57 protein-coding genes and 2 pseudogenes (1 of these 59 running past the window's edge) are annotated in these 57,671 nt (G+C 34.2%); 17 read left to right on the forward strand and 42 right to left on the reverse strand.

From position 1 onward, the window contains the following. The coding region (locus G9F74_RS00005) for a Gly-Xaa-Xaa repeat protein (protein ID WP_165406208.1) at window positions 1-702 on the forward strand (702 nt) is incomplete at its 5' end. Between the two features lie 101 nt (window positions 703-803). Continuing rightward, window positions 804-2,158, forward strand: a protein-coding gene (locus tag G9F74_RS00010) for an IS3 family transposase (RefSeq protein WP_097896592.1) whose coding sequence is annotated in 2 segments (ribosomal slippage) — window positions 804-1,257 and window positions 1,257-2,158 — 1,356 coding nt in all. Because the reading frame shifts where the segments join, the coding sequence is not laid out codon by codon here. A 73-nt stretch (window positions 2,159-2,231) separates the two neighbouring features. Here the strand turns inward: G9F74_RS00010 and hfq are convergent. Then, window positions 2,232-2,456 (reverse strand): RNA chaperone Hfq, encoded by a 225-nt coding sequence (hfq, locus tag G9F74_RS00015; RefSeq protein WP_000813896.1) that lies wholly within the window; start codon window positions 2,454-2,456, stop codon window positions 2,232-2,234. Window positions 2,457-2,477: 21 nt separating this feature from the next. Further along, window positions 2,478-3,431, reverse strand: coding sequence for a tRNA (adenosine(37)-N6)-dimethylallyltransferase MiaA (gene miaA, locus G9F74_RS00020; RefSeq protein ID WP_000504364.1), 954 nt, complete (start codon window positions 3,429-3,431; stop codon window positions 2,478-2,480). Window positions 3,432-3,613: 182 nt separating this feature from the next. Between miaA and G9F74_RS00025 the strand changes: the two genes are divergently transcribed. Then, window positions 3,614-3,859, forward strand: coding sequence for a hypothetical protein (locus G9F74_RS00025; protein ID WP_016108943.1), 246 nt, complete (start codon window positions 3,614-3,616; stop codon window positions 3,857-3,859). 62 nt (window positions 3,860-3,921) lie between these two features. Here the strand turns inward: G9F74_RS00025 and entD are convergent, their stop codons facing one another. From entD to gabP, 8 genes are all read right to left on the reverse strand, one after another. Beyond that, window positions 3,922-4,851, reverse strand: a complete 930-nt coding sequence (gene entD, locus G9F74_RS00030; protein ID WP_016108944.1) for a cell wall-binding protein EntD — start codon at window positions 4,849-4,851, stop codon at window positions 3,922-3,924. A gap of 348 nt (window positions 4,852-5,199) precedes the next feature. Next, a complete protein-coding gene (locus G9F74_RS00035) occupies window positions 5,200-7,056 on the reverse strand; it encodes a PTS fructose transporter subunit IIABC (RefSeq protein WP_016108945.1) in 1,857 nt (618 codons plus the stop codon). Window positions 7,057-7,069: 13 nt separating this feature from the next. Then, the gene (gene pfkB, locus G9F74_RS00040) at window positions 7,070-7,981 is read right to left on the reverse strand and encodes a 1-phosphofructokinase (RefSeq protein WP_000640843.1); all 912 of its coding nucleotides are present in this window, start codon (window positions 7,979-7,981) and stop codon (window positions 7,070-7,072) included. Further along, window positions 7,978-8,730 carry a DeoR/GlpR family DNA-binding transcription regulator gene (locus tag G9F74_RS00045; RefSeq protein WP_000957289.1) on the reverse strand — a complete coding sequence of 251 codons (753 nt, stop codon included), beginning with the start codon at window positions 8,728-8,730 and terminating at the stop codon, window positions 7,978-7,980. Before G9F74_RS00045 ends, pfkB begins: the two co-directional genes overlap by 4 nt. Window positions 8,731-8,898: 168 nt before the next feature. After that, window positions 8,899-10,062 carry an iron-containing alcohol dehydrogenase gene (locus G9F74_RS00050; RefSeq protein WP_001179084.1) on the reverse strand — a complete coding sequence of 388 codons (1,164 nt, stop codon included), beginning with the start codon at window positions 10,060-10,062 and terminating at the stop codon, window positions 8,899-8,901. Window positions 10,063-10,179: 117 nt separating this feature from the next. Continuing rightward, window positions 10,180-10,722, reverse strand: a complete 543-nt coding sequence (locus G9F74_RS00055; protein ID WP_000228316.1) for a DUF420 domain-containing protein — start codon at window positions 10,720-10,722, stop codon at window positions 10,180-10,182. 318 nt (window positions 10,723-11,040) lie between these two features. Then, on the reverse strand, window positions 11,041-11,379 hold the full coding sequence (locus tag G9F74_RS00060) for a hypothetical protein (RefSeq protein WP_002039366.1): 339 nt from the start codon (window positions 11,377-11,379) through the stop codon (window positions 11,041-11,043). A 133-nt stretch (window positions 11,380-11,512) separates the two neighbouring features. Next, window positions 11,513-12,907, reverse strand: coding sequence for a GABA permease (gene gabP, locus G9F74_RS00065; protein ID WP_000360092.1), 1,395 nt, complete (start codon window positions 12,905-12,907; stop codon window positions 11,513-11,515). A 269-nt stretch (window positions 12,908-13,176) separates the two neighbouring features. On the opposite strand from gabP, the gene G9F74_RS00070 reads away from it, so the two are divergent. Continuing rightward, the gene (locus tag G9F74_RS00070; protein ID WP_016108946.1) at window positions 13,177-14,259 is read left to right on the forward strand and encodes a chitinase; all 1,083 of its coding nucleotides are present in this window, start codon (window positions 13,177-13,179) and stop codon (window positions 14,257-14,259) included. Between the two features lie 57 nt (window positions 14,260-14,316). Here G9F74_RS00070 and G9F74_RS00075 read toward each other — a convergent pair whose 3' ends face one another. Both G9F74_RS00075 and G9F74_RS00080 read right to left on the reverse strand, forming a co-directional pair. Next, window positions 14,317-15,534: a M20 metallopeptidase family protein gene (locus tag G9F74_RS00075; protein ID WP_016108947.1), complete on the reverse strand. Its 1,218-nt coding sequence runs from the start codon at window positions 15,532-15,534 to the stop codon at window positions 14,317-14,319. 112 nt (window positions 15,535-15,646) lie between these two features. Next, window positions 15,647-16,540, reverse strand: coding sequence for a metallophosphoesterase (locus G9F74_RS00080; RefSeq protein WP_001091710.1), 894 nt, complete (start codon window positions 16,538-16,540; stop codon window positions 15,647-15,649). Window positions 16,541-16,606: 66 nt separating this feature from the next. Between G9F74_RS00080 and G9F74_RS00085 the strand changes: the two are divergent. Together G9F74_RS00085 and G9F74_RS00090 are read left to right on the forward strand one after the other, a co-directional pair. Then, window positions 16,607-16,824 (forward strand): annotated as a pseudogene (locus tag G9F74_RS00085) (formate/nitrite transporter family protein); the annotation flags it as partial. A 141-nt stretch (window positions 16,825-16,965) separates the two neighbouring features. Next, a complete protein-coding gene (locus G9F74_RS00090; protein WP_001043903.1) occupies window positions 16,966-17,238 on the forward strand; it encodes an HU family DNA-binding protein in 273 nt (90 codons plus the stop codon). A 31-nt stretch (window positions 17,239-17,269) separates the two neighbouring features. Here the strand turns inward: G9F74_RS00090 and G9F74_RS00095 are convergent, their stop codons facing one another. The 6 genes from G9F74_RS00095 to G9F74_RS00120 all read right to left on the reverse strand — a co-directional run bounded on the left by G9F74_RS00095 (window position 17,270) and on the right by G9F74_RS00120 (window position 23,139). Continuing rightward, window positions 17,270-17,737, reverse strand: coding sequence for a GNAT family N-acetyltransferase (locus G9F74_RS00095; protein ID WP_016108948.1), 468 nt, complete (start codon window positions 17,735-17,737; stop codon window positions 17,270-17,272). Window positions 17,738-17,909: 172 nt separating this feature from the next. Then, window positions 17,910-20,327: a heavy metal translocating P-type ATPase gene (locus tag G9F74_RS00100; protein ID WP_016108949.1), complete on the reverse strand. Its 2,418-nt coding sequence runs from the start codon at window positions 20,325-20,327 to the stop codon at window positions 17,910-17,912. Between the two features lie 95 nt (window positions 20,328-20,422). After that, on the reverse strand, window positions 20,423-20,629 hold the full coding sequence (gene copZ, locus G9F74_RS00105) for a copper chaperone CopZ (protein WP_000436968.1): 207 nt from the start codon (window positions 20,627-20,629) through the stop codon (window positions 20,423-20,425). A gap of 204 nt (window positions 20,630-20,833) precedes the next feature. Further along, window positions 20,834-21,136 (reverse strand): metal-sensing transcriptional repressor, encoded by a 303-nt coding sequence (locus G9F74_RS00110; RefSeq protein WP_000349642.1) that lies wholly within the window; start codon window positions 21,134-21,136, stop codon window positions 20,834-20,836. Window positions 21,137-21,533: 397 nt separating this feature from the next. Then, window positions 21,534-21,761: a hypothetical protein gene (locus tag G9F74_RS00115; RefSeq protein ID WP_000849103.1), complete on the reverse strand. Its 228-nt coding sequence runs from the start codon at window positions 21,759-21,761 to the stop codon at window positions 21,534-21,536. Between the two features lie 307 nt (window positions 21,762-22,068). Continuing rightward, on the reverse strand, window positions 22,069-23,139 hold the full coding sequence (locus tag G9F74_RS00120) for a helix-turn-helix transcriptional regulator (protein WP_016108950.1): 1,071 nt from the start codon (window positions 23,137-23,139) through the stop codon (window positions 22,069-22,071). 87 nt (window positions 23,140-23,226) lie between these two features. Here G9F74_RS00120 and G9F74_RS00125 point away from each other — a divergent pair, with 87 nt between their 5' ends. Continuing rightward, window positions 23,227-23,916: a class I SAM-dependent methyltransferase gene (locus G9F74_RS00125; protein ID WP_016108951.1), complete on the forward strand. Its 690-nt coding sequence runs from the start codon at window positions 23,227-23,229 to the stop codon at window positions 23,914-23,916. A gap of 44 nt (window positions 23,917-23,960) precedes the next feature. On the opposite strand, the gene G9F74_RS00130 is transcribed toward G9F74_RS00125, so the two are convergent. From G9F74_RS00130 to G9F74_RS00155, 6 genes are all read right to left on the reverse strand, one after another. Further along, a complete protein-coding gene (locus G9F74_RS00130; protein WP_001098325.1) occupies window positions 23,961-24,779 on the reverse strand; it encodes an alpha/beta hydrolase in 819 nt (272 codons plus the stop codon). A 14-nt stretch (window positions 24,780-24,793) separates the two neighbouring features. Beyond that, window positions 24,794-25,615: an ABC transporter ATP-binding protein gene (locus tag G9F74_RS00135; RefSeq protein ID WP_016108952.1), complete on the reverse strand. Its 822-nt coding sequence runs from the start codon at window positions 25,613-25,615 to the stop codon at window positions 24,794-24,796. Window positions 25,616-25,629: 14 nt separating this feature from the next. Beyond that, a complete protein-coding gene (locus G9F74_RS00140; protein WP_016108953.1) occupies window positions 25,630-26,652 on the reverse strand; it encodes a FecCD family ABC transporter permease in 1,023 nt (340 codons plus the stop codon). Continuing rightward, window positions 26,645-27,652 carry a FecCD family ABC transporter permease gene (locus G9F74_RS00145; RefSeq protein WP_016108954.1) on the reverse strand — a complete coding sequence of 336 codons (1,008 nt, stop codon included), beginning with the start codon at window positions 27,650-27,652 and terminating at the stop codon, window positions 26,645-26,647. Before G9F74_RS00145 ends, G9F74_RS00140 begins: the two co-directional genes overlap by 8 nt. Before the next feature lie 27 nt (window positions 27,653-27,679). After that, window positions 27,680-28,645, reverse strand: a complete 966-nt coding sequence (locus G9F74_RS00150) for an iron-hydroxamate ABC transporter substrate-binding protein (RefSeq protein WP_001035500.1) — start codon at window positions 28,643-28,645, stop codon at window positions 27,680-27,682. A gap of 303 nt (window positions 28,646-28,948) precedes the next feature. Beyond that, window positions 28,949-29,707: an exodeoxyribonuclease III gene (locus tag G9F74_RS00155; RefSeq protein WP_000767610.1), complete on the reverse strand. Its 759-nt coding sequence runs from the start codon at window positions 29,705-29,707 to the stop codon at window positions 28,949-28,951. Window positions 29,708-29,861: 154 nt separating this feature from the next. Between G9F74_RS00155 and G9F74_RS00160 the strand changes: the two genes are divergently transcribed. The 3 genes from G9F74_RS00160 to G9F74_RS00170 are packed head-to-tail and all read left to right on the forward strand — an operon-like array spanning window position 29,862 to window position 31,877. Further along, the gene (locus G9F74_RS00160) at window positions 29,862-30,458 is read left to right on the forward strand and encodes a bifunctional transcriptional activator/DNA repair enzyme AdaA (RefSeq protein ID WP_000551292.1); all 597 of its coding nucleotides are present in this window, start codon (window positions 29,862-29,864) and stop codon (window positions 30,456-30,458) included. Beyond that, window positions 30,439-30,969, forward strand: a complete 531-nt coding sequence (locus G9F74_RS00165; protein ID WP_001089819.1) for a methylated-DNA--[protein]-cysteine S-methyltransferase — start codon at window positions 30,439-30,441, stop codon at window positions 30,967-30,969. The genes G9F74_RS00160 and G9F74_RS00165 overlap by 20 nt, the downstream gene beginning before the upstream one ends. Further along, window positions 30,966-31,877 carry a DNA-3-methyladenine glycosylase 2 gene (locus tag G9F74_RS00170; protein WP_016108955.1) on the forward strand — a complete coding sequence of 304 codons (912 nt, stop codon included), beginning with the start codon at window positions 30,966-30,968 and terminating at the stop codon, window positions 31,875-31,877. Before G9F74_RS00165 ends, G9F74_RS00170 begins: the two co-directional genes overlap by 4 nt. Before the next feature lie 39 nt (window positions 31,878-31,916). On the opposite strand, the gene pepT is transcribed toward G9F74_RS00170, so the two are convergent. Continuing rightward, window positions 31,917-33,149: a peptidase T gene (pepT, locus tag G9F74_RS00175; RefSeq protein ID WP_016108956.1), complete on the reverse strand. Its 1,233-nt coding sequence runs from the start codon at window positions 33,147-33,149 to the stop codon at window positions 31,917-31,919. 196 nt (window positions 33,150-33,345) lie between these two features. Between pepT and G9F74_RS00180 the strand changes: the two genes are divergently transcribed. Continuing rightward, entirely contained in the window at window positions 33,346-33,990 is a 645-nt protein-coding gene (locus tag G9F74_RS00180) for a YczE/YyaS/YitT family protein (protein WP_001241268.1), read from the forward strand. A gap of 119 nt (window positions 33,991-34,109) precedes the next feature. Here G9F74_RS00180 and G9F74_RS00185 read toward each other — a convergent pair whose 3' ends face one another. From G9F74_RS00185 to G9F74_RS00195, 3 genes are all read right to left on the reverse strand, one after another. Beyond that, window positions 34,110-34,427: a hypothetical protein gene (locus tag G9F74_RS00185; protein ID WP_016108957.1), complete on the reverse strand. Its 318-nt coding sequence runs from the start codon at window positions 34,425-34,427 to the stop codon at window positions 34,110-34,112. Between the two features lie 325 nt (window positions 34,428-34,752). Beyond that, entirely contained in the window at window positions 34,753-35,328 is a 576-nt protein-coding gene (locus tag G9F74_RS00190) for a histidine phosphatase family protein (RefSeq protein ID WP_016108958.1), read from the reverse strand. Window positions 35,329-35,436: 108 nt separating this feature from the next. Then, complete coding sequence (locus tag G9F74_RS00195) at window positions 35,437-36,240, reverse strand: alpha/beta fold hydrolase (protein ID WP_016108959.1); 804 nt, start codon at window positions 36,238-36,240, stop codon at window positions 35,437-35,439. A gap of 435 nt (window positions 36,241-36,675) precedes the next feature. Here G9F74_RS00195 and G9F74_RS00200 point away from each other — a divergent pair, with 435 nt between their 5' ends. Then, window positions 36,676-39,396, forward strand: a complete 2,721-nt coding sequence (locus G9F74_RS00200; RefSeq protein ID WP_016108960.1) for a GGDEF domain-containing phosphodiesterase — start codon at window positions 36,676-36,678, stop codon at window positions 39,394-39,396. A 104-nt stretch (window positions 39,397-39,500) separates the two neighbouring features. Here G9F74_RS00200 and G9F74_RS00205 read toward each other — a convergent pair whose 3' ends face one another. The 4 genes from G9F74_RS00205 to G9F74_RS00220 form a co-directional block, all read right to left on the reverse strand. Beyond that, on the reverse strand, window positions 39,501-40,565 hold the full coding sequence (locus G9F74_RS00205) for an undecaprenyldiphospho-muramoylpentapeptide beta-N-acetylglucosaminyltransferase (protein WP_016108961.1): 1,065 nt from the start codon (window positions 40,563-40,565) through the stop codon (window positions 39,501-39,503). A gap of 67 nt (window positions 40,566-40,632) precedes the next feature. Then, window positions 40,633-40,959 (reverse strand): DUF6572 domain-containing protein, encoded by a 327-nt coding sequence (locus G9F74_RS00210; RefSeq protein ID WP_016108962.1) that lies wholly within the window; start codon window positions 40,957-40,959, stop codon window positions 40,633-40,635. After that, window positions 40,956-41,867, reverse strand: coding sequence for an SDR family oxidoreductase (locus G9F74_RS00215; RefSeq protein ID WP_016108963.1), 912 nt, complete (start codon window positions 41,865-41,867; stop codon window positions 40,956-40,958). The genes G9F74_RS00210 and G9F74_RS00215 overlap by 4 nt, the downstream gene beginning before the upstream one ends. Next, entirely contained in the window at window positions 41,864-42,850 is a 987-nt protein-coding gene (locus tag G9F74_RS00220) for a UDP-N-acetylglucosamine 4,6-dehydratase family protein (RefSeq protein ID WP_016108964.1), read from the reverse strand. Before G9F74_RS00220 ends, G9F74_RS00215 begins: the two co-directional genes overlap by 4 nt. Before the next feature lie 464 nt (window positions 42,851-43,314). On the opposite strand from G9F74_RS00220, the gene G9F74_RS00225 reads away from it, so the two are divergent. Together G9F74_RS00225 and G9F74_RS00230 are read left to right on the forward strand one after the other, a co-directional pair. Continuing rightward, window positions 43,315-44,493, forward strand: coding sequence for a DUF2515 domain-containing protein (locus tag G9F74_RS00225; RefSeq protein WP_000376156.1), 1,179 nt, complete (start codon window positions 43,315-43,317; stop codon window positions 44,491-44,493). Then, entirely contained in the window at window positions 44,468-44,869 is a 402-nt protein-coding gene (locus G9F74_RS00230) for a CBO0543 family protein (RefSeq protein WP_131202366.1), read from the forward strand. Before G9F74_RS00225 ends, G9F74_RS00230 begins: the two co-directional genes overlap by 26 nt. Before the next feature lie 22 nt (window positions 44,870-44,891). Here the strand turns inward: G9F74_RS00230 and G9F74_RS00235 are convergent, their stop codons facing one another. The 10 genes and pseudogenes from G9F74_RS00235 to G9F74_RS00280 form a co-directional block, all read right to left on the reverse strand. Then, a complete protein-coding gene (locus tag G9F74_RS00235) occupies window positions 44,892-45,317 on the reverse strand; it encodes a YfmQ family protein (protein WP_000214609.1) in 426 nt (141 codons plus the stop codon). A gap of 56 nt (window positions 45,318-45,373) precedes the next feature. After that, window positions 45,374-46,045 (reverse strand): LrgB family protein, encoded by a 672-nt coding sequence (locus G9F74_RS00240; protein ID WP_000242988.1) that lies wholly within the window; start codon window positions 46,043-46,045, stop codon window positions 45,374-45,376. 23 nt (window positions 46,046-46,068) lie between these two features. Further along, entirely contained in the window at window positions 46,069-46,425 is a 357-nt protein-coding gene (locus G9F74_RS00245; RefSeq protein WP_000878482.1) for a CidA/LrgA family holin-like protein, read from the reverse strand. Window positions 46,426-46,458: 33 nt separating this feature from the next. Beyond that, window positions 46,459-47,892 carry a MocR-like pyridoxine biosynthesis transcription factor PdxR gene (pdxR, locus tag G9F74_RS00250; protein ID WP_016108965.1) on the reverse strand — a complete coding sequence of 478 codons (1,434 nt, stop codon included), beginning with the start codon at window positions 47,890-47,892 and terminating at the stop codon, window positions 46,459-46,461. A gap of 68 nt (window positions 47,893-47,960) precedes the next feature. Next, window positions 47,961-48,734: an alpha/beta fold hydrolase gene (locus tag G9F74_RS00255; RefSeq protein WP_016108966.1), complete on the reverse strand. Its 774-nt coding sequence runs from the start codon at window positions 48,732-48,734 to the stop codon at window positions 47,961-47,963. Window positions 48,735-48,757: 23 nt separating this feature from the next. Then, a complete protein-coding gene (gene bshB2, locus G9F74_RS00260; protein WP_033668601.1) occupies window positions 48,758-49,438 on the reverse strand; it encodes a bacillithiol biosynthesis deacetylase BshB2 in 681 nt (226 codons plus the stop codon). A 54-nt stretch (window positions 49,439-49,492) separates the two neighbouring features. Beyond that, window positions 49,493-49,684 (reverse strand): hypothetical protein, encoded by a 192-nt coding sequence (locus tag G9F74_RS00265; protein ID WP_000006467.1) that lies wholly within the window; start codon window positions 49,682-49,684, stop codon window positions 49,493-49,495. 225 nt (window positions 49,685-49,909) lie between these two features. Next, window positions 49,910-50,023 (reverse strand): annotated as a pseudogene (locus G9F74_RS00270) (GntR family transcriptional regulator); the annotation flags it as partial. A gap of 34 nt (window positions 50,024-50,057) precedes the next feature. Further along, window positions 50,058-51,044, reverse strand: coding sequence for a phosphatidylinositol-specific phospholipase C (locus G9F74_RS00275; RefSeq protein WP_001060367.1), 987 nt, complete (start codon window positions 51,042-51,044; stop codon window positions 50,058-50,060). Window positions 51,045-51,280: 236 nt separating this feature from the next. Further along, on the reverse strand, window positions 51,281-53,122 hold the full coding sequence (locus G9F74_RS00280) for a S8 family peptidase (RefSeq protein ID WP_016108968.1): 1,842 nt from the start codon (window positions 53,120-53,122) through the stop codon (window positions 51,281-51,283). Between the two features lie 295 nt (window positions 53,123-53,417). Here G9F74_RS00280 and G9F74_RS00285 point away from each other — a divergent pair, with 295 nt between their 5' ends. From G9F74_RS00285 to G9F74_RS00295, 3 genes are all read left to right on the forward strand, one after another. Next, window positions 53,418-54,215: a cell wall hydrolase gene (locus G9F74_RS00285; protein WP_033668550.1), complete on the forward strand. Its 798-nt coding sequence runs from the start codon at window positions 53,418-53,420 to the stop codon at window positions 54,213-54,215. Window positions 54,216-54,518: 303 nt separating this feature from the next. Next, on the forward strand, window positions 54,519-55,856 hold the full coding sequence (locus G9F74_RS00290; protein ID WP_016108970.1) for an NAD(FAD)-utilizing dehydrogenase: 1,338 nt from the start codon (window positions 54,519-54,521) through the stop codon (window positions 55,854-55,856). A 471-nt stretch (window positions 55,857-56,327) separates the two neighbouring features. Then, a protein-coding gene (locus G9F74_RS00295; protein WP_016108971.1) for an LTA synthase family protein crosses the window boundary here: on the forward strand, window positions 56,328-57,671 show its 5' portion. 576 nt of this gene lie beyond the right edge of the window; the window shows 1,344 of its 1,920 coding nt (coding positions 1-1,344); the start codon lies at window positions 56,328-56,330; its stop codon lies off the right edge, out of view.

Genomic DNA, 57,671 nt, shown 5'->3' on the forward strand with positions numbered 1-57,671 from the left:
CAAGGTGTTCAAGGTAACACAGGCGCTACCGGGCCTCAAGGGGCTCAAGGTAACACAGGCGCTACCGGACCTCAAGGCGTTCAAGGTAATACGGGCGCTACTGGTGCCACGGGACCTCAAGGTGTTCAAGGTAACACAGGCGCTACCGGGCCTCAAGGGGCTCAAGGTAACACAGGCGCTACCGGACCTCAAGGTGTTCAAGGCATCCAAGGACCAACGGGTGCTACCGGCGCTACCGGTATAGGAGTTACTGGACCAACTGGACCATCTGGCGGACCTACTGGGCCTACTGGACCTACTGGACCTAGCTTCCCTGTAGCAACAATTGTTGTAACAAATAACATTCAACAAACAGTACTGCAATTTAATAACTTTATTTTTAGTACTGCAATTAACGTAAACAATATTATCTTTAACGGCACAAATACAGTTACTGTTATTAACGCTGGCATTTATGTAATTAGCGTATCCATCGCTACAACTGCGCCAGGATGTGCTCCACTTGGAGTAGGAATTTCAATTAATGGAGCAGTCGCAACTGACAACTTCTCTTCAAGTTTAATAGGTGACTCACTTTCATTTACTACAATTGAAACGTTAGCAGCTGGTGCAAACATCTCTGTCCAATCTACTCTTAACGAGATTACGATCCCTGCAACAGGAAATACTAACATTCGCCTTACTGTATTTAGAATCGCTTAAATTTCACTATGTATTGTTTATGACAAATAAAAAAAGAGCGAGAAACTGAACTGCACCCCAATTGTTAGACACCGTCTAACAATTGGAGGTGCAGTTTTTCTATGGTTAAATTTACAGCTGATGAAAAAATACACATCGTTCAACGTTATTTGAACGGAAATGAAAGTTACCGAGAAATTAGTAAAGCGGTTGGTATAAGAGACACCGTAATTTTGAATTGGGTAAACCAATATAAACAAAATGGTGTGGAAGCTTTTCTAAAACGGTATACAAATTACACGCAACAATTTAAACTAGACGTACTAAATTTTATGATTGAAAACGGTACGTCCTTATTTGAAGGGGCAGCTATTTTTAATATTCCTGCCCCTTCAACGATTATTGTTTGGAAAAAACAATTCGAAACACAAGGAATCGCTGCCCTTCAATCAAAGAAAAAGGGGCGTCCATCCATGGAAAAAGATTCAAATAAACAATCAAAACAAACACCAGTTGAAGGTTCAGTCGAAGCACTTGAAGCACGTATTCAACAGCTTGAAATGGAAAATGAGTACTTAAAAAAGTTGAATGCCTTAGTTCAAAACAAGGAAAAATCACGAAACAGGACAAAGCACAAGTAGTCTATGAATTAAGGCATAAATATTCGGTGAAAGCACTTGTAGAGCTAGCTAACATTCCACAAAGCACGTATTATGATTTAGTAAAGAAAATGAATCGTCCGGATTTAGATGCCGATTTGAAAGCTGAAATTAAAGCGATTTATGAGGAAAATGAAGGCCGTTATGGCTACCGTCGCATTCGTGATGAGTTAACGAATCGTGGTCAAAAAGTGAATCACAAGAAGGTTCAACGCATTATGAAAGAGCTTGGATTAAAGTGTGTTGTGCATATGAAAAAATATAAGTCTTATAAGGGGAAAGTTGGTAAAACTGCACCCAATATTTTAGCGCGCAATTTTCATGCAGATGCACCGAATCAAAAATGGGTAACAGACATCACAGAGTTTAAATTATTTGGAGAGAAACTGTATATATCACCTGTATTAGACTTGTATAATGGTGAGATTATTACCTATACAATTGGCTTTAGACCGACGTATTCACTTGTTTCAGAAATGTTAGAGACAGCATTAGAACATTTACCGGAAAATCACCAACTATTGATGCATTCAGATCAAGGGTGGCATTATCAAATGAAACAATATGCCCGGACACTTGAATCAAGAGGTATTGTGCAGAGTATGTCTCGAAAAGGAAACTGTTATGACAACGCAGTAATGGAGAATTTCTTCGGGATCATGAAGTCGGAATTCCTCTACATAAAAGAGTTTGAAAGTGTAGATCATTTTAAAATAGAATTAGAAAAATATGTAGATTATTATAATACGAAACGGATAAAGGTAAAATTAAAAATGAGCCCGGTGCAATACCGGACTCATTTGGATCAAGCTGCCTAATGAAATAACCGTGTCAACTTTTAGGGGTCACTTCAAAACTCGCTCTTTTTTTGTTATGTACAATAATTCATTACTACTCTAATTCAATCGAAACATTTTTTTGTGGTACGAATGTAGAAATTGCATGTTTATAAATAAGCTGTTGCTTACCTTCTGTTTCCAGTAGGACTGTAAAATTATCAAATCCTTTAATTAATCCACGAAGCTGGAAACCATTTAATAAGTACAGCGTAACAAACGTATTTTCTTTACGGAGTTGATTTAAAAACTGATCTTGAATATTGATTGATTGCTTCATGTCGAATCCTCCTCTTTTTCTCTACTTACTATTATTCGACTTTAGTTGTAACTTTCCTTCTATGTATCGTAAAATTTCTGACGTTTTTTCACCATCTGTAACATCAAACCATGTGACATCCATTTTATTACGGAACCACGTTAATTGACGTTTTGCATAACGACGTGAATTCGTCTTTAATTGTGATACCGCTTCTTCTAAAGAGACACGATTCTCAAAATAATCATATACCTCTTTATACCCAATCGCTTGAATAGATTGACAATCTCTCATCCCACGATTATACAGCCCTTTTACTTCCTCTAATAAACCTTGTTCCATCATTAAATCCACTCGTAAGTTAATGCGATCGTATAGCATTTCTCGATCCATTGTCAAGCCAATTAGTGAAACATCATATAATAACTCGTTTTCTTGTTTTTCGAGTTGTTCACTCATTTTTTCGCCCGTCGTGTGGAAAATTTCTAACGCCCGAATGACACGACGCACATTATTAGCATGAATACGCTCCGCGCTTTCTGGATCTACTTCTTGCAATTTTTCATGTACATATTCCACACCACGTTCTTGAGCTAGCTTTTCCATTTTCTCTCGGTATATAGCATCACCAGCATCATCTGTAAACTGATAATCGAATAAAACAGATTGTATATAAAGACCGGTTCCACCAACAATAATCGGTAATTTACCCCGCTCTGTAATTTCTCGAATATGTTTACGAACACGTTCTTGAAATTCTGCGACAGAAAATGAATCTTCCGGATCTTTTATATCGACCATATAATGTGGAATTCCGTCCATCTCTTCTTTTGTCACCTTTGCGGTTCCAATGTCCATCGTGCGATAAATCTGCATGGAATCTCCACTTATAATTTCACCATTCAACGCTTTGGCAAGGTCAATACTTAACTTCGTCTTTCCAACAGCAGTTGGTCCAATGATGACAGCAACCTTTTCGCGTTGCATTTCTCCCATATCATTCAACTCTCTTTATGTAATATACTCCATCTATTGATTATATCCAATCTTAACAATTTTAACGGTACGATTGCAAGTTCTTTCATTCTGGTACATGAAATTTCATATAAAAAAAGAACATAGTTTGTCCAATTCTGCATACACATGATAAAAAATAGCTTTGAGAGGATGAGTTGACTATGAAACAATCTACCATCAATTTTTCATCTTTAACAAAAGACCTCATTTTAGCCACTGCTACAAAAGAACAAAACTGTTCACAAGAAGAATTATACTTCGCTCTAAATTGTTTGCTACGTTCTTTTCATTCTACGCTCCAAGAAACAACATTACATCTAGAAAATAAAAATACAGAGTATATGCAGACTCAATTTTGCAGTGCATATAAAATTCTTACAGGTACAACTATTTATCCCTTTCAATAATCCATAAAAAGCGGTTGCTTGAAAATATGTAAGCAATCGCTTTTTAAATTAATACATATACACTATTGTATAACTTTCACTTTTACAGACTTACGGCCCCAGCTATTAGCACTACCATCTGAGCCCACTAATACATCAATGCGATTTCCTTTAATCGCACCACCAGTATCTCCAGCAATCGCTTCTCCATATCCTTCTACCCATACTTTCGATCCAAGTGGAATTACCTTTGGATCAACAGCAATTACTTTCATATTTGGATTCGCTGTTAAATCATGCCCCATTGCAGTTAACACACGACCACCATACGTACCATTCTCACTTGGATTTGCTGTATACGCCGTCGCTTCTACTGTTATTTCACGACCGCCAGCAGGTGCATTTGTTTCAGCAGATTTCTTAACTGGTTTCGCAGCTGGCTTTTCCTTTGCTACAGGCTTACTTGATTCTACATTTTTAACAGACTCTTTGCTCTTAACTGCCGTATTATTTTTAACCGACGGATTTACTCTAGCCGGTTCTTCTTGAGTTACAACTTCTTTCTTTTCAATCACAGGTGCTTCTCCTGTTAAAAATGGTACGTGAACATATGCAACTTTTCCATTGTAGTCGAATTGTAACCATTCATTTTGAACTTGATTTGTCGTTTCAATCAAATCATTTTTATTAAATTTACCAAGAATTTCAGAGTCAGTATTCGCTCCAGCACGAATATTTAATACGTTCGCAGTTACATAATACGTACTTTTAGTAAATTCAGCACTTACAAATGCTTCTTTACCGTCTAATTTAATTTTCGACCATCCGTTTTCTGTATTTATAACATCTAATTTATTTCCACTTAACATTTTACCTACAAGCTTTGACTCTACATTTGGGTTTTCTCTCACATTTAATACGTTTGTTGTTACAATCGTTTCTGCTTTCGCAGAACCTGCAAAAATCCCAAGACCAAAAACTGCCGCTGTTGCTATACCTAATAATTTTTTCATGAATAGCCTCCATTTGCTTTGTTTTCGTATTTTCATTATAGCAACAGATTTTTTAGTTTTTTAGAAATCACACAATTACAAAGCATTCGTAATATACGATTAACGAGTTGTAACATAAATTTCCATATTAATGAAATGCATTTTCAATAGAAACCCCAATATTTTTCATATATTTTCCACATACAAGCATGAAAATTTTTTCCCAAAAAAAATTACAGTATTACTGTTTTGTTACAAAAAAATCATATTCCATTACATCTTTTACCATAAAACATCATTCTCCAATTATTAATCTCTTTTTTTGTAATAAAAAGGAGTAGCTTATAGCAGCTACTCCTTTTTCATTTATTATTTAACCTTCTTTTTCCAAATCCCCATCATAAGAGCAGAAATAACTGTCCCTACTAATATAGAGAAAATATATAGCAACGGTTTATTTACTAATGCTATAACAAATAACCCACCATGTGGTGCCGGTAATGTAATTTGGAATAACATAGATAACGCGCCTGCAATACTTGAACCAACAACACAACTTACAATTACTCGAATCGGATCTGCAGCTGCAAATGGAATTGCACCTTCTGTAATAAACGATGCTCCCATAATATAATTTGTTAAACCAGATTTACGTTCCGCTTCTGTAAACTTCGTTTTAAAGAATGTAGTTGCAAATGCAATTGCAAGTGGCGGTACCATACCACCAGCCATAACAGCAGAGTGAACTCCAAAGTTCTGCGCTTCTATTGCAGCAATACCAAATGTAAATGCGGCTTTATTAATTGGACCACCCATATCGATTGCCATCATACCACCTAAAATAAGACCTAGTAATATAGCATTTGTACCGTTCAAACCATTTAACCATCCTGTTAACATTTCATTCAATGCTACTACAGGTGGATTTACTACTTTTTGCATTACAACTCCTGTAATTAACAATCCAAAGACTGGATATAACAAAACAGGTTTAATTCCTTCTAACTGCGCTGGTAATCCTGAAAATAATCTTTTCAATCCTAAAACAACATATCCAGCTAAGAAACCAGCAATTAATCCTCCTAAAAACCCAGCATTCGCATGTGCCGCTAAAAACCCTCCAACAACACCAGGCATAAAACCAGGACGATCAGCAATAGAACTCGCAATAAATCCAGCTAAAATTGGTACAAGGAATAAAAACGCCCCTGTTTTTCCTCCACCAATAGACATGAACAATTCAGCTAATGGACCTTCCGCCTTTATACCACCAAACGAAAACGCTAGCGCTATTAAAATTCCACCGCCAACAACGAACGGAAGCATATTACTTACACCACTCATTAAATGCTTATAAATTCCTAATCCTTTTTCATTCTCTATACTCTCTGACTTCCCATTCTCTTTTACACCTTTAAAGATTGGTGCATCTTGTTTGACAGCTCGATTAAGAAGCTTTTCCGTTTTTCTAATCCCATCAGCTACCGGCACTTGAATGACATGTTTTCCAGCAAAACGATTTATTTCTACTTGTTTATCTGCCGCAACGATAATGGCCGTTGCACGTTCAATGTCCTCTTTCGTTAAACCGTTTTTTATACCTGTTGATCCGTTCGTTTCAACTTTAATCGCAATCCCTAACTCTGCCGCTTTCGCTTTCAAACTATCAGCAGCCATATATGTGTGAGCGATTCCAGTCGGACAAGCTGTAACAGCTAATACGTATGGTTCATCCCCTTCCGGTTTCGCTACTTCAACTTCTTCTTCTTTTTCATTCTCTTTTTCATCAAATAAGCGAAGAAGTTCCTCTTCATCCTTTGCTTCTAATAATTGCTTGCGAAAGCCTTCATCCATTAATAATGTAGAAAGACGGGACAACGTTTCTAAATGTGTATTATTTGCTCCTTCACTTGCAGCAATCATAAAGAATAAATGTGCAGGCTGTCCGTCAAGCGATTCATAATTGATACCGCTTACACTTCTACCGAAACAAATCGCCGGTTGCTTAACAGCCTTCGTCTTCGCATGAGGTATGGCAATGCCTTCCCCAATTCCAGTCGTACTTTGGGACTCCCGCTTTAAAATAGCTTCTTTAAATTCCGTTTTACTATTTAAACGATTTGCCCCACTTAATTTCTCAACTAATTCATCTATGACAGCTTCTTTATTTGAAGCTGTCAAATTCATAATGACTGTATCCCTTTTTAATAGTTCTGTAATTTTCATATGTTACTTCCCCCTATCGCTTAACTACAATTACTTGCGACAATAATTCTTCTACTTTTTCCTTTTTACATAAATCTGCCGAAAATGCTGTTGCACTCCCTGTTGCAACACCATATTGGAATGCCTTTTCAATATCTTTTGTCTGTTCGTATTTACCTACAAATCCAGCAACGAGAGAATCTCCTGCCCCAACTGAATTAATAACAACACCTTTTGGAACAGTTGCTTCATATATACCTTCTGCCGTAAATAATAAAGCTCCATCTCCGGCCATAGATACAATAACGTTCTCTACACCTTGTTCGACTAATTTTCTTCCATACGGTAAAATCTCTTCTACTGTTAAAAGCTCCACTCCAAATAACTCACCAAGTTCATGATGATTTGGCTTTATTAAAAATGGCTTATTTTTAATTACATGTTGCAGTGCACTTCCACTTGCATCCACTACTACACGAATACCTTTTTCAGCTCCAAACGCAGCAATTGATTCATAAAAAGTATTTGGAATAGAAGTCGGTACACTTCCAGCAAGTACAACACAATCTCCACGTTGCATACTTTCAATTTTGTTCATTAACTGTCCGAACTGCTCTTTTGTCACAATAGGACCTTGTCCATTTAATTCTGTTTCTTCTTCCCCTTTTATCTTTACATTAATTCTAGTATCTTCATCTACTTGGACGAAATTTGTTGTTACACCTTCATCATGTAATACATCTTGCATAAACTGACCAGTAAATCCACCAGTAAATCCAAGTGCAACATTTCCAACACCTAAACGATGAAGAACGCGAGAAACATTAATCCCTTTTCCTCCAGGAAACTTCATGTCTTTCTCTGCTCGATTTACTGTGCCTAAATCAAAAGAATTAACTTGTACTACATAATCAATAGATGGGTTTAAAGTAACTGTATAGATCATTGTTTATCAGCCTCAATTACATTGGTTTGTCTTTTATATTTTTCTAAATCAATTTCTAAATGGTTTGTAATAATATTTGCATCTTCAACATTGGCAATTTTCGCAAACGCAACTTCTGAAAACTTACTTTCATCAATTAAGAAATACCCTTCGTTCGCTAATGTTAATGCCATTTGTTTTAAAAGCGCTTCTTCTGGATCTGGTGTTGTAAAACCAAACTGTTCATGTACGCCATTCGCTCCTAAAAAACATTTATCAAAGCGATACTTCTGCATACTTTCCTGTGCCATCGCACCAATTAAAGCCTTCGTCCTACTCTTCATCATTCCGCCTAGTAAATACGCACGAATATTATTTTCAACTAAAGCTTCAATATGCATAAGTCCATTCGTCACGACAGTAACATCTTTATTTATTAGAAATGGAATCATTTCAAATGTTGTACTTCCTGCATCTAAATAAATACAATCCCCTTGTTCCACAATAGTAGCTGCATACTTAGCAATTTGATGTTTTATTTGAATGTTTTTGGATGATTTTTCAATCATCGTTGGCTCCTGTCCCTTTGCTGTTAAAACAGAGGCACCACCATGAACTCTTTTTAATAACCTTTGTTTTTCTAATTGTGCTAAATCACGACGAATTGTTGATTCAGAGCTTTCTGTTCTTTCAACTAATTGCTGTAATTTAACTACTTTCTGTTCTTTTACAAGTTGCAATATCATTTGATGACGTTCAGGAGTTAACATTTTACTCACCTCTTCTTTGATTACAGTATAATGAAAACGATCACAAAAATCAACCACATACATTCATAAATAATCAAAAACAATCAAAAACAATCAAAAACAGTTATAGACAACAAAAAAGAAACCCATTTGATTGTTATATCAAATGGGTTTCTTTTCTCGATTCACTTATAAAGAAGCTTTATATATGTTTAAAACATCATCTTTATTTAATTTTTTAAAGTTACCAAATTCACCATAAGCCATCGCTTTATCCGCCATTAAATCAATTTCATTTTCTCCAATAGTATAATCAGATAATGCTACTGGCGCCTCAATTGAAGTCCAAAATTGACGCAGTGCCTCAATTCCTTCTAACGCCACTTCTTTATCTGTTTTGCCATCTGTTTCTATATCAAATACACGAATAGCGAACTGTTTAAAACGACTTACATTTTCATCTATAACATGCTTCATCCAATTCGGGAATAGAATTGCAAGGCCGCCGCCGTGTGGTATGTCATGAACAGCAGAAACTGCATGCTCAATATTATGAGTTGCCCAGTCTCCTTTTACTCCCATTGCTAAAATGCCGTTTAACGCCATAGTACCGCAATATAAAATTGTTTCCCTATGCTCATAATTTTCTAGATCACTTAAAAGCTTAGGAGCTGTTTCAATTACTGTTCTTAAAACAGATTCACAATAACGATCTTGTAGTTCTGTATTTGTTCCATGATGGAAATATTGCTCTAATACGTGTGACATAATATCTACCATACCGTAAATTGTTTGATCTTTCGGTACAGACGCAGTATGAACTGGATCTAAGATTGAAAACTGCGGGAAAGTAACCGGGCTACCCCAGCCGTATTTTTCATTCGTTTCCCAGTTTGTAATTACCGAGCCTGCATTCATTTCAGATCCTGTTGCTGCAAGAGTAAGTACAGTACCAAATGGTAATGCCTCGCTAGCAAATGCTTTTTTCGTTACAATATCCCATACATCTCCATCGTACTTACTACCAGCGGCAATCGCTTTCGTACAGTCGATTACACTTCCTCCACCAACTGCTAAAATAAATTCGACACCATTTTCTTTACAAATTTGAATCCCTTTTTTTACTGTTGATACACGAGGATTCGGTTCAACACCAGTCAATTCAAATACTTCCGCATTTATATCTTTTAAAATAGAAATTACATTATCATATATACCGTTTCTTTTAATGCTGCCTCCTCCATATACGAGAAGAACTTTTTTACCGAACTGTGGAATTTCAGTTTTTAACTGCTCTAATTGTCCTTTACCGAAAATAAGTTTTGTCGGATTACGAAATACAAAATTTTGCATATCTTTTTACCATCCCTTCTATTTAAAAAGCAACTATACTTTTGTATACCATATTTTTTTCATTTCACAAAAATATTTGCTTAACAAAAAAATCCCAGCCTTTAGGGCTGAGATTTTTTATTGATAATAAGGTGAGATCATTAAGTAAACAATAACACCAGATAGACTTACATATAGCCAAATTGGCATCGTCCATCGTACAATTTTACGGTGACGTGTTAATTGATTCGTAAAACCAAATACAAGTGCGAACAATGCAAGTGGTACAATAATTGCCGCAAGGATAATATGTGTAATTAAAATGATGAAGTACACATATTTAATAAATCCTTCCCCGCCAAAATGTGTTGCTGGCGCCAAGTAATGATACGATAAATACGAAACACAGAATAGCAAAGTCGTCGTGAATGCCGCAAGAATGAAACCACGGTGCATTTTCACATTCTTTTTAATAATAGAGTATAAAGCTGCTAATAAGAATACGAACGTAAAGCTATTAAAAATTGCATTTAACATTGGTAAAATCGTTACATCAAAATGTACTTCTCCTTCATAGCCAACAGGTCCAAAGAACAAAAATAAAATAATCGCATTTACAATTACAGAAAGCGTTATCACAATAGGAGCATAGCTTTTCTGATTTGTTGATTGATCCACCAAAATGGTCACTCCCTCTTCCTTCAAATATGTATACGTAACCTCACTATTTTAACATATTATTCACAGTGTAAATGTGACAATAGTTTGACACAGTAAGACAAGACAAAGAAAAAAATCCTTCTTAATAAAACTTCTTAAGAAGGATTTTATCGCTTTATTATTCAAATAGCAATGCAATTAGTTTTTGTTAAAAAACGTATTGCTATATGCTTGAAAAATTTCAGATACTTGATATCCCATTAATGAAATTGCTGTTAATGAAAAGAAACCAATCATAAGAAATCGAAACCACATATAAATCTCCTCCTTGTATTTAGCTTAAAAAACGTTAGCTATATTACAAGTTACGTGGCACTCTTCATCATCACTTTCTTTCTTCTTTACAATTGCTGTTATAAATCGAATCATAAAGAATAGAACAAAAGGAATTTGTTCGTAATTCACCTTGGCATAGTTCAGCAACGGCTCGCGCTGCACATCGAACGGGGATGAGAAGGAATAGAACATACCTTGCTCTTCCATATATACAATTACAATTTTCATGCAAAATACTATTCCTAGAAACGAAACAATATCTTGCCATTCTGTCGTATATAACAGGTTATACAGCTCTAATACGTACTCTTCCATCATCATCCCCCCTTCCTTTTTTACCATTTTGCTCGCCTTCGTATAAAAAGTCAAGAAAAAAGTTTATATTCACTATGACAATAGTAATTACTCGTTTCTATGTTTATATATGATTCTTTTATAGCAATGATTGGGTGTAACTCTATTCCAAAACAATAAATTAGAATCGAACGGATTCTTCATTTCTACTTTTAGGTTTCAAAACTGTGCTATTTTTATTTCTATTAAAAATAAAATAAGAAAGTATTATAAGAACAGTAACAAGCATCGTTAAAAGTGCTTGTGGACGCAAAGATTCAATTGCAAGCATTGCAACTAAAACTGCTATAATAGCAGCAATTGTAACATACGTTACATATGGGAAAAGCCACATTTTCACTTTCAAATTTCTTTGTTCTACTTTTCCCATTTTTTTACGCATCTTTAAATGCGAAACTGCAATAACGAGATAAACGAGTAACGCGATCCCACCAGAAGCATTCACTAAAAATAAAAATACTTTATCTGGAGATATGTAACTAAAAACAACTCCAATATAAGCGAAGAAAGTTCCAAATAAAACTGCTCGAACTGGAACACCACTACTGTTCAATTTTAAAAACACCTTTGGAGCATCTCCTCTTTCTGCCATCGAAAAAAGCATTCTTGAGTTTGTATATAAGCCCGAATTTAAACAAGAGAGTACAGCTGTTAAAACGATAAAATTCATAATTTGTGCTGCCGCTGGTATTCCTATATGTTCAAGTACCGCTACAAATGGACTTTTTAGTATGTTTGCTGAATTCCACGGAAGGAGTGTAACGACTATAGCAATAGATCCAATGAAAAATACGAGAATACGCCAAATTACACTATTTGTTGCTGTTTTTACTGCTTTTACAGGCTCAGCAGACTCACCAGCCGCTACTGCTACAATCTCTGACCCCATAAATGAAAATATAACGACGGTAATTCCAAGCAGCACCGAACTTATCCCATTTGGCATAAATCCCCCTTGTCCTACTAAATTTGAAGTGCCAGGTGCTTCCGTTCCTGGTACAAATCCTAAAATAACAGCAAGTCCAAGACAAAGGAATAAGACGATACTTATTACTTTAATAAAAGAAAACCAATATTCAAACTCTCCAAATGATTTCACTGAAAAAACATTCGTCAACGTTAATAAAATCGTTAATATTAGGCTTAATAACCAGAGTGGGATGTCTGGAATCCAGTATTGAATAATACCAGCACCTGCTGTGGCTTCTATTGCAATAACAATTACCCAGAAAAACCAATATAGCCACCCAATTGTATACCCCGCCCATGGACCAATAGCTTCTCGTGCATATGTTGCAAATGAACCACTTGTCGGGTTAATAGCTGCCATTTCCCCCAACATTCTCATGACGAAAATGACTAGAAGTCCCGCTAATGCATATGAAACGATAGAACCTGGCCCGGCCGAATGTACAACTGCACCACTTCCAACAAACAAACCAGCCCCTATTACACCACCAATTGAGATCATCGTAATGTGGCGTATTTTTAGGTCTTTCTTAAGATTTTTATCCAAATCTTGTACATCCCCTTCCAAACTTTATTTTGAAATTTATGTAAGAGTATTATGCAAAAAACCTTGTCTTACACTTCTTAATATATCAAAATATTCTGAATTTAAAAATTATAAATCCACCTCCTTCATAAATTATTACATTAGGTTTAATAATTTTCCATACACAATTGTTGAGAAAATTATTAAACCTAACAAAAGATAAAATTTTCAGATATCATTAAAGAAACAAGATTATACATCTAGACAACTTTGTGTATAGGAGTGTTGATATGTTAAACAAGTTCAAATTCATTTGTTGTATGTTAGTAATTTTCTTACTGCTACCGCTAGCCCCCTTCCAAACAAAAGCAGCAAACAATTTAGGATCAAAATTACTCGTTGGATATTGGCATAACTTTGATAACGGTACTGGCATTATTAAATTAAAAGATGTTTCACCAAAATGGGATGTAATAAATGTATCTTTCGGTGAAACTGGTGGTGATCGTTCCACTGTTGAATTTTCCCCTGTGTATGGTACAGATGCAGAGTTCAAATCTGATATTTCCTATTTAAAAAGTAAAGGAAAAAAAGTAGTTCTTTCAATAGGTGGACAAAATGGAGTCGTTTTACTTCCTGACAATGCCGCTAAACAACGTTTTATTAATTCCATACAATCTCTAATCGATAAATACGGTTTTGATGGAATAGATATTGACCTTGAATCAGGTATTTACTTAAACGGCAATGACACTAATTTTAAAAACCCAACAACTCCTCAAATCGTGAATCTTATCTCAGCAATTCGAACGATTTCAGACCATTACGGTCCAGATTTCCTATTAAGCATGGCCCCTGAAACAGCTTATGTTCAAGGCGGGTATAGCGCATATGGAAGCATATGGGGTGCATATTTACCAATTATTTACGGAGTGAAAGACAAACTAACTTATATTCACGTTCAACACTATAATGCTGGTAGCGGCATTGGGATGGACGGTAATAATTATAATCAAGGAACCGCAGACTACGAGGTCGCGATGGCAGATATGCTCTTACATGGCTTTCCTGTAGGCGGTAATCCAAATAATATTTTCCCCGCTCTTCGTTCAGATCAAGTAATGATTGGACTTCCGGCGGCACCAGCAGCAGCTCCAAGTGGCGGGTATATTTCTCCAACTGAAATGAAAAAAGCTTTAGATTATATCATTAAAGGCGTTCCTTTCGGAGGAAAGTATAAGCTTTCTAATCAAAATGGCTACCCTGCATTTCGTGGTCTAATGTCTTGGTCCATTAATTGGGATGCAAAAAACAACTTTGAATTCTCCAATAACTACAGAACATATTTTGATGCTATTCCTTTGCAAAAATAATAAAAAACAGCAATAGGTTATATAAAGTAACCTATTGCTGTTTTTTATTTATGTAAATTACTTTTTCACATCCATATCTACAGTACGAAGAGATTCATCTCCATTTCGTAAATAGCTATTTACGAGACTTAAAAGTAACTTCCCACCAACTAACATTGCACGTTCATCAAAATCAAATTGAGGATGATGATGCGGATACGTTGCTCCTATTTCTTCATTACCCGCACCTGTGAAGAAAAATGCTCCTGGAACATGCTCTAAGTAGTATGCAAAATCTTCACCACCCATAATCGGCGGCACTTCAATGACCCTTTCTCTTCCAAGATCACATTCTGCAACCTCCATAAAATGACTCGTTTCCTCTACATGATTTATTAATATTGGATAGCCACGTTTATATTGAATATTAACTTCAGCCTGAAGAGACTGACAAATCCCCTCAACAACTCGTCTAAATTCCTTCTCCATATATTCTCTTACTTCAGGATCTAACGTTCGAATGGTTCCTGTAAACGTAGCAGTATCCGCAATAATATTATCCGCTTGACCAGCATGGAATGTACCAACTGTTAAAACTACGGATTGAAGTGGATCGACTTTTCTACTAACTAACAGTTGCAACTGGTTAATAATTTGTGTTGCAACAATAATAGCATCTACAGTATGATGTGGCATACCTCCGTGACCACCTCGCCCTTGAACCTTCACCTCAAAAGAATCAGCTGCCGCCATCATTGCTCCTGCTTTCGCACCAACAATTCCTACAGGCATTTGAGAAGATACATGCGTACCAAAAACAACATCTACTCCTTCTAAACAACCATCCTCAATCATAGCGATAGCCCCGCCAGGCTCTTTCTCTTCTGCATGTTGGTGTATAAGAACTATTTTTCCAGAAAGCTGGTCTCTATGATCACTTAATATTTTTGCAACTCCTAAAAGTGTTGCTGTATGTCCATCATGGCCACAAGCGTGCATTACGCCCGGAACCTTTGATTTATATGAAACTTTCTTTTCATCTTGAATAGGTAGTGCATCAAAATCAGCACGCAACGCGATTGTCTTCCCAGATTTCCCACCTTCAATTACGCCGATGATTCCTCTTCCCCCGACATCTGTTTTCACATCAATATGAAAACTTTTTAAGATTGCAGCTATTTTTTTCGGTGTTTCTATTTCTTGAAACGATAGCTCTGGGTATTGATGAAAATCTCTTCGCCACGAAACCATTTGGTTATACAAACTTTCCAACTCTTTATGCCATGTTTCTATCATAGAAATTCCCCTTTCTTTTTTAACACTTTAAATTTAATTTACATAACATTCTGTATTTAATCAATAAAAAGGAGAACTTTCTCTGAAAGTCCTCCTACTATTCTAGAATCGTCTAATTACTATTTTGCTTCAACACAAATACTGAAAGTTCAGGTACACTCCAAAATCTAACCGGCATTCGGGTTGTCCCAATACCTCGATTTACGTATAAATGTAACGGCTTATTCTTCCCTTCTAATTCATACATACCTTCAACATAGCTCTCAGCTAATTTTGTAGTAATTAATGGACCTATAAAAGGAATTTGAACTTGTCCTCCGTGACTATGCCCTGAAACTTGAAAATCAACTGGATAACAAGCTACTTTGTCTACAACATCCGGCTCATGTACTAATAGCATATTGAAATCTTGTTGCCTTACATGTTTTAAAGTCGCGTCTATTTGCGGCTTCCCTAATAAGAAATCATCCAAACCTGATATTGTAATATATTTGCCGTTTCCCACTTTAATTTTCTGCACTTCATTTACTAATACAGAAAAACCAGCTTCCTCCATATACTTTTTATAAAACACACTACCACCCCCGCCCCTATCATGATTCCCAAACACAGCATATTTCCCTAAGGGAGCATTAATTTTCTGCAAAATAACCTTCGCTTCATCTTTTTCCGCACTATAAGATCCAAACTTATCTATTAAATCTCCTGTGAAAACTACTATATCTGGATGCAATTCATTCATCTTCTCAACCAAATTTTCTAGTTGTTTCAATGTAAACTCTGGTCCTAAATGTACATCTGAGAATTGCAATATTTTTTTATTATTAAACTCTTTAGGAATCGTCGGGGCTTCTATTTCATTCCACGTAACTGTTATTAGTTTTCGTTCTATTTCTGTCGCATAGAAATACAAGCTTACTGGAATCATTACTATACTTATGAAACTTATAATAAGTTTCTTTAAGATTGATTTTTTTTGTTCTTTTTTTACATGATGCGTATTCATGTTTTCACCTCTAGATGTAGTTTAAAATCCTTTTGTTACATTGAGGTGACAACATGAAAAAAATTTGGGTTTCAACACGTTGTAGCAAATATGTTTGTTATCCCAGCTGCAATTTTTACCGGTCATGTAACTTGGATTGAATATTTCCCAAACTTCTTGTTTTCTTTGGGAATTTAGTAGGCGGTATGTATTTTGTAGAACTACCTTATTTCATATCTTATAATAAGAAACTACCTACAAATAAAGAGAAGACTGAAATACAGAACAAATCTATATCCGCTTAAATGGAATGGTTATAAAGTAGGCCTAAAAAATATTACAAATTTCATTTTTTTCGTGAATATATCTACGTACACTTGTTCTCGAATGTTTTATACGTTATAATAACAACTTAAATAGCATTATTTACATATGAGGTGAAAAACATGAATAAAACAGAATTAATTAAAAACGTTGCACAAAATGCTGAGATTTCTCAAAAAGAAGCTACTGTAGTTGTACAAACTGTAGTAGAATCAATCACTAACGCTTTAGCTGCTGGTGAAAAAGTACAACTTATCGGATTCGGTACATTCGAAGTTCGTGAAAGAGCTGCTCGTACAGGCCGTAACCCACAAACTGGTGAAGAAATGCAAATCGCAGCTTCTAAAGTACCTGCTTTCAAAGCTGGTAAAGAACTAAAAGAAGCTGTAAAATAATGAAAAAATAGCCTTCTCGTTTATGAGAAGGCTATTTTTTCATAACATAATTGATAAAATTCTGACCATTGTGCTGTTTTTTTTGTTCCTTTATGCAAATAAAACCTTTCCTTTCAAAGAAAGATTTTGCTGTAATACTCGCCTCTGTATATATATCCCCGTGCCCTAAGTTCACTGCTTCTTTTTCTAACTTCTGTAATATGTATGAAGCTACCCCTTTTCCTTGATAATCTTTATGCGTAAATAAGCGATCTATGTAATGCTCATCATTATAATCCCCAAACCCCACTATCACACCTCTATACTCAGCAACGTAACAAATATTCTTTTCTAAAGACTGTAGCCATCTTTCTCTATCTAGTCGCTTTGGCGCCCATGCCTGTAGCTGTAACTCGTTATAATCTCTTGCATTCACCGTATGAACTGTTTCATAGAACAATTGTAATACTGTTTCTAAATCCTCTTTCTGGAATGTCCTAATTATAATATCCGTTAACATATATGAGTCTCCTTACTAAACTAACACTCGGCTTTCTACTATAATAAGATTCAATATTGCTGCTTTATTATACCTTTTTTCTTTTTATACAAACAAAAAAAACAACACTTATTCAAAGTATTGTTTTTTTGTATAAAAGCATTTTCAATTACTCTATAAATTAAAATTTTTATTATTTTAATTTCACTCTTTGCAATCTTAGTGCATTTAATACGACTGATACCGAGCTAAATGCCATCGCCGCCCCTGCAACCCAAGGTGCTAAGAAACCTAATGCTGCAATTGGGATCCCTAAGCCATTATAAGCTAACGCCCAGAATAGGTTTTGCTTAATATTTCTAATCGTCATTTTACTCATAAAAATTGCATCGGCAATACTATTTAAATCACCACGGATTAACGTAATATCCGCTGCTTCCATCGCTACATCCGTTCCTGTTCCAATTGCCATACCAATGTCTGCTGTAGCAAGAGCAGGAGCATCATTTATTCCATCTCCAACCATCGCTACTTTCTTACCTTGCGCTTGCAGTTTTTTCACTTCTTCTGCTTTTCCTTCTGGCAATACTTCTGCAATTACGTGATCAATACCAACTTGCCCTGCAATTGCCTGAGCAGTTTGTGTATTATCCCCTGTAATCATAACAACGTCTAGACCCATTTTCTTAAGCCGTGCGATAGCTGCTTTTGAAGTATCTTTTACAGTATCCGCAACAGCAACTATTCCAGCATACTCCTTATCTATCGCTATTAACATTGCTGTTTTTCCTTCTCGCTCTAGCTCTTCCATCGATTTAGAAACTTCTTCAATATCAATATTAAACTTCGTCATTAATCGACGTGTACCAATTAATAATTGTTTCCCTTCAACAATCGATTCAATACCGAACCCAGGAATTGCTTCAAATGTTTCCGAACTTGGTATATCAATTTTCTTTTCTTTAATTCCTTCTACTATCGCTTCTGCAAGTGGATGTTCAGAATTTTTTTCTGCCGCTCCTACTAAACGTAGTATTTCTTCTTCATGGAATCCATCTGCTACAATTATATCTGTTAACACTGGCTTCCCATTTGTCACAGTACCCGTTTTGTCTAAAATAACCGTATCTAATCGGTGCGTTGCTTCTAAATGCTCTCCACCTTTAAATAAAATACCATACTCAGCTGATCTTCCTGATCCAGCCATAATAGATGTAGGTGTCGCAAGACCTAACGCACATGGGCAAGCGATAACAAGTACTGCTATCATTTTCTCAAGCGCTCCGCCAAAATCACCAGGTGTAACAAATATCATCCACACTGCAAATGTAATAATAGCAATTACAACTACAACCGGTACGAAAATACCAGAAATTTGATCAGCTACCCGTTGAATAGGCGCTTTCGATCCTTGCGCTTCTTCTACTACTTTAATAATTTGAGCTAATGCCGTATCTCTACCTACCTTAGTTGCTTTAACTTTTAAAAATCCATTTTTATTTATTGTAGAACCAATTACTACATCTCCAATTGTTTTATCAACTGGAATACTTTCACCCGTTAACATCGATTCATCAATCGCAGATTTTCCTTCTACAATTTCTCCATCAACTGGTATTTTTTCACCAGGTTTTACATAAACGATATCACCAGCTACCACTTCTTCGATTAAAATCTTCATTTCTGTTCCATCTCGCACAACTGTAGCTGTTTTCGCTTGTAATCCCATTAACTTTTTAATTGCTTCTGATGAACGTCCCTTTGCCTTTGCTTCAAATAATTTACCTAAAATAATTAATGTAATAAGTACCGCACTCGTTTCAAAATATAAATCTGTCATATGTTCCGAAGAACCAATAGATTGAATACTTAAATATACACTATAGAAATAAGCGGCCGACGTTCCAAGTGCCACGAGAACATCCATATTCGCACTTTTATTACGTAACGCTTTATAAGCTCCAATATAAAACTGTCCACCAATGATAAATTGAACAGGAGTTGCAAGGGCTAGCTGTACCCAAGGGTTCATTAGCATATCAGGTAAATAAATAAACGATGTAAATGAGAAATGACTCACCATTGCCCACAATAACGGGAATGATAAAATAAACGAAATAATAAATTTCTTCTTTTGTCGTTCAATTTCTTGTAAGCGATGATCTGTTGATCCATCTTGCTCATCTGATTTCACTTCTAATTTATATCCTAACTTTGTAATCGTACTCTTCATTTCATTTACACTGACTTCATCAGGATTAAAGTCTACCGTTGCCGACTCTAAAGCGAAATTAACCGTCGCTTTGTTCACACCATCTAACTTATTTAAACGCTTTTCAACTCTATTCGCACATGCTGCACATGTCATTCCTGAAACAGTAAATTCAGCTTTATCACTTACAATTCCATATCCTAACGATTCAACTTTTTCTTTAAAGTGTTGCGGATTTGTTTTAGTTGGATCGTACATTATTTTTGTTTTTTCAAGTGCAAAATTTACATTTGCATCATGAACACCTTCTATTTTTTTCAGACCTTTTTCAATTCTATTGGCACATGCTGCACATGTCATTCCTGATATTTGAAGATTGGCCTCTTTTTGTTCATTCATGTCTCTCACCTCTATATACCCTTATAAGGTATAATTATTAGCAAAATAAATCGTACTTCGTTTAAAGTACGATTTATTTCCATATCTAAAAATAATTATTGAACATCGTATCCTTGATCTTCGATTACAGCAACGATATCTTTTAATGTTATAGCAGATGAGTCAATAGTAACTTCAACAGTTCCTTCTGCTAATTGAACCTTCACTTGTTCAACACCGTTTAGCTCTTTCACACTGCTTTCGATAGAGTTTACACAATGTCCACAAGACATACCTTCAACTTTTAATGTTAACTGTTCCATTTAAAATCCTCCTCTTGTTTCTTCATTGTTTGTTAATCACAACTACATCTTACCATACCCCCCTAAGGTAATCAATGGTTTTGTATCATGATTTTTCAATTATTTTCTAAACGTTTATTTTACACACACTTTTTCACTACAATACACCTAAATCCAATATACGGGTAAACAAAAAAAACAAGCCAGTTACATACTAGCTTGTTTTTACGCTTTTGAAAAACGTTCAAATACTGTCATTAATTCTTCAATTGCTTCGTCACCATTTCCATTTTTAATAGCTCCTGAAACACAATGACTCGTATGATTTTTTAAGACACCCATTCCTACTTTTTTCATCGCTGCATTAATCGCTGAAATTTGCACTAAAATATCAACGCAATAACGATCATTTTCAATCATATTTTGAATACCACGAACTTGTCCTTCGATTCTCTTCAATCTATTTATAATTTGCTCTTTTTCTTTTTCTGATCTATGTGTTACTGATTCATGCTCTTTATGATCCATATTATCACCTTCTTAAAATTTCTCTTCATCCAATAAAACAATTGCTTTTATGAGTATACTAATTATAGCATTAAATATCTATGTATGATACCCCATATGAGTATATTTCCACTTTATGATTATTCTTAACACATTATTAGCTTCTCAGTCTCAATTTTTATTATACCCTTTCCTTTTTGTAAAAAAATCATTATATCTCCAATCAAAATCCAATAAAGTGAAACTTTAATTAGCACTCCCCAATCGGGCTTTTACTGGTAGCCTGCCCGGCAAATAGCGGGATAAATTGAAACAATAATAAGCGGGGATTGTCCATCCCCGCTTATTATTCGCCTACAAATATAAAAGCCTCAATCTTCACACGTTTAAATTGAGACTTTTTTCTTCCTATATATAGTTATTGCTGATCACATACTTTTGTATCATTCACTACTGAAGTTCCTTCAACGGTCACCGTATGAAAACAATCATTCACTCGAACTGTCACAACATTATCTTGCCGATCAATGATATGATATTCATTAAAATTTTTATTCAGAGCACTGCGAATTTGTTCTCCTTCATAAATTGGGATGCCATGTGATAGAACCCAAATCAGTCCAGCGATAGCAAGAATAGTTTTCATACGATCTACCTCCTTGAGAATATAGTGAACTTTTAATCCGCGCCTTTTCAGCTCTATTCCTCTTGATTTAAATGAATCAAGCCTTTTTGGAAATAAGTTCATTTCGTCTATTTTATGTTTATGCTAATTGTGACGAAAATGTGACAACTTTTTGTCTCTTTAGACGAAAAGTTGAAACAAAACTTTCAAAAGGACAATTCTACTTATGAAAAAAGGTTATGGAATGTTTCATCCATAACCTTTTTTCAGCCCTATTTTATAACTCATCCACCGTACTTCATGTGGTTTTAGTAGACTTGTTTTATTTTTATTTATCAACATCAAAGCAAAATTTCGAAAAAACCTCCCACACAAGTTCATTTCTACTACTTACCCCAATCTTTTCAAAAATGGATTTTAAATGATCTTGTACTGTGTATATAGATATACACAGTTCTTGGGCTAATTCCTTTGTCGACATACCTGTAAGAATTTTACGTATTACTTGCTTCTCACGTGTTGTAAAACTATAAACTTCCATAATAAGTGGAAAGATTTCTTCTGGTCTTGCTCTTTCGAAAAGAACAACATAACCACCCTGAAAACTACTTGTACATTCTAACTTACTGGCCCGAATGATTAGAAAATGTCCATAGGCTAAAGGTATACAAACTTTTTCTTCTCTCCGTATGCAATCTACATTATATTCGGTAGCCTTAACTTTTGAACAAACTGCTCGTATTGGCCTTGGTATTTCTTTTAAATTTAACTGTTCATACTTTCTAAGATTTGAGAGCCAATCGCTGCCATCTTGATTCGAATATAATAAATTAAAATCCTCACTTAATATAATCGCGCCTGTCCCTATCACCTTCTCTTCTAAAAAAGGTATAGAAAATGCCTTTTTTAAAGCCTCTCCAGCAATTGGGACTATCGTTGCTAAGTACTTACAATCCTCGATATGAAAAACGGGACTGGTACTCCCTCGAAATAAACTAAGATGCCCAAAACATTTCCCCTTACTTATACAAACGCCCCTTAATTCATCTCCAAAACTTGCTGGTTGTAAAATATTTCGGTATCTAGAACTTTTCTTTTGCTCACCATTTGTCGCCATACTAAGAGCAGCAACATGAGGTGAGTGTTCTGATAAATATTTAAATTTATTAAAATCATCTTCTAGAAATTCATTCATAAACAATTGTGGATGAATCTTTTCAACACTTGCATCCGTAAATGCCCCAGTAGATAAAAAAGAAATTGGGTCTATAATTGTAAAACAAGCGGCTTCAAAATCAATGACTTTACGAATCAAGTGGAGAAATGACTTTTGAAATGTCCTTATAGAACTTATACGATTCGCTACCATTGTAATTTCTTTCGTTGTTTTTTCATACATCCTCTTCCCCCCAGATTTATGGGATTGTTCACCTTCATACATTTATTTCATAATAAAGCTATAGCACATATACTAAGGAGGTCAAAAATGAATTGGAATGATACTACCGTAAGTTCATATGAACAAAGAATTCCATTAAAAATCCCAAGCTACTACACCCTATACGACATGATAAATCATTTCTTGTTTACTACACTCCCTAAAGAACATATCAATCCGAATTTACTAGTTATAGGTGCTGGAGGTGGACAAGAAATACTCTCAATAGGTAAACAAAATAGCAATTTATCTTTTACAGGTGTTGATCCATCTGAAAGCATGATACAGTTAGCTAAAAAAAGAATTGAAAACGAAGGCGTACAGAATCAAATTCACTTCGTACATGGAACTGTCCATTCATTATTACCAAATTCGTTATTTGACACCGCTACTTGTATGCTTGTTCTTCATTTCATCCCAACTATTGAGGAGAAAAAAGAGCTTCTTCATGAAATTAGTAGGCGTTTAAAACCTGGTGCTCCATTCTTTCTCTCTACAATAAATGGTGTACCCCATACAAGTATGTTTTGTGCACAATTGAATGCTTGGCAAAACTACATGATACAAAATCAAATTCCATTAGAAGATTGGGACCGATTTGAAAATTCTTTTGAAACAGACATATTTCCTATTTCCGAAAATAATCTACTTGCTATTATGGAGGAATGTGGATTTACTCAAATCAATCGCTTTTTCACTAGCTTTTTAATTGATGGATACGTAGCAATAAAACAATAATGAAAAAAGGTAAGCAATCGCTTACCTTTTTTCATATACTTCTTCTACACTTGACTAATAAATCGCAATCCTTTACTTAAAGACGTTGGGACAACAGATGCGTGATTCTCCCCTTCCGCTTCATAAAACTTAAATTTAAGTTTATCATGTGTTACTTGGAGAAGTCGCTCTGATAATTCATTTGCACCTACAACCATATGCTCTCGTTCTAGTGACCCAACTGTAAGGAATACCCCTGTTTCAAACTTAGCATTGTTTAATTCATTTATAAGGTTCTCTTCTTTTTCAAGTACAGATCGGTTATTCCACCAAATAGATGGACTACTAATAAAATAATTTTGAAAGGCATTTACGTTTGTAAATAGTATGTGTAAAGCAAATAGGCCACCTAGCGAATGCCCAAATAACGTTTGTTTTCCTTTATCAATCGCAAAACTTTTTTCAATTTGCGGTTTAACTTCTTCTTCAATAAAAGTAAAGAAGTTATGTGCTCCTCCTGTTTTAGGCCACGGTTTACCGTCTGGTTTTAAAGGAGCATCTTTTGAAATTACGCTAGGTGTAAAATCATAGCATCTTTCTTCTCCTGAAAATGCTCCTTCAATTGGATAACCGATACCTACTATAACGGCTGGTGAAACACCTGTTTTTTCAGCCCTTACTGATTGTATTTTAACCGCTTCATGAAATGTTTGAAAAAAGGCATTGCCATCTAATACGTATATGACAGGGTATCCTGAATCCGGTGCTGGTTGCCTCGGCTTTGAAATATGAATTTGATATTCCTTACCCTCTACTTTTGAATACATTTTCCACTGTTCTGTATTAGATGTAATAATCTGCTGTTTTTCAATAGTAGTATTCACCCTATCTCCCCCTTTTAACTCGTTACATATATTTCTATTTTTTCTTCTTGAGATACAACACTATCATAACCGAAACAAACAGGAGCCCCATTATACGGGTCAATCATGACACGCGCATCAATATGAAATACTTCTTTTAATACTTCATTTGTAATAATTTCTTCTGGACTACCAGTTGTAACAATTTCCCCATCTTTCATTGCAATAATTTCATCGGAAAACCTTGCTGCGTGGTTAATATCATGCAATACCATTACAATCGTACAATTATGTTCTCTATTTAACTTTTCTACAATTTGCAATACATCTAATTGGTGAGACATATCAAGATATGTAGTCGGTTCATCTAATAGCAACACTTCTGTCTCTTGCGCTAAAGCCATCGCTAGCCATACCTTTTGTCGTTGACCACCTGATAAATTTGCAATTTGTCTCGTTCTAAATTCTGAAGTTTTCGTTATATCTAATGCCCAATCAATCATTTTTTTATCTTTTGAGGTTAACTTGTTTACGTTATTTCGATGTGGATAGCGTCCATAAGAAATTAATTCTTCTACTTTAAGCTCTCCTGGTGCAATCGGAGTTTGCGGAAGTAAGGCTAACAGCTTGGCAATTTCTTTCGTTGGAATTGTATTTAAATCCTGTCCTTGCAAATAAACTTTTCCGCTTTTTTGCTTTAAAATTCGTCCCATCGTTTTTAATAGTGTTGATTTACCGCACCCGTTTGGCCCTATAATTGTCGTTACTTTTCCTTCTTGTATTTCCACATTTAAATCGCGAAACACTGTAAGTTTTTCATAACTCGTTTCTAAATTTTTTGCACTTAAAATACTCACTTTTATTCCTCCTCTTACGCTTTCGCCTTATAAAGTAAATATAAGAAATACGGTACACCGACAATAGAAATAACGATTCCAACTGGTAACTCTACAGGTTTGAAAACTGTTTTTGCAATAAAGTCTGAAGCAATTACAAGAAACATTCCGATTACTCCGCACGTAGGAATGATATGCTTATGCTGAATACCAACAAGTCTTTTCGCTATATGCGGTGCCATTAGTCCAATGAAACCAATACTTCCTGAAACAGCAACACATGCGCTCACAAGTCCGATACTACTTAATAGTAAAATTGATTTCTCTCTTTCTACTGAAACACCTAAACTCGTAATACTCGTTTCTTCCAATTGAAATAAATCTAATAAATAAGCTTTCTTCTGTATAAGTGGAATTAAAATGATAAGCCACGGTAACATAGCAATAATATACTTCCAGTTTGCACTATATATGCTTCCAGACACCCAAACTGCAGCCATCTCAAAATCAGATGATTTCATTTTGAGTGATAAATACATAGAGAATGCGCCAAACCCTGAACCGATTGCAATCCCTGTTAACAAAAGTCGCTGCGAATCTAACTTACCGTTTTTCCAAGAAAACAGATAGATTATAATGGCTGCACCTAATCCACCAACTAGGCCAAACATCGGCATCATCATTATAGAAATCCAGTCTGTGCTCTTTAATTGTCCTTGAAAGAAAAACATAAAAATGACGATAGCTGTACCTGCTCCGGCATTTACTCCTAAAATACCTGGGTCCGCCAAACCATTTCTCGTAATCCCTTGAATTACAGCACCCGCAACGCCTAATCCTAATCCTACTAATCCAGCAATTACAATGCGCGGAAGACGAAACTCAAAAATAACTAAATCATGCTCTGGTAACGGATCTATTCTAAAAAGTGTTTTAAATACATCTGTAATCGTAATATCAAACGTTCCATTCGTTAAACTAATATAAATGGCACATAGTATTAAAAATATAATAATCCCCATCGTCATTCCAAAACGTTGACTTGAACTTTTAAGCATGTCTCTCTCCTCCTCTTGTACGGATTAAATAAAGGAAGAAAGGAATCCCAATTAAAGATGTAACGACTCCAATTGGCGTTTCAAATGGATAGTTTACAAATCTACTTAATACATCACATAAAGCTAAGAAAACTCCACCAATAACACCCGCACATGGTAAAATCCACTTATAATCTACCCCAATAATAAAGCGAGTAATGTGTGGAATAATTAAGCCTACAAAACCAACTTTTCCTACTAAAGCAACTGCTGTTCCTGTTAAAAAAATTACTGATAAAATTGCCATCGCTTTTACTAGTTTTGTACGCTGCCCTAGATTAATAGAAACTTCTTCTCCTAAAGAAAGAATGGTAATAGATTTCGCTATTAACAGCGCTAAAACTATCCCAATTATCCCAAAAGGTATCGTGATTTTAATTATATTAGGGTCCACTTGGTCTAACTTTGCATTAAACCAAAAACTAACATTTTGAGAGATTTGGAAATACGAAGCCATCGCAGCTGATACACTGCTTAAAAATGTTCCAATAACTGTCCCTATAATTGCTAACCTAACAGGAGATAAGCCATTTTGAAGAAGTGAGCCAAAACCAAACACGATACCGGCCCCTAGTGCAGAACCAATCATTGAACATAAAACCATACCGATTGATGACATTCCTGGAAAAAAAATCATACATAGTGTAATAACAAAGGCTGCACCATCCGTCACACCCATAATAGAAGGGGATGCAAGATAGTTTCTTGTCATCCCCTGCATAAGTGCTCCTGATATGGCTAGAAATGCTCCGACTAAAAGAGCTGCAACTACCCTTGGTAAACGTGAAGTAATAATAATATTATGATTTACATCGCTTGAATCAAAATGAAATAATGCGTTCCACACTGTTTCAGCATCAATACTTTTCGCACCATACAAAATAGAAAGTATAACTGTAGCTAAGATGAGTATGGGTGCTATACATAATATAGTTACTGGTACTGCATTTGTTTTCTGCATATCATTCAACGCACCTTACTTATTGTATTATTTAGATAAATTTTTCACTGCTTCTTTTAAGAATGCTGTTTTACTCCAAGCTGTACCACCTTGTGCCATTGGATCCACAACGTTTACAAATACTTTCTTTTCTTTCGCAGCATTCATACTTTGCCAAATTGGATTGCTTTCAATTTCTTCTAGTACTTTCGGGTTTTTATTTTCACTTGCCTCGTATTGTAAGAAAATATAATCCGGGTTAAGTTCAGCAAGTTTTTCAAATGAAATTTTCTCTTGTGCTTTTACAGTTTTCAATTGTTCTGGAGCAGTTAGTCCAAGATCTTTATAAATGACAGGGTTAAAGTATACACCTTCAGGATATAGGAATAATTCGTTTGCTCTTAGTCTAACGACAAGTACTTTTTTGTCTTTTAACTTATCTCCTAGTTTTGCTTTTGCTTTTTCAGCGTCCGCATTGTAATCTTTAATAATCTTTTCTGCTTTATCTTTTTTACCAGTTAATTCTCCCATTAACTTTAAGTTATCCTCCCAATTTGTTGAAACGTGTGATACCGGGAACGTCGGAGCTACTTTTGTAAACTTTTCAGCTGTTTCTGCTGGGAATTTCGTACTTGATGTAATAACATCTGGTTTTAATTGAAGTAATGTTTCAAAATTCGGTTGCATTTTCTCACCAACAGATTTTGCACCCTCTAAATCTTTTTCAAGATACTTTGGTAATTTACCACCTACAGTAATCGCACCAACTGGTTTAATTCCAAGTACGGCCGCATCTTCCATTGACTCTAAACTAGCTGTCGCAATTTTATCTACTTTTGCTGGCACTGTATATTCTTTACCTAAATATGTAATTTTTCGCTTTTCGTCTTTTTTCGTTTCCGTAGCTTTTGTCTGTTGCTTTTGCTCCCCTGAAGTTTTATCCGCACTATTACATGCCGCTAACCCTACACTTAAAACTGTAACCATCCCTAACGTAAATAACTTCTTGTTCATCTTTATATATCTCCTCTCGAAACCTGTAAATAGATTATTTTTATATAAAAACTTAACTACATGAAACTTGTTCCATGCATATAATTCATTAGATTAATAATTTTATCCGGAACTCATTCTCGTTCACTTCCCCTAAACTATAATTCTTTCACACTTCATCCATTGATAACCCTTTTCACTGATAATGATTATCGTTACTAAGTATATATTTAATATGCAATTATTTCAAGAATGATTTGAAAAATTTTAACAAACTGAATTAAAAAGAAGTATCCGCCTATTATTAGCGAGATACTTCTTTTTTTAGAAATTTATATGTAATTCAACTGGGCAATGGTCTGATCCCATTATTTCACTGTTAATTTTCGCATCTGTTATTTGCCCTTTTATTCTTTCAGAGACAACAAAATAATCTAAACGCCATCCGATATTTTTCGCTCTTGCTCCCATACGATAGGACCACCAAGAGTATGCGCCTTCCTGATTAGGATAAAGGTGACGATACGTATCAACAAATCCTTCTTCTAAAATACGTGTAAACTTCTCCCTTTCCTCATCAGAAAATCCAGGGTTTTTACGGTTACTTTTTGGATTTTTTAAATCTATTTCTTTATGAGCAACATTTAAATCTCCACAGAAAACAACTGGTTTCTTTTCATCTAATTGCTTTATATAAGTCCTGAAATCATCTTCCCATTCCATTCTGTAATCTAAACGCTCTAATCCTCGTTTTGAGTTTGGCGTGTATAACGTTATCATGTAAAAATCTTCGAATTCTAAAGTAATGACTCTCCCTTCTTGATCATGCTCTTCAATGCCTAAACCGTACGTAACAGAAAGCGGTTCTTTTTTCGTAAAAATTGCCGTTCCTGAATAGCCTTTTTTCACAGCATAATTCCAATATGTATAATATCCCTCTGGATTTAAATCAATTTGTCCACTCTGTAATTTAATTTCTTGTAGACAAAATATATCTGCATTAGATTCCTCAAGGTATTCTAAAAATCCACCTTTTGCGATAACTGCACGTAAACCATTTACATTCCATGAAATTAACTTCACTTATAATCCTCCTCTTGCTGTTCACTTTCAAAGTTCATGCTATCACAAAATAGAAAAACAATCATATTTTCATCTTTGTAATCTTGCTCTTACATTTTTGAATACGTACATACGCACTTTATTCAGGTTATACTAATTTCAGAGGTGATGTTCTTTGCACAATGAAGGATTTACGTTAACAAGTGAGTATTGGCAAGCAATTATTCATAATGATTCTTCCTATGACAACAAATTCTTTTATGCTGTGAAATCAACTGGTATCTTTTGCCGACCATCGTGTAAATCAAGAATACCGAATCAAAACAATGTACGAATTTTTCTTCATGCAGAACAAGCATTGCATGAAAATTTTCGTCCGTGCAAACGTTGTAAACCAAATGGGATCACTTTACCAAATGAAGAGTGGGTAGTACAAATTAAAGAGTATATTGCAAAGCATTTTGACGAAGCATTAACTCTCGACATACTGGCGGAAATGTGCCACGGTAGTCCCTTTCATTTACAACGCACTTTCAAAAGAATAACAGGAATTAGCCCAATGGAATATATACAGCAATTCAGGATTGTGAAAGCGACGGAATATCTTTCACATACAAAGCAATCCGTTAAGGAAATTAGTACTGCTGTCGGGATAGAAAACCAAGAGTATTTCGCAACTTTATTTAAAACGAAAACTGGATTTACTCCTACTGAATATCGAAAAAAGAACGTAATGAAAGAGGGAGACAATAATGAATTCCTACAAAAATAAATCTATATATTGGACGCTACTTACACATAAAAATTGGTGCTTTCATATTGCGGCAACTGAAAATGGAATTTGTTTTATTGGATCACAAGACGCAAACTTTGAAGAATTAAATATATGGGCTAGAAAAAAAAAGCCCCAACATATATTGACTTGCAATCCAGATTACATGCAAACATATACGAAAGAAATTATCGAGTATTTAGAAAACAAGCGTGAAACTTTTACTTTCCCTATCGATGCTTACGGAACTGCTTTTCAATTATCCGTTTGGAATACGGTACGTGAAATTCCTTACGGGAAGACCTATTCTTATTCAGAAATTGCAGAAAGAATTCAAAAACCTACAGCTGTGCGTGCCGTTGCTTCTGCTATTGCCGCCAACCCTCTTCTCATTACGATTCCTTGCCATCGCGTTATAGGAAAAGATGGAAAACTAACTGGTTTTAGAGGCGGATTAGAAATGAAAAAAGAATTGCTCACATTAGAAAAATTACAGGTGGAATTCATATGACAGCAGAATATAATAACGCATTGACTTTAGCAGCTCCAAAAGAATTTAATTTCCAAGAAAACTTACGCTATCTATCACGTTCTAACAATGAATGTATGTTTCACATTGAAGATAACAAAATTTATAAAGTCATTCCTGTTGAACATGTAAACCCTTTAGTTGAAATTAGTATAAATACTGACGGAAATATTCAAATACGTTTTTTAGGAGAATCCTATAACTCTGAAAAATGGGTATGTGATGCTGTAGCTAACTACGTAATAGAGTGGTTTGATTTCACTACCGATTTAGCTCCTTTTTATACATTAGCTAAACATGACCCACTCCTTCAAGGCCCTATTCAAGATTATTATGGGCTTCGCACATTAGGTATTCCAGATTTATTTGAAGCACTTTCCTGGGGAATTATCGGTCAACAAATTAACCTCGCATATGCTTATACGCTAAAAAGAAGATTAGTTGAACAATTTGGAAGTTACGTAAAATGGAACGATAGAAAACATAGGATATTCCCATCACCTGAAACAATTGCAAATTTACATGTAGAGGATCTTAAAAAATTTAAAATGACGACTAGAAAATGTGAATATTTAATCGGTATTGCGAGGCTTATTACAGAAGGGAAACTATCAAAAGAATCGTTACTACAAACACAAGATGTAAAAATTGCTGAAAAACAATTAACCGCTATCCATGGTATAGGACCGTGGACTGCCCACTATGTTTTAATGCGCTGTTTACGCTTCCCTTCAGCCTTTCCAATTGATGATGTTGGTCTGCATAATGCAATTAAATTTATTACATGTTCCGAAAATAAACCGACTAAAAATGAAATAAAAGACTTTGCGGCAAACTGGACAAATTGGGAATCTTATGCAACTTTTTATTTGTGGCGCGTGCTATATTAAAAAGAACCAAGTAGCACATTCGTACTACTTGGTTCTTGTCTAAGCTTGTTCTTCAAATCGTCTTGCGATTTCTACAATAACTTGAACAGCTTTTTCCATAGTATCTACCGAAACATACTCAAATTTACCGTGGTAGTTTTCACCACCAGTGAAAATATTTGGCGTCGGTAATCCCATATATGATAATTGTGATCCATCTGTTCCACCGCGAATCGGGTGAATGTTCGGTTCGATATTTAAACTTTTCATCGCTTCATATGCAATATCAACAATTTCTCTTACCGGTTCAATTTTTTCAAGCATGTTATAATATTGATCATTCATTTCTAAAACGACCGCATTTTGCCCATACTTCTCTTGCATTTGCTTCACAATATTTTCAACGTTATTTTTACGTGTCTCAAAATTTTCACGATCAAAATCTCGAATAATGTAATACGCTTTACTTTGCTCAACATCACCATTTAAAGAAAGTAAATGATAGAACCCTTCATAGCCTTCTGTATATTCTGGCGCCTCTTCTACTGGTAAATGCCCGTTAAACTCCATAGCAAGTTTCGTTGCGTTACGCATTTTATTTTTCGCTGTTCCAGGATGTGTATTCGTTCCGTTAAACGTTAACTTAGCACCTGCAGCATTAAAACTTTCATACTCTAAACCACCTAATGGACCTCCATCCATCGTGTAAGCGAATGATGCACCAAACGTTTCTACATCAAAATGCGCTGGCCCACGACCAATTTCTTCATCCGGTGTAAATGCTACTCTTATTTTCCCATGCTTAATTTGCGGATTATGTATTAAATGGTTCATTGCAACCATAATTTCTGTAAGACCAGCTTTATCATCTGCACCTAGAAGTGTTGTACCATCAGTTGTAATAATCGTATGTCCTTTATATGATGGTAATTCCGGGAACTGCTCTGGTGTTAAAACAACATTTAGCTCTTCATTTAACGTAATTGCATGACCATCAAAATTTTCATAAATTTGTGGTTTTACGTTTTTCCCCGTAAAGTCTGTTGCCGTATCTAAATGGGCTAAAAATCCGATTACAGGCACATCCTTGTCCGTATTAGCGGGAAGTGTTGCCATTACATAACCATTGTCATCCATCGTTACTTCTGTTAACCCAATTTCTTTTAACTCTTCAACTAATAATTTACCAAATTCAATTTGTCCAGGTGTTGTTGGCACTGTATGGCTTTCTTCATTTGATTGGGTATCAATTTTTACATATCTCGTAAATCTTTCAATAAGTTCTTGTTTCAAGTTCGTTCACTCCCTTTTCTGTTTCTCTCTCCATTATAATCCTTAAAACGAAATATTTTAACTGTTTTGACTGTGAAGATGTATATTTCATTTACATTGTTAACAATTTTAAACGAATGCTAAAAAGGCATAATATTTGTACATTAAAACCGTAACAGGTAACATACATAATTATAAAATATGGGAGGTTTTAAAGATGAGGCTAACTCTCTTTCGCTATTTTCTTTTTTTCTTAGGATTAATTTTCTTTGGCCTTGGAAACGCTCTTGCAGTCAAAGTTAAATTTCTCGGTTTGCATCCTTGGGAAGTTTTAAATATGGCCCTCTACCAAAGATTTGGATGGACCATTGGTACGTGGAGTGTCATATGTGGATTATGTCTCGTTCTCATTTCTTTACTAGTAGATCGAAAATATATAAACGTAGGCACATTTTTAAATGCACTGCTTATCGGTCCTATTATGGACTTTTTCTTACAATCAAATATCCTTCCAAACGCTACTCATTATTTATGGATAAACTTACTCATCTTATTTTCCGGTATTGCAATCACAGGTATTGGGGGAGGTATGTATGTTGCGGCTGGAATTGGTGCTGGACCTCGCGATGGATTCATGCTTACTATTTCCGACAAAACGGGACTGTCTATTAGCCGTGCTAGAATCATAGTAGAATGCGTTGTATTAGTTATTGGATATATGCTAGGAGGTCCTGTTTTCATCGTAACGTTTCTATACACTTTTATTCAAAGTCCAATCTTTCAGCAATCATTTACAGTATTTCAAACACTTTTACACACTTTACATAACAAAAATAAAGAGCAAATTAATGAAAATATATAAAACACAACTAAATACCTATTGCTCTTTTCATTAACTTTCTAACAAATAATTCACCCTATTTACGATTCTCACCGCAAATAGGGTGTTTCTTTTTTTATCTCACAATATAAGAGTATATACTACTCACTCACAGTAAAAGTATAGATATCGTCATAAACACAACCATTTACCCTAATCACATACTCGCCAGGTTTACTAAAACTAATTGTGTATTTATTTAACTGAATTGCTTCTTTATCTCCCGAAAGAACATCAATACTTCTACCACTCAATAAATACTGCTCACTTTGATTCATCTTTACATGAATCGCATTAAAATTCTCCTCTTGCACTTGCGATGTTTCTGCAGCACTTATACTTGGTTCTAAAAAAAGTAGTCCACTTAATCCAATTGTCCCCGCTAAAGCTACTCCCGCAAATTTTCTCATCTTTTTCATCACAATGACCTCCTTCTAAATGTAGCGCAAAGGCGATGTCTCCCCCTTACACCACAAAGCCTATATGTAACGGAATAAAAAGTAAACACGTACAACAAGACAAAATTCTACATCTTTTTCTTCTATTGAATATAAATCCAATGTTTGGAGTTTTGTCATATTTAAAATGGTTTCCTTAAACCAATTTTCCCATAATTTATTCAAATACTGAATAATTACTTATTGATGTAACATTCTAAAAATAGTTGATAAAGATGCTTTCTATTCAAATAAAAAAGATTTTGCTATAAAAGTAACTTTTACAGCAAAATCCATGCAACCAATTTTATTCCGCTTTCCATAATCTCTCTACGTTCATTAATTGTTCTTCTTTAAATTCCATCTTATATATATCCGGTTTTGCTGTATTCATTAAAAATTCAAGCCCATATTGCTTATCAAAATAGTTCATCATCAATGTCATGGCAAGCCCATGTGTACCAATTACAATTTTGCCCCCTTGAAAATCGATTAAGATTTCTTTTAATACTTTCACTACTCTTCTCTGACAATCCGCATATGACTCTCCTTCCGTTCGTGCAAAGTCCGGATTAGAGAACATCTTCTTTACAAGTGGATACACCTCTTTGTCTAATATAATCTGATCCTCACTTGCAAATCGACACTCTTTAAGATTTTCATATACTACTATTTCTTTTTCATAGAAATTAGCTGCCTCTTCTATCGTTAACATAGCTCTCTTATACGGACTTGAAATGAAAGTATCAATTCCCTCTGTTTTTAATATCTCAGTTACTCTATGAGTATCTAAATTTCCTTTCTCAGATAATCCACGTGTTCTTTCATTCCCCTCTATTTTAAGTGATTCACCATGTCTAACCATGTAAATAAATGTACTCATAATTCCTCCTTAAGATTGTTTATACATCACGTTAATCTGTCCCATCCAAAAACTTAGGCGTAATCGCAATATTAATTTATTCCCCTTTAATATACTTTATACACTTTGCTAAGTTGTTCTTCTAATCCACTCTCCTACTAAACTCTCAAATAGTTCAGGCTGTTCAATTTGCAAATTATGTCCTGCCGTGTCTAACACAGCTAATGTCGCTCTTGGATAATTTTCAATCATTCCTATAATATCTTGATACCCTACCGTTATATCTTGTCTTCCAGCTAATAAAAGAACGGGTTTCTCATATTTCTTACGGTGAAAATCTATAGTAAGAGGGTAATTCTTTTGCAACCTTTCAATAAATTCATAATTAGCAACATCTAATCCTGGCTTAATTTCTTCTTTGAATCGTGTATATGTATATTCATTTGCTACCACTGCCAAATCGCAAAATTCTTCTCTTTCGATAGAAGTGAGCGTATTTAAAAACTCCTCGTCTCGTACAAGCACCTGTTTATCCGGTAAAAGTCTTTCTTTTGGTTGTGCTACAACAACAGGACATACTAACAATAATCCATTCACCTTCTCAGACATCTTTGAGAGTATCCCTCTAGCCAAATACCCTCCGTACGATTCTCCTACCAATAAGAATTTTTCAGTAGAAATAATCTCCTCAATAAATGCAATAAGTACTTCTAATATATGGTCTGAACTATTTATCCAATCTGGAACATTCGATTTTCCCATGCCAGGTAAATCAATATAAATTTTTTGATATCCTTCATATTTCTGAAATACTGATTCCATACATCTTTGCATTAACCTATGATCAGGGGCACAGCCATGTATAATAAGGACTGGTTTCCCCTCTCCAACAATTTCGTAGTATATTTCTACATCTTTAATTCGACATAACATTAAAAGTTCACCCTCTTTTTATAGTTTTAATGGCAACACTATCAAACCCACAAAATCATACCTTCTTATCTTATTACTTTCTGGAACTGATTTTCAATTATAAATTTTCAGATTATAAAACAGCAAGTCTTCCCTTTCGTTTTATAACCTAGAAGGAAGTCCCTTGTCATTTTATATGTAATGTTGCATCTCTGCTTGCAAATCACTAAAAAACCTTTAAAATCTAAAGGATGACTAAATATACAAATTCTATCTATATTCCTTATAAACTAAAAATTATTGAACGCAATACTTTTTCAATTTTAAGAAGTATTACACTCTTCAATTCTTTTCTTATTAGCATGCTTTTTATATGGAAATCTGATACAATCCTTAAGTAATATTATTATGTATAGATATTACGAATATAGTGCATAATTAAAGAAGGTGATTTTATTGAAATTAAATAAAAATTTACAACTATGCATATTAATTACAACGTTAGTATGCTATTCAATCTATTTTATGTTTTTCTTTCTGTTCCCTACTCATTTTTCAAATTTCAATGTACGCTTCGCTTCACTCATCATTGAAGCCATTACATTTGTATCACTAATTTACTCTATATATTCTAAAAAGGTTAGTTCAAATCCTTTTTGGATATGTATCACAATAGCAATTGGTAGTTTTTTATTAGGAAAAATAGTATATACGTATCAAGATAACTTTTTTGAGATTCCAATATATCGTTTTACTGTTTCTGATGTATTTTACATGTTTTTTCTATTCTTCTGCCTTATCGCTTTCTGCTATAAAATCTTAAAAGAATGCAACAAATGGGAAAAGGCATTCTTTATTTGTGATCTATGCATAGTACTCATTTCCGTATTCACATTAGAATGGTATTTATTTAATCAGCCAGATTTAAATATATTTTCCCTTTCACTGGGAGATATTTTTCTTTCCTTTCTATATCCAATTGCAGACCTATTATTTCTTCTACTAAGTGTTAGTCTCTTTTTCCGTCCAACTGTTTTTAATTCCAAACGGAAAATTTATATTTTTATTTTTGTATTAATAAGTTCTGCAACTTTTAACTATATTTATTTCTACCTATATAGCTATTTAGCAAATGATACTATAACGCTATTACGTCTTTTATATAGAGTACCTATATTACTTATCGCAATAGCTGCTTCCATTTCAGACGATTATAATAACAATAAAAATTATTTTACTGTACACCCTAGATTAGGGAAAAAGATTTTAGTCGTATTTCCCTATCTGGCCGTCGCAATACTAATCGGGTTTACGTTAAAAGAACAAACATCATCTTCCACTCTCATTACAGGAAATTGTATCGCTTTTGTTTTTGTACTTATTCGACATTCTATTGTGGGTATGCAAAATGCTACTCTAACAAAACGTCTACAAGCATTTAATGCTCAACTAGAAGATAAAGTTACTTTAAGGACTTCTGATTTAGTCCATAAGTCAGAGGCTCTATCTCAGAAACAGCAAAAATTCGAATCATTATATGAATATCATCCTGACCCCATTTTTACAATTGATTTAAATGGAGTATTCTTAAATGTAAATAAGGCAGGAAGCGTCCTACTCGGAGCACCAACAAACGAGTTACTCGGTGAGACATGTTTCTCGATCATTTTAGATGAAGATAAACACAAACTGTTAACTGCATTAGAAAAAGTTAAACAACAAAAATCGGCATCCTTACAACTTAGTTCTCAATATAAAGATGGTTTTATTTATTTTTTATACGTTACCATCGTCCCTATTATGATAGATGGACAAATTTCAGGAAGCTATATTATGGTAAAGGATATTACCGCACAAAAAAAACAACAAGAAGAAATAAAATATTTAGCATTCCACGATACTGTAACGAAAATTGGGAATCGAGCCTATTTCCATAAGAAATTAAGAAAAGTTATAAAGAATGCTCAAACAATAAATAGTGAGTTTGCATTATTATATTTAGATTTAGACCGCTTTAAAGCAATTAACGATACACTTGGGCATTCGTCAGGTGATTACATATTAGAAGAAGTGGCACAGCGATTCCAATCATGTCTTCCATCACATACTTATGTATCAAGAATCGGTGGCGATGAATTTACAATCTTAATTGAAAACTATACTGACCATGATTCCTTATTTCAGTTATGTAACGAATTATTTGAAAGTATGAAAAAACCATTTGTCATACATGAACAAAAATTAAATGTATCACTTAGTATTGGTATCGCTATTTATCCACATTCTGGAATCGATGCCTCTACACTTTTGAAAAACGCTAATGTCGCAATGTATGATGCGAAAGAAAAAGAGCTTAATTCAGTCTCTATTTATGACGATGTAATCGCTAAAAAAATCGAAAGACGATTACGATTAGAGAAAGATTTACCAAACGCACTTCAAAATGAAGAATTATTCCTTTTATATCAACCTCAAGTTGACAGTGAATCTAACAAAATTATCGGTGCTGAAGCTTTGATCAGATGGAACCATCCCGAATTAGGTGTTATTTCTCCATACGAATTTATTCCTATTGCTGAAGAAACACTACAAATTATTCCAATAGGAAAATGGACATTACAACAAGCTTGTGAGCAAATGAAACGTTGGCATGCACTCGGGTATTCTCATTTAAAAATAGGAGTAAATTTATCTGCTAAAGAATTTGAACAAGAAGATTTTGTAAAGTCTATTTCATCTACTTTAGCAACTACAGGCTTACCAGCAAGTTCTCTCGATCTTGAATTAACAGAACGAATTGCAATGATGGATGAAAGAGAAACATTAATAAAACTACGTACACTAAAAAATTTAGGAATTCACATTTCAATCGACGACTTTGGTACAGGCTATTCTTCGCTTGCTTACTTACCTTTATATCCAATCGATACTTTAAAAATCCCGAGGGAATTTATGACAATGTCTGAAACGTGTGAAGATGGAATGGAAATCATTAAAACAATCATCACATTAGCACATACATTAGAGATGTCGGTTATCGCTGAAGGTGTAGAAACGAAAGAACACGTGAATTTCCTTCAAAAAAATAAATGTCAGTTTATTCAAGGTTACTATTACAGTAAACCTATTTATTCTAATGCATTTACTAAGCTGTTAAAAAACGGTATTCGTCTATAGTATATAGCTCTATACAGAATATAATAGGCTACATAATAATGAATTTGAAAAACAAAAGGAAAGAAGATACCTTTTTTCCTTTTGTTTTTCTATTTAACTTTCTATTATTTCACCACTTCATTTATTAAATCTATTAAATGATGAATCCCCTCATCATTTGTTTTCTTATATCCATTCATGTTTTGAACATATCTCTCCTTATTTGCATATAGCCGGTTTACTGCATGTGTAAATGTACTATTACTTGCTCTGTCTTGAAGTAAAACTTCCGCATACCCTTGCCTAGAAAAATAGTCAGCATTTAAAACTTGATCCCCTCTACTGGAACCGTTAGTTAACGGGATAAGCAACATCGGTTTCTTCAAAAATAACAATTCAGAAATAGCAGTAGAACCCGCTCTGGAAACGACAACACTTGCCATATTCAATATATGCGGCAATTCTTCCCCTATATATTCAAATTGCATATAACCTTCCATGCCAATAGATGAATCCACCTTTCCTTTACCACACATATGAACAATATTAAAACTTAATAATAATGTATCTAAACTTTTCCTTACCATATCATTTATCCACTTAGCACCTTGACTCCCACCCATAATTAACAATACTGGCTTATCTTGCTGAAATTCACAATAACTTCTTCCTCGTAATACGTTACCTCTCTCAATTTCTTCCCTTACAATTGGTCCTACATAAACTTTTTTCTCGTTACTTACACTCTCCCCTGTATGAGGAAATGTTGTGCATAGTTTTGTAGCAAAAGGCAATGCTATTTTATTTGCTAACCCTAACGTACTGTCTGGCTCACGTATTACGATTGGTACATGATTTAACCATGCCCCTATAACTACAGGAACTGAAACAAATCCTCCTGCCGAAAAGATAACGTCTGGCTTCACTTTCTTAATTAATTTATAACTTTGTAAGCAGCCTTTTATAATTTTAAAAGGATCTTTAAAGTTCTCCCAATCCCAATATCTCCGAAGTTTCCCCGTTGAAATACTATTGTACTTAACATTTTGAACTAATAACTTTTCAATTCCATTTTGAGATCCAATATACTCAACTCTCCATCCTTTTTCCATAAATTTAGGAATCAATACCATATTAATCATAACGTGTCCTGCTGTACCGCCCCCAGTAAAGAGAATCTTTTTATTCATAACTTATATCCACCTTTATCATTAAAAATCTTGCTTTATATCAACCTATTACATGTAAGTAAACTTACTATTTGTAAATATTTAACTCAAATCCCATATCTTGCAAAAGATCTTTGATAAGTTCATAAAAATCATTTCCATACTCACTACATTCACACTGAGTAAAGACTTGGATTACAGGCCTAATTCCCGTCTCTACTGCTGGATTTTTCCGATTAACCTTTTCCACGTATGCTCGACATTTATTTATCGCCTCATAGATGTGCAAAACATGCGCTTCTTCATCTTTCCAATCCAGCGTATCGACAATCGAAAGAAATAGTGTATTTTGATTATTTATTGCTTCATAACCATTCACATTCATATACTTCTTACACCCTTTTTTATTTTTCATTGCATGCAGATGTCACTGCACTTCGCATATTCAAGTACATCTTTTAATGATTGATGAAATTGAATTTCTGGGATCCAACCTAACTTTTTTATATCCTCTATTACTAAGCTCTCATTTGAGCTGCTTCCACTATTCTCTGTTTCTTTTATAGTAAAATGGAGCTGTGTTAATCTTTTATATTGTTCTAGTACATCTAATAAAGATCGTCTCACTCCTGATCCAATATTATATTGTTTCCCATTTATACCATTACGTAATAACACATGATACGCTTTAACCGCATCACGTACATCTAGAAAATCCCTACTATCTTTCAAACTGTTTACTTCAATAATCGCTTTACTTCTATCCGATTCTATATCTATCATTTTTTTTGCGAGAATCGAACAAATGCCATTCGATTCTCCTGGACCAATTAAGTTTGAGGGCTTTGCAATGATAATATTTGAATCCATTAATCCGCCCCAAGCCTCTGCAATAATGACTTGCATCGTTTTACTTAAACTATATGGATTTGAAACTTTTATGTTATTCATACTATCTGCTTGCAATGCAGATCCTATAACTAATGTTTTACAATGCGAAGCTTCCTGCTTAATCGCTTCTAATAAATACAAAGTCCCTATTACATTAACCTCCATGTATTCAAGAGAAGCTGTCCAAGATTCTATAACTGAATTTCTTCCTGCTAAATGCAATACATAGTCTGGTTTTATTTGTTTCATTACCTTCATTACTTCGCTCTTATTAGTTAAATCACAAGTAATACTATTTCCGATGTTTTCTCTATGTGGACGGTTTTGAAACATAGGAATTACATGAAAGCCCTGCTCTAAAAAATATTGGCAAGCATGTCGACCTGTGAAACCATTTGCACCAGTTATTAAAAGGCTTGCATTTTTTTTCATCGTAGAAATCCTCCTTTTAATAGCATTTGTTTCACCTCATCTTTTGCAAGTAAGTCTTGTTGAGAACTAAAACTCTTCACATCCACAAGCGGATAACTAGCATAATATTCTTGAAGTCCCTCTATAGGAATAGTCGGTAGTACCACAAAATAATTTTGATCAAAACTTATACTTGTTTTACTCTCTACTTCAGATAAAAGCATTTCACTTAATTTTTCACCTGGCCTTATCCCTACTTCTTTTATCTTCACGTTTTCTTTTTTCGAATCTTCGATCAACACCTTTGCTAAATCTGTGATTTTACATGCCGGCATTTTCATGACAAAGATCTCCCCTCCTCTTCCGTCAAATGCTGCTTTAAATAACAACCGAACAGCATCTTCAATCGTTAAGAAAAACCTAGTCATATTTACATCGGTAATTCCTATTTGTGAAGACTTCTTAATTTGCTTTTTAAAAAGCGGCACTACACTTCCGCTCGTCCCTAAAACATTTCCTCCACGAACACAAATGAATTTTGTTTTCTTCGTTTGCACATTCGCATGAACCATTAATTTTTCACCAATTGCTTTTGTCATCCCATACGTATTTGATGGATCCGCTGCTTTATCTGTTGAAACATATATAACTTTCTCAACTTGCATCTGGATAGATGCTTCAATTACATTTTGCGTACCATGTATATTTGTTTTTATAGCTTCATAAGGATAATACTCACATACTGGAACATGTTTTAATGCTGCAAGATGGAATACATAATGTACATCTTGGCAAGCATAAACGAGTTGGTCTTTATCACGAATATCTCCAATGATAAATTTTAATCTAGTTTCATTTATAAACTGTTGCTGCATTTCAAACTGAACCGTTTCATTCCTTGAAAAAATTCTAATTTCTTTCGGTGATTTTTCTAATAATTGTTTTATAAGTTCATGTCCCCACGAACCTGTACCACCAGTAATTAAAATTATTTTATTAAGCATTTCTTTTCCTCCTGCTGTACATTTCATAAAAATTGTATTTATTAAAAGCTATTGAATTATTTTCAATTGATTCAAATCATAATTGTCATTTGTTACATTAAATTGACAAAATAAAAAAACAGAAACTATTAAGCATAGTTTCTGTTTTTCTTTTCGCTTCATAACGGTAAGATTTTTTATACTATTTGCATGATAAATAAATTCCTTGTAAAAAACACCGCTCATTTATTTCTTATACTTGTAATAAAATAAAGTGAAACTTTATTTAGTGGGGGGGGGTTCATCCCCCACTGATTATCAGCCCTCACCAATCGGGCTTTTACGGGCAGCCCGACCTCCACTGAACTTCTTTGCTTCCACTGAATTTTGAGGTGGGGATCTTACTGCCCGGCAAATAGCGGGATAAATAGAATGATTCATAGCCAATAATCACGTTTAAACTTATGAAGAAGGGAGGTAACGGAATGGACCGAAGCAATTCAAATCATACATATAACGGACCTTCCAAAGCACTGCCTCTCTCCCTATTTGATGTAAAAAATGAATTGAAACAAAAAAGCAAACTCATTCATTCTGACACCATGTATACATTAACGAAAGAAGAACAATTCATCATCAACAATATAAAAATACAGACAGAACAACTAAATAAAAATAATGTTACGAGAACACGCGCATACTACCAATTTTACATTCGATATCCAGAAATACATTGGGCACTACTTGGGCATATGGTATCACGTAACGGTGGTTGGAATATGACTGATTTAAAAGGAGACTTATATACGAAACTTTTATCAGAGAAAGATCAAATTACATTTTTTTCTTTTTTAGAAAGAGGGAATTGGCTCATTTTTCAAGATGTATATCCTCAATTTTTACTTTATGAACAAAGTGTTAAAAAAGCAAAAAAGCTATTTCATCTTCTCCCTCACCTAAATGTTTCTACATTTATGGAAACGATGTGGAACGATTTTTGGAAAACTGGGAACAAAAAAACATTAGCAATCGCAACTATTATTAATGAGCAAAACTACTTAGAAAAAAGAGTGATTCAAAATGCACACTTTCAAAAGACCGTACTCAATAGTATCGGATTTAAACTCTTTGATTTCTTTCAGTTTAATCATATCCTTTTCCCTTTCTACGAAAATAATACAAATCAAAAAACTTTATTAATTGGCGATACAATGAAACATTTTACTTCCTTGCATGAACGAATCTTAATTGGAAAAAGGTTGTATTCATTATTATTTCGAGATACACATATTTTATCTCAAATCATATATTGGGCCGAGCATCATCCACATACAGGCTCAAGGAAAGATTACTGGCCTCATTTATTTTCAAGTGTAAATGAATCTTTTTCCCGTGAGTTTTATAAACGCCGAATAAAGAAATGCCAGTTGCGTAGTGGCGCATATCGTATATACAGCCCTGCACTCATCTATGCATGGCGAGATATGAAGCATGAAGAAGTTGAAAGTGAAGATTGGTTTACGGACTGGCAAGTTGTAAATTACTTAGTGGATAAGGAGGAAAATATGAATGGACAAATTACAGAAGACTACTGCAAAACACTCGAAAAAATTGAACTGGCAATTCTCGCAAAGAAAAATGTCCTCCTTCGAGAAGAAGAATAATTTTCTAGCATTAGCAGTTACAATCTTACTCTCTTCAATTATCGGAACTTACTTAGATGCTTTCTTTGTCCATAAGCACATATATTTCTTTCCAGTTAGGCCCTTCCCATCCATATTCTCAGTTAACATTGGCTTTACGTTGTTTGTACTACCGATTTTAACAATCATTTTCATACAAATTTCAAAAACATTATCTGCCGTTTCTAGAACTATATTTATTATTTCCATAGGTATTTGTGCTAGCATTTTTGAACAAGTTGCTGAAGGTTTAGGTTTATTTATACATAGTGCAGACTGGAACCATACATATTCTTTATTTGGTTATATGGTGTTCCTTTCTTTTATTTGGAAAGTATATAATTGGATACAAAAATAAAGAGACCATTATAGGTCTCTTCTTAAGCATACTCTTCAGTTACTGCTAATGGTGCAAACGTTTGAAGACTTTTAGAACGTAAACGATAGGCAACAACTTTCTTCTTATATTGCCTTATTACATCAACATGTTCTTCATAACTATATATCGATAACGTAATTACTCTTTTTCCTTTTTTCGTTTCAATGATTATCGGCGTGCCTTCACCTTGTGGCGGAAAATAATGTTTATCTAAAAATAAAGCCTCGTTAAAATCATTTATAACTTGCAGTTTCATTTCGCCCTCTATATTCTTTCCATCTAGCGATACAGTCGTATGTTCTTCATCAAGTTTTTGATGTAATTCAAATCTACTAATAATGGATTCTACAACAGAAGTTGGCATACTAGAAACTAGAACTTTAATGGCACCAAAAATAAATAATGTAACTATAAACCATGTTGTCACTTTTATCATCTCCATACATTTTAAAATAAGTAGCATTATACTTCTTATTACAACTTTTAAAATATAAATTTCGTTCCATAAGGTATTAATATACTAATGAGTATTCCTGTTACAATCATCGTTACTGAACCGATAGTCGCTTCTTTCTCGCCTTCCTTCACGAGTCGACTCACACCGATAATATGTGATGCGCAACCCATCCCCACTCCTTTTCCAATCGTACTTGTTATCCGGAAAAACTTAAGTACTGTCGGTCCGATAATAGCACCTGTTATTCCTGCAACAACTACAAAACTAGAAGTCATAGTTGGAATACCACCAATTTGATCCGCTAATGAAATGGCAATTGGCATTGTCGCTAATTGCGGAAGAGTTGTTAATATAAATTCCTTATCTATATTCAAAATCCCACCAATCACTACATTCATACTCGTTAAAGCCACTATACCTATCAATACGCCAATAAGTATCGATAAAAAGTTTTTCATAAGTATCTTTCGTTCTTTAAATAGAGGTATGGCTAACGCTACAATTGCAGGACTCAAAAAGCCTGAAAGAACGTCCCCACCATTTTCCTTATACTCATGATGAGAAATGCCAAACATCAGAAATAAGCAAATCATAATTGCTGTAACTGTTAATACTGGTAACATAAATGGAAACGTATATTTTTTATACAGCTTTGTCGCAAATAAATATATGACTACAGTAATAAGTATTAAGACCATTTGAATCGTGCACCTTGTCGATTTTATTTTTTGAATGTTACTAATAATTGACTTACATACCCTGAAACAATCAATGTTACTACCGTACTTGCAACAACTAAAAGGAATATAATACTTCCTTTACTTAAAAGAAAAGATCCATATTCCATTAATCCTGTTGTCGAAGGAATTAAAAATAACGGTAAAAATACGATTAACTTTTCTGCCCCTAACTCAAACCACTTTAATGGCAAAATACGAGTAGAAAGGAGTAGAAACAGCATTAACATTCCTATTAAACTTCCTGGCATCGATAGATGGAATATTCCCTGAATCCACGTACCAGCTAAGCTAAACACATATAGCACGCCTACTTGAAGTAAAAGCGTCACATACTTCATTTCTTCCCCTCATTCCAATATTACGCATCACTATTATGAAATTTCGTTTAGCGTTTCTACAAACCTCGTAATTCCAAGTTGGATTTGTTCTACATTTACTCTCCCAAAAGTAAAACGAATATATTCACTTTTAGAACCTAAAACACTTCCAGGGACAAATGCTACACCATTCCGTATAGATTCACCTAATAAATGATATTCATCAAACGTTCCTTGTACTTTGCACCATACATGTATTCCACCCTCTGGAACAAAAAATTCAACGCGGTCCCCTAATATTTCTTCAAGCTTTCTAATTAACTCATCTCTTCTTTGTTTCAATTGTCCACGAAGCATTGTAATATGCGTATGAAAATCTTCTGATTCTAAAAATTGATTTGCTACCCACTGTGTAAATACACTATGACCAAAATCAACTTGTTGCTTCGCATCTGCTAAACGTTCTATTACGCGCGTAGGACCAATTACCCAGCCAATACGTAATCCTGACGCAACAATTTTTGATAATGAACTTATATAAAGAACATTCCCATTCTGATCCATTGATTTTAATGTTGGATTCACTTCTCCATTAAAAGAAGTTAAACTATATGGATCATCCTCTACAATCGGTATACCGAATTCAGAAGACAGTTCTAAAATCTTTTTACGCCTCGCTAACGAAAGCACAGTGCCCGTCGGATTTTGATAATCCGGATTCAAAAACACCATACGAATACGATGCTTTTTGTGCAAATCGATTAAGTCATCTGGATTCATTCCATGCTCATCAACAGGTAAATGGAATATATTTAAACCGGCCGATTTAAACATGGGAAGCGAGAAACAATACGAAGGATCTTCAATTGCAATGGCATCGCCCGGTTTTAATAAGCATTGAACGATAAGATTAAGTGCCTGTTGTGCTCCAGATGTAATCAGAATCGAGCTTGATTCTGATTCAATTTGTTTGTATTGCTGAACATGTACTGCAATTGTTTTTCTCAACATCTCATTTCCAAGTGGATGGTCATAACCGAGGTTTTCCATAAATGTTTTCTCCGACAAAATCGTTCGAAATCTATCGCTCGGAATTAATTCTGGTGACAATTCTCCACTCGCTAAATTAATTAAGTCATCTTTTTGTGTTTCCGTTCGAATTTGTTGAACAAGTGGTACGTTAGGTAAGAACGATCCATCCTCAACGTACCTCCCCCAGTTCGGTATTCGTTTATGTGACACACCCCATATGTCTGTATTCACCCGAGTTCCGCTTCCTTTTTGCCGTTCTACTACTCCAAGTGATTTTAACTCTTCATATGCAGCTACTATTGTGCTCCGGTTCACTTGTAATTCCTTTGCTAGCATACGCTCAGAAGGTAACTTGCTATCAGAAGGAAATTCACCTGAAGAAATACCCCTTTCAATATAATCAGCAATTTGTTTATATACGGGTGTCTTATCTGCACGATTTGGTTTCCATTCCATCTAGTTCCCTCCTCTCAAAACGAACTATCCTTTACTCATTAATAACAGTATTTACTGTAACAATCGTATTAATTAAGCGCATGATTTAAAAATGTTTCTACCGTCATATTAAAGCTAGTTGGCTGCTCTAAATAAGGTAAATGTCCACTATTTTCAAACTCAATGAAAGTCGTATTTTTTAAATGTATTTCAAACTCTCTTACATATTTCTCAGGGACAAAATCATCATTTCCCCCTCTTATTATTAAAACAGGACATGAAACATTTGCAAGAAACGGTCTCTGATCATAATCAACTAATTCAGCAAATAATCTTTGAATATGCAATGGGTTAATAGACTGTAAAGATTGATAAAATCCCCGGACAATCCCTTCATTATCTGCTACTCCCATCGCCTTCAATAATGTATCCGCCCATGTTTTTCCGTTATCCTGTAAGCTAAGTAAATCATATACTTCAAGTCGCTCTTTACGATCCTTTAGTTCCAAATAAGGAAATGCATTTACAACAATTAAGCTAGAAACAAAGCTTGGATATTGTATAGCAAAATCAATTCCTACTCTAGCCCCTTTTGAAAGACCACAAATGACTACTTTTTGTAGCTTTAAATAATTGCATAACTCATACAAAACATTTGCGTATTCTTTAAAGTTAATTTCTAGTCCTTCAGATTTCCCATGCCCAGGTAAATCTATTGAAATCACTGTCCAATTCCCCTTGAAATATCGCCTTTGATATAACCAATTATTTGCGTTTCCTCCAAGACCGTGTAAAAACAATATGACGGGACCCGATCCTTCTATATTATAAAAAACCTTTCGAATCTTATATTCAAAATACATATTCATCACCTTCAGCTATAGCATCACTTATTTTTATCTTTGAACGGGTATATCCAAAACGGTTCTCTCTCTAACCACTCGACTGTTTCCGGAACACCATCTTCATACTCTCTTTTCAGTTCCGCTACCTTAGTCGCAAATTGTGATGCATGTGCTTGCAATGCGTCCAACTTTTTGGGAACATATTCTTTTACCCCATTTTTAAAACTTGGTGGCCCTATTTCTGCTTCATGATTATTTGAAAAAACTACAGCATAAAATGTTGGCCTCTTATTTTCCGGAATATTAGCTAACGCCCTGGCTACTGCTTCTCCTGTTGCATTATGATCTGGATGAACTGCATATCCCGGATAAAAAGAAATGACTAACGAAGGATTCAATTCTTCCACACAATTTTGTATTACACTTCTTAATTCTCCAGGAGTTTCAAATTCAAGCGTCTTATCACGATATCCCATCATACGTAAATCTTTAATCCCTAAAATATTAGTTGCGCTCTTTAGTTCTTTCTCTCTTATAGCATATAATGATTCACGTGTTGCAAAAGGAGGGTTTCCCATCGCTCTCCCCATTTCGCCAAGCGTTAAACAAACATACGTAAGAGGAACATTCTGCTGAGCATAAGCTAAAATTGTTCCAGCCACGCAATATGATTCATCATCTGGATGCGGAAAAACAGTTAAAACGTGGCGCTCATTTTTTATCAAAGTGCTACTCCTCCATCATACACAATGTAAATGTGTTCCTTTAAAAAGTTATTAAATCACTACCGCATACCACGTTACCCCAACAAGTAGAACGAAAAGAAGGATAATATAGATAGTCGATAAGTTTTTCACATTTCTCTTTGTAGACTTGCCGTAATTCTCCTCCACATTTCGTGCAACTAGTACGGTCCCAAACAGCGATACAATTACAATAATAACTACTAGTGAAATTGCAAAACTCATTGTATTTTCACCTCTCTAAGGCTAGTCTATTTTAATTAAGAACTTCAATAAAAAACTTCCTCTTTAAAGCATCAATAAAATACTACCTTTCTTCTCCTATCATAATGGATGTTTGTAAAAAACGGACCAACCACTTTTATGTTTTTTTGCTCATCCACTTCAAAATAAAAAGCAACTAATCACTTAGATCAGTCGCTTTTTCAAAAGGTTATTTGTATTCATTTTTCACTTGAAATGAATTCGATTTAAAAGTTTCGTCTTTTCATAATGAAACATTGATTGCGATAGCTCGAAAATTGTTCCATTTACAAGAAAAACTGTATTTTCAATAAGAAGCGACGTATTTCACCGCTTCTTACTATGACCATATTTACTATTTTACAAGTGACTTATTCGCTCTTATAACTTCTTGATAAAGTAATGGTGACCATTTTTCATTTATATAATCTTGTATTATCCAGCCCACTCTCGTAGGATTCTTTTGCTTCATATAATTTGCAATTTCAGGATTTATGTAGGACGCATAATAATATGGACTATTCCATGCTGTACCACCAGAAGACAAGCTTATAAAATTAATATATAGATGATTAACATCTTCACTATTGTTAATCGTTTCATTTAATGTATCTTTAATAGCGTTTACTTTCTCATCATAACTCACTTTATATTTATCTTGTACTGTGACATTTACATTTTGATTTATAGTTGAGGTAAACGTCTCATTGTCTGGCCAATAGAAATTATTATATCCCCCAGATTCATTACTACCACTATATCGTTTTAGTAATATAATTTTCCCACGAGCATCTCCAAGCTTTATATTCCCTTCTGTTTTTAAAAAGATTGGATCACGAAAATAATTTTTCTCAAACGTACTACTAAATGAGCTTTCCGCCCCTTTCATATCCTCATACTCTTTTTTTAAAGACATAATAATCGTTTCACTTGGATTATCTTTTAAAAATTGTTTCGCTTCGTTTATAAATTCGTGCAGTGTTACATAAAGATATAATGGCCCATGATGAAGAACTATCGTATTATCATCTGTTAAACGCCCTCTTATATCAAAAATTCTAGCTCCATGATCCATTTGATAACGAAAATCATATTCTTGCGTCATTCCCCACACTTGCTTTATCGGATTTTGCAACTTGAACGTTCCACTATCATGTGTTCCTGGAATTGAAATTCGTGCTAACGGTATGTCATCATTTATAGGTTTCATCCATCTAGACCAATTTTCAAGCTCATTAATAGAGCTAGCTGCAACGGTTTTCTTATCATTGAAAGCAAATACAAAGGCGCTAAGTACCATACTACATATGAATAACTTCAAAATAAACTTCTTATTGTTCATTATTATTCCTCCCTTTTCTGTTTTACATCAAACTTATTGAATATAATATAATCTGGTGAGTAAAAAATAAATGACATTTCATAAATATGAAATATTGCATAGAAGTAACGTTTAACTAATCGGACGAATACGAGGTGGAATTCTTACTGCCGACAAATTGCGAGATAAAGTAAAAAAACATTCACGTATCCTGAATTAAAATAATCGAAAGGAACTTCATCTGAAGTTCCTTTCGATTATTTTATATTTAATACATATGAACCATCTTTATTCTCATACTTATAGACATATAAATAATATTTACCTGGCTTTGCATTATAGGTTCCTTTAACTACATTTCCTTCATTTTCACCATATGCTACATAGTTATTTACATCCGATTCATGATGAAGTACCCATGTCATTCCAATATTTTTTTCATTTAGTAGAGAGATATTAATAGTTTCTGGCGAGTCAATTTGGAAAGTAAATACATCTACGTTATCACGATTATGTAGTGTCCCTTTCATTGGTGTATGAAAGTTAATTTTATTTGCCTGTTTAGGTTCATTATTTGGTTCATTTTCTGTTACTTGTAACTCATTCCCACCGTTTAGTTCTCTTCGTTCATACCCTAAATTTACTAGGATAGACTTCAAATCCGGTAAAACACCAATTTTATCTGAATATGGATCTTTAGACTTCGTTCCAGTGTTATGGTTACTTAATATCGTTCTCAATTCACTTGGTCTATATGGTTGTCCTACATTTTCTTTAGCAATACTTTGTACTAAAGTCGCTGCTCCAGCAATAATAGGCGAAGCACTAGACGTGCCACTAAAGCTGGATGTATAAAGATTTACAGCACTTCTACTTTGCTCAGCTGTAGTTGTATCTACGTTTTCTCCCCAGCCATACAAATCAATACGGCTTCCATAATTCGAAAACCACATACGTTCATGAGGGAAAGATGAAGAACCCGCTCCTACCATAATTGCACCCGAATCTTTAAAATCTTTACTATTACGATTTAAAACTTGTTTACCATTTCTATCTTTAAATTGATCTAAATCATTCCAACCATTTGCTCCAGCCTCTATAATTACAACACCCTTATCTGTACCCGCACGAATTGCATCAAAGATATCTGGTTGTACTTCAACAGGTAAATATTTATCACCATATCCATCAAAAGAAGCTTGTGCCTCTAATAATAAAACATCCCCAGCTTCTAAATGATTTACAGCACTTAATATTGCATCAGCTGTATTATACTGTCCGTTATCTCTTATTTGAGAAATCACTTTTGCTTTCGCTTTTGGTGCAATCCCAATATTCCCTACTTCATTATCTTCAGATGATACAATTCCTAGTACAGACGTCCCATGACCGACATGTTGATCTATATTTCTTCCAGACATCAATTCAATATTTCGATGTACTAAATCCTCATGATTTAATAACCAACCATATTCCATATCAACAAAGGTTACATCATTTCCATTACCGCCTTGAACGCCCCAGGCGAAGGGTGCATTAATACCGTATGGTGCTGCTTCAAGATAACCTTGTTTATTAAATCTAGGATTATTATTAGGAGTAAGAGATACACTTAATTGTTTCACTTCAGGCGGTATTATTTTTTCTTGTTTCTTCATATACACATCTTCTATTAAAGAAGATGCTTTTAACTTATCTACTAGTGTTTCTTCACGCCCATCATTTTTGGTTTGAAGAATATAGTAGTTTAATAAGCTTGTAGATACATTATTAGGTGCTTTCACTTCAAGATTTTGTATTTCTTCCGGACTTACAGATGTGAATAGACGAGTAAATGTTACATCTGGATATTCTGCCAAAAAATCTTCTAATACTTTATCGTTCGTTTCAGATTGTATCTGCTTTTCAATACCATCTTCATATGGTAATTTCAAATCTGCACTGAATTTTACAATGATTTGTTTATCTGTTTCTTGTTCTATCCCTAATTTACTCTGCTGTTCTATAGAATCAGCAGTTACAATATTAACATTGTCCCCTATTCCTAAAAATGTTGAGACGATCACAGCTGAAACACCTATTCTTTGAAACATTTTCATTACATAAATCCTCCTAACTCATAACAATCAATAATCAATATATTAATCTATAATGATTTTATTTCTATAACATATTACCTTTCTACTAAATAGATTATAGTAAGCAGCAATATGAACTTCAATGTATTTTCATATGCAATATTTCATATTTGAATCCTATATGGATGTAAATAAAAAACTTATAATGATTATTTATTTTATATGTGCTAATATACTTACATTAAAATATTTATATTTTTATATTCTGAATTACATTACGCAACAGTTATACCTTACTTTTTTAGGAGGATTTACAATGAAATTATTAAAACTAAAACATATAATTCCTTTATCTGCAGTAGCACTTACATTCGTATGTAATCAAAGTACAGCTGAAGCTTCCACCATTCATACAGTAAAAAAGAATGATACACTTTGGGGCATTAGTAAACTATATGGAGTTTCCATACAAGCCATTAAACAAGCGAATAATAAAGGAAACGATCAAGCTTTTATTGGAGAACAGTTACATATTCCAGGATCTATGAAATCAAATGCGATTACAGTTCATCAAAACGAAAAAACTACGAACACTTCTGGACAAATTATTTACCAAGTACAACCGGGAGATTCATTAGAAACGATAGCAAAGCGCTACAACGTAACCGTTCAATCTATAAAACAAATTAACAACACAATCGGTAACAAGCTTTATACAGGGCAACATTTGAAAATTAATTCCAGTATTTCCGAAATAGAAAAAGACTTAATGGCACGCTTAGTTACCGCTGAAGCTGGTGGCGAATCATATAAAGGAAAAGTAGCTGTAGCAAAAGTTATCCTAAATCGAGTAAATGCAAAAGGGTTTCCAAATACAATAACAGGCGTTATTTATGAACCTATTAAATACGGATATGCATTTACTCCTGTTACAGATGGAAGAATTAATCAGCCTGCAAGCACTGAAGCAAAAATGGCTGTAGAAGAGGCTATCTCCACAAAGGGAATACATTCTGATTGGCTTTATTTCTACAACCCAAAAACATCAACAGACAAATGGATTACGACACGTCAAACAGTAGCAGTAATCGGTAACCATACCTTCGCTAAATAAAACTATACTTCCCTTCTAATTTATGCACTTAACAACTTTTTCAAATGATGAACAGACCTTTTTACTGAAAAGGTCTGTTCTTTTTATATGTAGACTTTTATGAATCATACGAAAAAGTGATTATTTAAAACGATATCTCCGTTCAAATAAAAACATTTATACTTCATCCACCACTTAGAGAAATTGAAAAAGTATAAAGTTCAAAAACTTTTTCTTTATTCATAAAAGCTATTTCTTAACTTCATAAAAGTGTTATACACTAGGAAAATAGTAAACAAACTATTCGTTAGCAGGTGAAAGAATATGTATGATGTTACAATTATCGGCGCTGGAGTAAGTAGCATTTTTATGGCTTATTCATTAGCCAAAAGTAACAAAAACATTTTAATTCTTGATAAAGGTAAACCGCTAGAACATCGAAATTGTCCTTTAGATCAAGGAAAAACGTGTGACTGTAACATATGTGATAAATATTTCGGTTTTAGTGGCTTAGGAAAGTCTGAAGGAAAATTTAATTATACAAATGGATTTGGAGGAGAACTCGAACAAAGAGTAGGTAAAGAAGGTTTTATGCAACTCATGGCTGAAGTAGATGAAATTCTATGTCAGTTTGGTGGAAATTCAGTTTCAAAATATTCTACAGAAAATGTAAATCTCACTAAGAAAGCTGCAACTTGTGATTTACAAATGTTAACAACAGAAGTAAGACATCTTGGTACTACACTTTCCAGTACCATTTTTCAGCAACTCTATGAATTTTTACTTCCGAAAATAAATATCCAATTTCATATAGATGTAGAGCATATTATGAAACAGAAAGATCATTTTAATATAACTACAAATCAAGGAACAGTTCAATCTAAGCAACTCGTATTTGCAACGGGGCGCTCTGGAGCAGATTGGTTAAAAGAAATGTGCACTTCTCTAAATATTTCTCAGGAACAAACACGTGTAGACTTAGGGATTAGAGTAGAAATGAAAGAACATCAATTACGTTCTATATTAAAAGATACCTTTGAAACGAAACTTTCTTATCAAGGTGAAAATTTCACAGCAACTACTTACTGTATGAATCCAAAAGGACGCATTATTCGAAAGTACGAAGAAGGTTTAGTTATGCCTGACGGTCAAAATTTTCGAGAGCAAGGAACTGGCACTCCTAACTTAAATTTCACTTTGTTTATCCCGCGCTATTTCCCAACTCTTAAAGAAGCCAATATATATGCAAACTCAATTATTAAAGGCATTAACCAAGGACGAGATCGGATTGTTATACAGCGCTTAGAGGACTTATTAAAGAAACAACCTACAATGGAAAAAGATATGAAACATAATCGTATACACCCTACACTACACGGAGATTATGGAGATTTGCATAAAGAAATTCCTCCATTATATATTGACGGACTCAAAGAATTTTTATTACGCTTAGAACATTTTATCCAAGAACCTATCGATAAAGATACTTTATTATATGGAATAGATGGAAAGTTCTATGCCCCTACGATAAAAATCAATAACCATTTTGAAACAAGTATGAATGGGCTATTTTTAGTTGGAGATTGTTCAGGTGTTACTCATTCATTATCTCAAGCAGCTGCAAGTGGTCTATATGTTGGAAAATATTTATCTGATATGTGAACTCTTTCATTACACTACTAGTCAAACGTTTTACGTTTCACCACCACTTTACTTAATGAAATGATTATCCTACAAAGAAGCATGATTTTACGGGATATATGAAAAACTACATTCTATGTAGAATGTAGTTTTCTACTCATTCATATAACCGTTTACTTTAAACTCACCTTTTATTCAAATTCCAACTCATTGAATGTCAATAGTTTAAAAAGCGTCTATTCCTTTTCACTTTCATTTGTTCGATATTTTGTAACATCATCATAGTGTTTAATATGTTAGGATGTCTATAAGTCACTTTCACTACAAATATGACTTTTTCTGCTTCGCATTTAAATTCCCCATTGTATGTATAGGAACACTGCAAATTATTACCATTAGAAAACATCATTTAAATGGTTCACCCTACTATAATAGTTATAAAAATATAACATATAACCTTAGTTAAATAAATTTTATAAAGAAGGTGTAAAAATGAAGAATAAAATAAATTTACAAATGCAAAATATAAGCTTTGTTATCATAATTGCTTTAGCAGTATGGTTAAAAACATATCTTATTACGCGATTCAGTTTTGATTTAAAAATTGAGTCTTCTACACAAGAGCTTATTTTGTTTATTAGTCCTCTCGCTGCATCGTTAGCATTTGTTGGATTAGCATTATTTGCAACTGGTGAAAAGCGCAATTATATAGCGCTATGTATTAATTTCTTATTAACGATCGTACTTGTCGGAAATGTAATGTTCTATGATTTTTATAGTGATTTCGTTACGTTACCAGTACTCGGACAAACATCAAACTTTGGCCAATTAGGCGGTAGTATTATAGAAATATTGAACTACAAAATTATACTCGCATTCGTAGACATTATTTTCTTCTTTATTTTATTAAAAAAGAAGACATTGGTCTTTAAAACAGAACGTGTAGCACATTCTACACGCTTACTATATTTCGTCTTAACAATTGCTGTATTTTCTGCAAATCTGCATCTTGCAGAAAAAGAACGCCCTGAATTATTAACGAGATCCTTCGACCGAGTAATGCTTGTCAAAAATTTAGGACTATACACTCACCAAATATATGATTTAACGCTGCAAGCAAAAGCAGGATCACAAAAGGCACTCGCTGATAGTAGTAAATTACAAGAAACTGAAAACTACGTAAAAGCAACCCAAAGTGAACCAAATCCTAATATGTTTGGCGCAGCGAAAGGAAAAAATGTAATTGTCGTTACTCTTGAATCCTTGCAAACCTTTTTAATAGGAGCATCCGTCAATGGTCAAGAAGTTACACCTTTCTTGAATGAATTCATAAATGAAAGCTATTACTTTGATAACTTTTTCCACCAAACTGGACAAGGAAAAACATCCGATTCTGAATTTCTAATAGATACATCGTTGTATCCATTAAACCGTGGAGCTGTATTCTTCACACACGGAAACAATGATTATACTGCAACTCCAGAAATTTTACGTGAACAAGGTTATTTCACTTCTGTATTCCATGCGAATAACGCAACATTTTGGAATCGTAACATTATGTACTCAGCTCTTGGTTATGATCGTTACTATAATGAACTTGATTACAAAATCACGCCCGAAACAAATTTAAATTGGGGATTAAAAGATATAGAATACTTTGATCAATCAGTAGATATGTTAAAAACGATTGATCAACCATTTTACGCTCGTTTCCTTACTTTAACAAACCATTATCCATTTACGTATGATGAAGACACAAAATTCATTGAACCATATAACTCTGGTAATGGCGTATTTGATCGTTACATCGTAACATCACGTTACTTAGACGAATCC

The sequence above is a fragment of the Bacillus sp. EKM202B genome (assembly GCF_011066025.1).
Taxonomy (GTDB): Bacteria; Bacillota; Bacilli; order Bacillales; family Bacillaceae_G; genus Bacillus_A; species Bacillus_A toyonensis.

Excerpts from the sequence above, each read along its gene's own strand:
- G9F74_RS00115 (WP_000849103.1), bottom strand. The coding sequence starts at position 21,761 with ATGAAAACTATTCTTGCTATCGCTGGACTGATTTGGGTTCTATCACAT.
- G9F74_RS00210 (WP_016108962.1), bottom strand. The coding sequence starts at position 40,959 with ATGAAAAATAAAAAAGGGTGTAAGAAGTATATGAATGTGAATGGTTAT.
- G9F74_RS00205 (WP_016108961.1), bottom strand. The coding sequence starts at position 40,565 with ATGAATAAAAAGATTCTCTTTACTGGGGGCGGTACAGCAGGACACGTT.
- pdxR (WP_016108965.1), bottom strand. The coding sequence starts at position 47,892 with ATGGAATGGAAACCAAATCGTGCAGATAAGACACCCGTATATAAACAA.
- pfkB (WP_000640843.1), bottom strand. The coding sequence starts at position 7,981 with ATGATCTATACAGTTACTTTAAACCCATCTATTGATTATGTAGTACAA.
- G9F74_RS00255 (WP_016108966.1), bottom strand. The coding sequence starts at position 48,734 with ATGTATTTTGAATATAAGATTCGAAAGGTTTTTTATAATATAGAAGGA.
- G9F74_RS00060 (WP_002039366.1), bottom strand. The coding sequence starts at position 11,379 with ATGGTAAAAAAGGAAGGGGGGATGATGATGGAAGAGTACGTATTAGAG.
- G9F74_RS00150 (WP_001035500.1), bottom strand. The coding sequence starts at position 28,645 with ATGAACAAGAAGTTATTTACGTTAGGGATGGTTACAGTTTTAAGTGTA.
- G9F74_RS00245 (WP_000878482.1), bottom strand. The coding sequence starts at position 46,425 with ATGAAGTATGTGACGCTTTTACTTCAAGTAGGCGTGCTATATGTGTTT.
- G9F74_RS00190 (WP_016108958.1), bottom strand. The coding sequence starts at position 35,328 with ATGAGTACATTTATTTACATGGTTAGACATGGTGAATCACTTAAAATA.
- G9F74_RS00225 (WP_000376156.1), top strand. The coding sequence starts at position 43,315 with ATGGACCGAAGCAATTCAAATCATACATATAACGGACCTTCCAAAGCA.
- G9F74_RS00045 (WP_000957289.1), bottom strand. The coding sequence starts at position 8,730 with ATGTTAACTCCTGAACGTCATCAAATGATATTGCAACTTGTAAAAGAA.
- G9F74_RS00185 (WP_016108957.1), bottom strand. The coding sequence starts at position 34,427 with ATGAAAAAGATGAGAAAATTTGCGGGAGTAGCTTTAGCGGGGACAATT.
- G9F74_RS00025 (WP_016108943.1), top strand. The coding sequence starts at position 3,614 with ATGAAACAATCTACCATCAATTTTTCATCTTTAACAAAAGACCTCATT.
- G9F74_RS00070 (WP_016108946.1), top strand. The coding sequence starts at position 13,177 with ATGTTAAACAAGTTCAAATTCATTTGTTGTATGTTAGTAATTTTCTTA.
- G9F74_RS00120 (WP_016108950.1), bottom strand. The coding sequence starts at position 23,139 with ATGTATGAAAAAACAACGAAAGAAATTACAATGGTAGCGAATCGTATA.
- G9F74_RS00290 (WP_016108970.1), top strand. The coding sequence starts at position 54,519 with ATGTATGATGTTACAATTATCGGCGCTGGAGTAAGTAGCATTTTTATG.
- G9F74_RS00170 (WP_016108955.1), top strand. The coding sequence starts at position 30,966 with ATGACAGCAGAATATAATAACGCATTGACTTTAGCAGCTCCAAAAGAA.
- G9F74_RS00110 (WP_000349642.1), bottom strand. The coding sequence starts at position 21,136 with ATGGATCATAAAGAGCATGAATCAGTAACACATAGATCAGAAAAAGAA.
- G9F74_RS00140 (WP_016108953.1), bottom strand. The coding sequence starts at position 26,652 with ATGCTTAAAAGTTCAAGTCAACGTTTTGGAATGACGATGGGGATTATT.
- G9F74_RS00050 (WP_001179084.1), bottom strand. The coding sequence starts at position 10,062 with ATGCAAAATTTTGTATTTCGTAATCCGACAAAACTTATTTTCGGTAAA.
- G9F74_RS00035 (WP_016108945.1), bottom strand. The coding sequence starts at position 7,056 with ATGAAAATTACAGAACTATTAAAAAGGGATACAGTCATTATGAATTTG.
- G9F74_RS00265 (WP_000006467.1), bottom strand. The coding sequence starts at position 49,684 with ATGAGTTTTGCAATTTCACTAGTAGTTATTATTGTAATTGTATCGCTG.
- G9F74_RS00230 (WP_131202366.1), top strand. The coding sequence starts at position 44,468 with ATGTCCTCCTTCGAGAAGAAGAATAATTTTCTAGCATTAGCAGTTACA.
- G9F74_RS00215 (WP_016108963.1), bottom strand. The coding sequence starts at position 41,867 with ATGAAAAAAAATGCAAGCCTTTTAATAACTGGTGCAAATGGTTTCACA.
- G9F74_RS00285 (WP_033668550.1), top strand. The coding sequence starts at position 53,418 with ATGAAATTATTAAAACTAAAACATATAATTCCTTTATCTGCAGTAGCA.
- G9F74_RS00100 (WP_016108949.1), bottom strand. The coding sequence starts at position 20,327 with ATGAATGAACAAAAAGAGGCCAATCTTCAAATATCAGGAATGACATGT.
- G9F74_RS00075 (WP_016108947.1), bottom strand. The coding sequence starts at position 15,534 with ATGATAGAAACATGGCATAAAGAGTTGGAAAGTTTGTATAACCAAATG.
- entD (WP_016108944.1), bottom strand. The coding sequence starts at position 4,851 with ATGAAAAAATTATTAGGTATAGCAACAGCGGCAGTTTTTGGTCTTGGG.
- copZ (WP_000436968.1), bottom strand. The coding sequence starts at position 20,629 with ATGGAACAGTTAACATTAAAAGTTGAAGGTATGTCTTGTGGACATTGT.
- G9F74_RS00280 (WP_016108968.1), bottom strand. The coding sequence starts at position 53,122 with ATGAAAATGTTTCAAAGAATAGGTGTTTCAGCTGTGATCGTCTCAACA.
- G9F74_RS00125 (WP_016108951.1), top strand. The coding sequence starts at position 23,227 with ATGAATTGGAATGATACTACCGTAAGTTCATATGAACAAAGAATTCCA.
- G9F74_RS00195 (WP_016108959.1), bottom strand. The coding sequence starts at position 36,240 with ATGTTATGTCGAATTAAAGATGTAGAAATATACTACGAAATTGTTGGA.
- G9F74_RS00240 (WP_000242988.1), bottom strand. The coding sequence starts at position 46,045 with ATGGTCTTAATACTTATTACTGTAGTCATATATTTATTTGCGACAAAG.
- G9F74_RS00275 (WP_001060367.1), bottom strand. The coding sequence starts at position 51,044 with ATGAACAATAAGAAGTTTATTTTGAAGTTATTCATATGTAGTATGGTA.
- G9F74_RS00220 (WP_016108964.1), bottom strand. The coding sequence starts at position 42,850 with ATGCTTAATAAAATAATTTTAATTACTGGTGGTACAGGTTCGTGGGGA.
- G9F74_RS00095 (WP_016108948.1), bottom strand. The coding sequence starts at position 17,737 with ATGTTAACGGATATTATAATTAGGACATTCCAGAAAGAGGATTTAGAA.
- G9F74_RS00090 (WP_001043903.1), top strand. The coding sequence starts at position 16,966 with ATGAATAAAACAGAATTAATTAAAAACGTTGCACAAAATGCTGAGATT.
- G9F74_RS00165 (WP_001089819.1), top strand. The coding sequence starts at position 30,439 with ATGAATTCCTACAAAAATAAATCTATATATTGGACGCTACTTACACAT.
- G9F74_RS00180 (WP_001241268.1), top strand. The coding sequence starts at position 33,346 with ATGAGGCTAACTCTCTTTCGCTATTTTCTTTTTTTCTTAGGATTAATT.
- hfq (WP_000813896.1), bottom strand. The coding sequence starts at position 2,456 with ATGAAGCAATCAATCAATATTCAAGATCAGTTTTTAAATCAACTCCGT.
- G9F74_RS00080 (WP_001091710.1), bottom strand. The coding sequence starts at position 16,540 with ATGAATACGCATCATGTAAAAAAAGAACAAAAAAAATCAATCTTAAAG.
- G9F74_RS00145 (WP_016108954.1), bottom strand. The coding sequence starts at position 27,652 with ATGCAGAAAACAAATGCAGTACCAGTAACTATATTATGTATAGCACCC.
- miaA (WP_000504364.1), bottom strand. The coding sequence starts at position 3,431 with ATGGGAGAAATGCAACGCGAAAAGGTTGCTGTCATCATTGGACCAACT.